At 69.0% G+C, this 55036-nt stretch carries 59 protein-coding genes (2 of these 59 cut by a window edge); 35 read left to right on the top strand and 24 right to left on the bottom strand.

Translation table 11 applies throughout. From position 1 onward, the window contains the following. The 5 genes in view from JNUCC0626_RS04610 to JNUCC0626_RS04630 are tightly spaced (at most 11 nt apart) and all read left to right on the top strand, a layout consistent with a single transcriptional unit that may run on beyond the window. Positions 1-158, top strand: the 3' end of a protein-coding gene (locus JNUCC0626_RS04610; protein WP_394618387.1) for an acyl-CoA dehydrogenase family protein. Its footprint begins 970 nt before the window's first position; the window shows 158 of its 1128 coding nt (coding positions 971-1128); its start codon lies beyond the left edge, outside the window; its stop codon occupies positions 156-158. Further along, on the top strand, positions 158-1054 hold the full coding sequence (locus tag JNUCC0626_RS04615; protein WP_394621971.1) for a bifunctional MaoC family dehydratase N-terminal/OB-fold nucleic acid binding domain-containing protein: 897 nt from the start codon (positions 158-160) through the stop codon (positions 1052-1054). The genes JNUCC0626_RS04610 and JNUCC0626_RS04615 overlap by 1 nt, the downstream gene beginning before the upstream one ends. Next, complete coding sequence (locus tag JNUCC0626_RS04620) at positions 1041-1424, top strand: MaoC family dehydratase (protein WP_394618388.1); 384 nt, start codon at positions 1041-1043, stop codon at positions 1422-1424. Before JNUCC0626_RS04615 ends, JNUCC0626_RS04620 begins: the two co-directional genes overlap by 14 nt. Continuing rightward, a complete protein-coding gene (locus JNUCC0626_RS04625) occupies positions 1421-2566 on the top strand; it encodes a lipid-transfer protein (protein WP_394618389.1) in 1146 nt (381 codons plus the stop codon). The genes JNUCC0626_RS04620 and JNUCC0626_RS04625 overlap by 4 nt, the downstream gene beginning before the upstream one ends. Before the next feature lie 11 nt (positions 2567-2577). Next, positions 2578-3498 (top strand): hypothetical protein, encoded by a 921-nt coding sequence (locus JNUCC0626_RS04630; protein ID WP_394618390.1) that lies wholly within the window; start codon positions 2578-2580, stop codon positions 3496-3498. On the opposite strand, the gene JNUCC0626_RS04635 is transcribed toward JNUCC0626_RS04630, so the two are convergent. Genes JNUCC0626_RS04635 through JNUCC0626_RS04655 form a run of 5 tightly spaced genes read right to left on the bottom strand, consistent with a single transcriptional unit; the run spans position 3485 to position 8225 of the window. Further along, positions 3485-4312 carry a MaoC/PaaZ C-terminal domain-containing protein gene (locus tag JNUCC0626_RS04635; protein WP_394618391.1) on the bottom strand — a complete coding sequence of 276 codons (828 nt, stop codon included), beginning with the start codon at positions 4310-4312 and terminating at the stop codon, positions 3485-3487. The genes JNUCC0626_RS04630 and JNUCC0626_RS04635 overlap by 14 nt on opposite strands. Positions 4313-4323: 11 nt before the next feature. Next, positions 4324-5292 (bottom strand): 2Fe-2S iron-sulfur cluster-binding protein, encoded by a 969-nt coding sequence (locus tag JNUCC0626_RS04640; protein WP_394618392.1) that lies wholly within the window; start codon positions 5290-5292, stop codon positions 4324-4326. After that, positions 5285-5524, bottom strand: coding sequence for a hypothetical protein (locus JNUCC0626_RS04645; protein ID WP_394618393.1), 240 nt, complete (start codon positions 5522-5524; stop codon positions 5285-5287). Before JNUCC0626_RS04645 ends, JNUCC0626_RS04640 begins: the two co-directional genes overlap by 8 nt. Beyond that, positions 5521-6657: a Rieske 2Fe-2S domain-containing protein gene (locus JNUCC0626_RS04650; RefSeq protein WP_394618394.1), complete on the bottom strand. Its 1137-nt coding sequence runs from the start codon at positions 6655-6657 to the stop codon at positions 5521-5523. The genes JNUCC0626_RS04645 and JNUCC0626_RS04650 overlap by 4 nt, the downstream gene beginning before the upstream one ends. Further along, positions 6654-8225 (bottom strand): FAD-dependent oxidoreductase, encoded by a 1572-nt coding sequence (locus JNUCC0626_RS04655; protein WP_394618395.1) that lies wholly within the window; start codon positions 8223-8225, stop codon positions 6654-6656. Before JNUCC0626_RS04655 ends, JNUCC0626_RS04650 begins: the two co-directional genes overlap by 4 nt. 115 nt (positions 8226-8340) lie before the next feature. Between JNUCC0626_RS04655 and JNUCC0626_RS04660 the strand changes: the two genes are divergently transcribed. The 8 genes from JNUCC0626_RS04660 to hsaB are packed head-to-tail and all read left to right on the top strand — an operon-like array spanning position 8341 to position 15852. Continuing rightward, positions 8341-9798 carry an FAD-binding protein gene (locus tag JNUCC0626_RS04660; protein WP_394618396.1) on the top strand — a complete coding sequence of 486 codons (1458 nt, stop codon included), beginning with the start codon at positions 8341-8343 and terminating at the stop codon, positions 9796-9798. Beyond that, positions 9792-10562, top strand: a complete 771-nt coding sequence (locus JNUCC0626_RS04665; RefSeq protein WP_394618397.1) for a 2-keto-4-pentenoate hydratase — start codon at positions 9792-9794, stop codon at positions 10560-10562. Before JNUCC0626_RS04660 ends, JNUCC0626_RS04665 begins: the two co-directional genes overlap by 7 nt. Positions 10563-10572: 10 nt before the next feature. Further along, positions 10573-11454: an acetaldehyde dehydrogenase (acetylating) gene (locus tag JNUCC0626_RS04670; RefSeq protein WP_394618398.1), complete on the top strand. Its 882-nt coding sequence runs from the start codon at positions 10573-10575 to the stop codon at positions 11452-11454. Beyond that, on the top strand, positions 11417-12430 hold the full coding sequence (gene dmpG / locus JNUCC0626_RS04675) for a 4-hydroxy-2-oxovalerate aldolase (RefSeq protein WP_394618399.1): 1014 nt from the start codon (positions 11417-11419) through the stop codon (positions 12428-12430). Before JNUCC0626_RS04670 ends, dmpG begins: the two co-directional genes overlap by 38 nt. After that, positions 12427-13593: a 3-hydroxy-9,10-secoandrosta-1,3,5(10)-triene-9,17-dione monooxygenase oxygenase subunit gene (gene hsaA / locus JNUCC0626_RS04680; RefSeq protein ID WP_394618400.1), complete on the top strand. Its 1167-nt coding sequence runs from the start codon at positions 12427-12429 to the stop codon at positions 13591-13593. The genes dmpG and hsaA overlap by 4 nt, the downstream gene beginning before the upstream one ends. A gap of 11 nt (positions 13594-13604) precedes the next feature. Then, positions 13605-14414, top strand: a complete 810-nt coding sequence (hsaD, locus tag JNUCC0626_RS04685) for a 4,5:9,10-diseco-3-hydroxy-5,9,17-trioxoandrosta-1(10),2-diene-4-oate hydrolase (protein WP_394618401.1) — start codon at positions 13605-13607, stop codon at positions 14412-14414. Then, a complete protein-coding gene (hsaC, locus tag JNUCC0626_RS04690) occupies positions 14414-15316 on the top strand; it encodes an iron-dependent extradiol dioxygenase HsaC (protein ID WP_394618402.1) in 903 nt (300 codons plus the stop codon). The genes hsaD and hsaC overlap by 1 nt, the downstream gene beginning before the upstream one ends. Then, on the top strand, positions 15280-15852 hold the full coding sequence (gene hsaB / locus JNUCC0626_RS04695; RefSeq protein WP_394618403.1) for a 3-hydroxy-9,10-secoandrosta-1,3,5(10)-triene-9,17-dione monooxygenase reductase subunit: 573 nt from the start codon (positions 15280-15282) through the stop codon (positions 15850-15852). Before hsaC ends, hsaB begins: the two co-directional genes overlap by 37 nt. On the opposite strand, the gene JNUCC0626_RS04700 is transcribed toward hsaB, so the two are convergent. Next, complete coding sequence (locus JNUCC0626_RS04700) at positions 15838-16641, bottom strand: class I SAM-dependent methyltransferase (protein WP_394618404.1); 804 nt, start codon at positions 16639-16641, stop codon at positions 15838-15840. The genes hsaB and JNUCC0626_RS04700 overlap by 15 nt on opposite strands. 42 nt (positions 16642-16683) lie before the next feature. Between JNUCC0626_RS04700 and JNUCC0626_RS04705 the strand changes: the two genes are divergently transcribed. Next, positions 16684-17094, top strand: coding sequence for a helix-turn-helix domain-containing protein (locus JNUCC0626_RS04705; protein WP_394618405.1), 411 nt, complete (start codon positions 16684-16686; stop codon positions 17092-17094). Here the strand turns inward: JNUCC0626_RS04705 and JNUCC0626_RS04710 are convergent. From JNUCC0626_RS04710 to JNUCC0626_RS04735, 6 genes are read right to left on the bottom strand one after another with little or no spacing between them, the layout of a single operon-like run. Next, the gene (locus tag JNUCC0626_RS04710; protein WP_394618406.1) at positions 17065-17637 is read right to left on the bottom strand and encodes a hypothetical protein; all 573 of its coding nucleotides are present in this window, start codon (positions 17635-17637) and stop codon (positions 17065-17067) included. The two genes, JNUCC0626_RS04705 and JNUCC0626_RS04710, sit on opposite strands and share 30 nt — an antisense overlap. Positions 17638-17640: 3 nt before the next feature. Continuing rightward, on the bottom strand, positions 17641-18597 hold the full coding sequence (locus JNUCC0626_RS04715) for an acyl-CoA dehydrogenase family protein (RefSeq protein WP_394618407.1): 957 nt from the start codon (positions 18595-18597) through the stop codon (positions 17641-17643). Further along, positions 18594-19409 (bottom strand): acyl-CoA dehydrogenase family protein, encoded by an 816-nt coding sequence (locus JNUCC0626_RS04720; RefSeq protein ID WP_394618408.1) that lies wholly within the window; start codon positions 19407-19409, stop codon positions 18594-18596. The genes JNUCC0626_RS04715 and JNUCC0626_RS04720 overlap by 4 nt, the downstream gene beginning before the upstream one ends. Continuing rightward, complete coding sequence (locus JNUCC0626_RS04725) at positions 19406-20497, bottom strand: acyl-CoA dehydrogenase family protein (RefSeq protein WP_394618409.1); 1092 nt, start codon at positions 20495-20497, stop codon at positions 19406-19408. The genes JNUCC0626_RS04720 and JNUCC0626_RS04725 overlap by 4 nt, the downstream gene beginning before the upstream one ends. After that, positions 20497-21327, bottom strand: a complete 831-nt coding sequence (locus JNUCC0626_RS04730) for an enoyl-CoA hydratase (RefSeq protein ID WP_394618410.1) — start codon at positions 21325-21327, stop codon at positions 20497-20499. The genes JNUCC0626_RS04725 and JNUCC0626_RS04730 overlap by 1 nt, the downstream gene beginning before the upstream one ends. Beyond that, entirely contained in the window at positions 21324-22844 is a 1521-nt protein-coding gene (locus tag JNUCC0626_RS04735; RefSeq protein WP_394618411.1) for a FadD3 family acyl-CoA ligase, read from the bottom strand. The genes JNUCC0626_RS04730 and JNUCC0626_RS04735 overlap by 4 nt, the downstream gene beginning before the upstream one ends. On the opposite strand from JNUCC0626_RS04735, the gene JNUCC0626_RS04740 reads away from it, so the two are divergent. The 4 genes from JNUCC0626_RS04740 to JNUCC0626_RS04755 are packed head-to-tail and all read left to right on the top strand — an operon-like array spanning position 22843 to position 26434. Further along, positions 22843-23913, top strand: coding sequence for an acyl-CoA dehydrogenase family protein (locus tag JNUCC0626_RS04740; RefSeq protein WP_394618412.1), 1071 nt, complete (start codon positions 22843-22845; stop codon positions 23911-23913). The genes JNUCC0626_RS04735 and JNUCC0626_RS04740 overlap by 2 nt on opposite strands. After that, entirely contained in the window at positions 23910-24653 is a 744-nt protein-coding gene (locus JNUCC0626_RS04745) for an SDR family oxidoreductase (protein WP_382438778.1), read from the top strand. The genes JNUCC0626_RS04740 and JNUCC0626_RS04745 overlap by 4 nt, the downstream gene beginning before the upstream one ends. Before the next feature lie 14 nt (positions 24654-24667). After that, positions 24668-25264 (top strand): TetR/AcrR family transcriptional regulator, encoded by a 597-nt coding sequence (locus JNUCC0626_RS04750; RefSeq protein WP_394618413.1) that lies wholly within the window; start codon positions 24668-24670, stop codon positions 25262-25264. 24 nt (positions 25265-25288) lie between these two features. Continuing rightward, positions 25289-26434: an acetyl-CoA C-acetyltransferase gene (locus JNUCC0626_RS04755; protein WP_394618414.1), complete on the top strand. Its 1146-nt coding sequence runs from the start codon at positions 25289-25291 to the stop codon at positions 26432-26434. Here JNUCC0626_RS04755 and JNUCC0626_RS04760 read toward each other — a convergent pair. Both JNUCC0626_RS04760 and JNUCC0626_RS04765 read right to left on the bottom strand, forming a co-directional pair. Further along, entirely contained in the window at positions 26418-27467 is a 1050-nt protein-coding gene (locus JNUCC0626_RS04760) for an NAD(P)H-dependent flavin oxidoreductase (protein ID WP_394618415.1), read from the bottom strand. The two genes, JNUCC0626_RS04755 and JNUCC0626_RS04760, sit on opposite strands and share 17 nt — an antisense overlap. Then, positions 27464-28177: a CoA-transferase subunit beta gene (locus JNUCC0626_RS04765; RefSeq protein ID WP_394618416.1), complete on the bottom strand. Its 714-nt coding sequence runs from the start codon at positions 28175-28177 to the stop codon at positions 27464-27466. The genes JNUCC0626_RS04760 and JNUCC0626_RS04765 overlap by 4 nt, the downstream gene beginning before the upstream one ends. A gap of 176 nt (positions 28178-28353) precedes the next feature. Between JNUCC0626_RS04765 and JNUCC0626_RS04770 the strand changes: the two genes are divergently transcribed. Next, a complete protein-coding gene (locus tag JNUCC0626_RS04770) occupies positions 28354-29520 on the top strand; it encodes an RNA-guided endonuclease InsQ/TnpB family protein (protein ID WP_394618417.1) in 1167 nt (388 codons plus the stop codon). A 43-nt stretch (positions 29521-29563) separates the two neighbouring features. Here the strand turns inward: JNUCC0626_RS04770 and JNUCC0626_RS04775 are convergent, their stop codons facing one another. Both JNUCC0626_RS04775 and JNUCC0626_RS04780 read right to left on the bottom strand, forming a co-directional pair. Beyond that, positions 29564-30361, bottom strand: coding sequence for a CoA transferase subunit A (locus JNUCC0626_RS04775; RefSeq protein ID WP_394618418.1), 798 nt, complete (start codon positions 30359-30361; stop codon positions 29564-29566). Next, entirely contained in the window at positions 30336-31103 is a 768-nt protein-coding gene (locus JNUCC0626_RS04780) for an enoyl-CoA hydratase family protein (protein WP_394618419.1), read from the bottom strand. The genes JNUCC0626_RS04775 and JNUCC0626_RS04780 overlap by 26 nt, the downstream gene beginning before the upstream one ends. A 63-nt stretch (positions 31104-31166) precedes the next feature. Between JNUCC0626_RS04780 and JNUCC0626_RS04785 the strand changes: the two genes are divergently transcribed. Genes JNUCC0626_RS04785 through JNUCC0626_RS04795 form a run of 3 tightly spaced genes read left to right on the top strand, consistent with a single transcriptional unit; the run spans position 31167 to position 33722 of the window. Next, on the top strand, positions 31167-31925 hold the full coding sequence (locus JNUCC0626_RS04785) for an SDR family oxidoreductase (RefSeq protein ID WP_394618420.1): 759 nt from the start codon (positions 31167-31169) through the stop codon (positions 31923-31925). After that, positions 31922-32776 carry an SDR family oxidoreductase gene (locus JNUCC0626_RS04790; protein ID WP_394618421.1) on the top strand — a complete coding sequence of 285 codons (855 nt, stop codon included), beginning with the start codon at positions 31922-31924 and terminating at the stop codon, positions 32774-32776. Before JNUCC0626_RS04785 ends, JNUCC0626_RS04790 begins: the two co-directional genes overlap by 4 nt. A gap of 10 nt (positions 32777-32786) precedes the next feature. Continuing rightward, the gene (locus tag JNUCC0626_RS04795) at positions 32787-33722 is read left to right on the top strand and encodes a hypothetical protein (RefSeq protein WP_394618422.1); all 936 of its coding nucleotides are present in this window, start codon (positions 32787-32789) and stop codon (positions 33720-33722) included. Here the strand turns inward: JNUCC0626_RS04795 and JNUCC0626_RS04800 are convergent. After that, the gene (locus JNUCC0626_RS04800) at positions 33706-34833 is read right to left on the bottom strand and encodes a steroid 3-ketoacyl-CoA thiolase (RefSeq protein WP_394618423.1); all 1128 of its coding nucleotides are present in this window, start codon (positions 34831-34833) and stop codon (positions 33706-33708) included. The genes JNUCC0626_RS04795 and JNUCC0626_RS04800 overlap by 17 nt on opposite strands. Before the next feature lie 120 nt (positions 34834-34953). On the opposite strand from JNUCC0626_RS04800, the gene JNUCC0626_RS04805 reads away from it, so the two are divergent. Then, on the top strand, positions 34954-36180 hold the full coding sequence (locus JNUCC0626_RS04805; RefSeq protein WP_394618424.1) for a cytochrome P450: 1227 nt from the start codon (positions 34954-34956) through the stop codon (positions 36178-36180). Between the two features lie 290 nt (positions 36181-36470). On the opposite strand, the gene JNUCC0626_RS04810 is transcribed toward JNUCC0626_RS04805, so the two are convergent. The 5 genes from JNUCC0626_RS04810 to JNUCC0626_RS04830 are packed head-to-tail and all read right to left on the bottom strand — an operon-like array spanning position 36471 to position 40920. Continuing rightward, a complete protein-coding gene (locus tag JNUCC0626_RS04810) occupies positions 36471-36917 on the bottom strand; it encodes a nuclear transport factor 2 family protein (protein ID WP_394618425.1) in 447 nt (148 codons plus the stop codon). Further along, entirely contained in the window at positions 36914-37774 is an 861-nt protein-coding gene (locus tag JNUCC0626_RS04815) for a TIGR03619 family F420-dependent LLM class oxidoreductase (RefSeq protein WP_394618426.1), read from the bottom strand. The genes JNUCC0626_RS04810 and JNUCC0626_RS04815 overlap by 4 nt, the downstream gene beginning before the upstream one ends. Further along, on the bottom strand, positions 37771-38913 hold the full coding sequence (locus JNUCC0626_RS04820) for a thiolase domain-containing protein (protein WP_394618427.1): 1143 nt from the start codon (positions 38911-38913) through the stop codon (positions 37771-37773). Before JNUCC0626_RS04820 ends, JNUCC0626_RS04815 begins: the two co-directional genes overlap by 4 nt. After that, complete coding sequence (locus tag JNUCC0626_RS04825) at positions 38913-39968, bottom strand: thiolase domain-containing protein (RefSeq protein ID WP_394618428.1); 1056 nt, start codon at positions 39966-39968, stop codon at positions 38913-38915. Before JNUCC0626_RS04825 ends, JNUCC0626_RS04820 begins: the two co-directional genes overlap by 1 nt. Positions 39969-39975: 7 nt before the next feature. After that, complete coding sequence (locus JNUCC0626_RS04830; RefSeq protein ID WP_394618429.1) at positions 39976-40920, bottom strand: Zn-ribbon domain-containing OB-fold protein; 945 nt, start codon at positions 40918-40920, stop codon at positions 39976-39978. A gap of 45 nt (positions 40921-40965) precedes the next feature. Here JNUCC0626_RS04830 and JNUCC0626_RS04835 point away from each other — a divergent pair, with 45 nt between their 5' ends. The 4 genes from JNUCC0626_RS04835 to kstD are packed head-to-tail and all read left to right on the top strand — an operon-like array spanning position 40966 to position 45676. Next, on the top strand, positions 40966-41994 hold the full coding sequence (locus JNUCC0626_RS04835; RefSeq protein ID WP_394618430.1) for an LLM class F420-dependent oxidoreductase: 1029 nt from the start codon (positions 40966-40968) through the stop codon (positions 41992-41994). Between the two features lie 25 nt (positions 41995-42019). Next, positions 42020-43528, top strand: coding sequence for an acyl-CoA synthetase (locus JNUCC0626_RS04840; protein WP_394618431.1), 1509 nt, complete (start codon positions 42020-42022; stop codon positions 43526-43528). Then, a complete protein-coding gene (locus JNUCC0626_RS04845; protein ID WP_394618432.1) occupies positions 43521-43973 on the top strand; it encodes a pyridoxamine 5'-phosphate oxidase family protein in 453 nt (150 codons plus the stop codon). The genes JNUCC0626_RS04840 and JNUCC0626_RS04845 overlap by 8 nt, the downstream gene beginning before the upstream one ends. Further along, the gene (gene kstD, locus JNUCC0626_RS04850) at positions 43970-45676 is read left to right on the top strand and encodes a 3-oxosteroid 1-dehydrogenase (protein WP_394618433.1); all 1707 of its coding nucleotides are present in this window, start codon (positions 43970-43972) and stop codon (positions 45674-45676) included. The genes JNUCC0626_RS04845 and kstD overlap by 4 nt, the downstream gene beginning before the upstream one ends. On the opposite strand, the gene JNUCC0626_RS04855 is transcribed toward kstD, so the two are convergent. Next, positions 45673-46398, bottom strand: coding sequence for an HAD family hydrolase (locus JNUCC0626_RS04855; protein WP_394618434.1), 726 nt, complete (start codon positions 46396-46398; stop codon positions 45673-45675). The two genes, kstD and JNUCC0626_RS04855, sit on opposite strands and share 4 nt — an antisense overlap. Positions 46399-46521: 123 nt before the next feature. Between JNUCC0626_RS04855 and JNUCC0626_RS04860 the strand changes: the two genes are divergently transcribed. Beyond that, positions 46522-47001, top strand: a complete 480-nt coding sequence (locus JNUCC0626_RS04860; protein WP_394618435.1) for an RICIN domain-containing protein — start codon at positions 46522-46524, stop codon at positions 46999-47001. Between the two features lie 28 nt (positions 47002-47029). On the opposite strand, the gene JNUCC0626_RS04865 is transcribed toward JNUCC0626_RS04860, so the two are convergent. Beyond that, positions 47030-47821 (bottom strand): crotonase/enoyl-CoA hydratase family protein, encoded by a 792-nt coding sequence (locus JNUCC0626_RS04865; RefSeq protein ID WP_394618436.1) that lies wholly within the window; start codon positions 47819-47821, stop codon positions 47030-47032. A gap of 74 nt (positions 47822-47895) precedes the next feature. Here JNUCC0626_RS04865 and JNUCC0626_RS04870 point away from each other — a divergent pair, with 74 nt between their 5' ends. The 7 genes from JNUCC0626_RS04870 to JNUCC0626_RS04900 form a co-directional block, all read left to right on the top strand. After that, positions 47896-49482, top strand: coding sequence for an acyl-CoA synthetase (locus tag JNUCC0626_RS04870; protein WP_394618437.1), 1587 nt, complete (start codon positions 47896-47898; stop codon positions 49480-49482). After that, the gene (locus JNUCC0626_RS04875) at positions 49463-50551 is read left to right on the top strand and encodes an NAD(P)H-dependent flavin oxidoreductase (RefSeq protein WP_394618438.1); all 1089 of its coding nucleotides are present in this window, start codon (positions 49463-49465) and stop codon (positions 50549-50551) included. Before JNUCC0626_RS04870 ends, JNUCC0626_RS04875 begins: the two co-directional genes overlap by 20 nt. Before the next feature lie 87 nt (positions 50552-50638). Beyond that, the gene (locus tag JNUCC0626_RS04880) at positions 50639-51595 is read left to right on the top strand and encodes a hypothetical protein (protein WP_394618439.1); all 957 of its coding nucleotides are present in this window, start codon (positions 50639-50641) and stop codon (positions 51593-51595) included. Positions 51596-51626: 31 nt separating this feature from the next. After that, positions 51627-52619, top strand: coding sequence for a hypothetical protein (locus tag JNUCC0626_RS04885; protein WP_394618440.1), 993 nt, complete (start codon positions 51627-51629; stop codon positions 52617-52619). Between the two features lie 26 nt (positions 52620-52645). Next, entirely contained in the window at positions 52646-53638 is a 993-nt protein-coding gene (locus JNUCC0626_RS04890; RefSeq protein ID WP_394618441.1) for a hypothetical protein, read from the top strand. Between the two features lie 17 nt (positions 53639-53655). After that, a complete protein-coding gene (locus tag JNUCC0626_RS04895; RefSeq protein WP_394618442.1) occupies positions 53656-54645 on the top strand; it encodes a hypothetical protein in 990 nt (329 codons plus the stop codon). A gap of 44 nt (positions 54646-54689) precedes the next feature. Beyond that, positions 54690-55036 carry the beginning of a hypothetical protein gene (locus tag JNUCC0626_RS04900; RefSeq protein WP_394618443.1) on the top strand. It continues 628 nt past the right edge of the window, so 347 of the gene's 975 nt are visible here — the first part of the coding sequence; its start codon is at positions 54690-54692; its stop codon lies off the right edge, out of view.

The raw sequence follows: 55036 nt of genomic DNA on the forward strand, positions 1-55036 counted from the left end.
AACTGGTCGGCCGCCACGGCGCTGACGCGGAGTTGGTGCGCTGGCTGGACGTCCAGGCCCGCCGCAACCTCGTGCTGACGTTCGGCGGCGGCGTGCAGGAGATCCAACGCGAACTGATCGCCAACATCGGGCTGGGCCTACCGCGGGTGGTGCGATGATCGACATCGAGAAGGAAGCGGCCCGCATCGCCGAACAGGGCGAGTGCGCACCCCGGCTGGCGCGCGACCCGGTGAACCTGCCGATGATCCGCAACTGGCTGGAAGCCATCGGCGACGAACACCCCGGCTACACCGAGGTGGCGCCGCCCGCGATGGTCCAGGTGTGGACGATGGCGGGCCTGCACGGCCAGCGCACCCTCGACGACCCGCTCGGCGCGATGATGACCGTGCTGGACGAGGCCGGGTACACGTCGGTGGTCGCCACCAACTCCGACCAGACCTACCACCGGTATCTCGAGGTGGGCGAGCAGCTGTCGGTGACGACGAGCCTGGAGGACGTGACCGGGCCGAAGCGGACGGGTCTCGGCGAGGGCTGGTTCGTGACGACCCGCAGCACCTGGTGGGTGGGCGACGAGGCCGTGGCGGAGATGCGGTTCCGGGTGCTGAAGTTCAAGCCCGCCAACGCGCCTGCCGCTGGGTCGGAACCGAAGGCTGAACCTGCGCAACCTCAGGCCATTCGTCCTTCCGTCAACCGCGACACCGAGTACTTCTGGGAAGGCACCCGTCAAGGCGAGCTGCGCGTCCAACGCTGCGGCGGCTGCGGCCTCCTGCGCCACCCACCCGGCCCGATGTGCCCGGAATGCGGCGCCACCAAGCCGAAGTACCTCGTCTCGGAGGGCTACGGCCTCATCTACAGCTACGTCGTGCACCACCACCCGCAGGTGCCGGGCAAGCAGACCCCGTTCGTCATCGCCCTGATCGAACTCGACGAGGGCGTGCGGATGCTGGGCGAGTTCGACGGCGAGCCCAGCGTCGGGCAACGCGTCGAGGTCGTGTTCACGAAGGTCGACGACGACCTGACCATGCCGAGCTGGAGGCCCCGTGCGGATCGGTGATTCCCTGCCCGAGTGGCACGTCGAGGCCACGCCGACGTTCGTGATCAGCACCGCGCTGGCCACCCGCGACTTCCAGGACGTCCACCACGACCGCGACCTGGCGATCCAGCGCGGGTCGAAGGACATCTTCATCAACATCCTCACCACCACCGGCCTGGTGCAGCGCTACGTCACGGACTGGGCGGGGCCGCGAGTGCTCGTGCGGCAGGTGAACATCAAGCTCGGCGCGCCCTGCTACGCGTACGACACGTTGAAGTTCTTCGGCCAGGTCGTCGGACGGGAAGACCAGGACCTGACCATCGAGGTCGTCGGCCGGACCGACCACGGTGACCACGTCACCGGAACCGTGAAGATCGAGGTGCCCGCGTGAACGCCGCCATCGTCGGGATCGGGGCGACCGACTTCTCGAAGGACTCCGGCCGCAGCGAACTCCAGCTCGCCGCCGAGGCCGTCAAGGCGGCCATCGAGGACGCCGGGCTGACACCGTCCGATGTGGACGGCCTGGTCAGCTTCACCATGGACACCAACGCCGAGATCGCCGTCGCCCGTGAGCTGGGCATCCCGGAGCTCACGTTCTTCAGCCGAGTCCACTACGGCGGTGGGGCGGCGTGCGCGACCGTCCAGCAGGCCGCGATGGCGGTCGAAACAGGCGCCGCGAAGGTCGTGGTCTGCTACCGGGCGTTCAACGAACGCTCCGGGCACCGGTTCGGGCAGGTCCAGACGGCGGCCGCGGCCAACATCGACAACAGCTGGTCGTACCCGATGGGCCTGGGCACACCAGCCGCGATGGTCGCGATGTTCGCTCGCCGGTACATGCACGAGTACGGCGCGACGAGCGAGGACTTCGGCCGGATCGCGGTGATCGACCGCAAGCACGCCGCCACGAACCCGAACGCCTGGTTCCACAACCGGCCGATCACCCTCGACGACCACCAGGCGTCGAAGTGGATCGCCGAACCGCTCCGGCTGCTCGACTGCTGCCAGGAGAGCGACGGCGGAGTCGCCCTGGTCGTCACGACCGCAGAACGAGCCCGGGACCTGCCGGCCAAACCCGCCCACGTCAAGGCGGCGACGCAGGGCAGCAGCGTCGACCAGTTCACCATGACCAGCTACTACCGCGACGACCTCACCAGGCTGCCCGAGATGGGGGTGGTGGCCAAGGGCCTGTGGGAGCGCTCGGGCATCGGACCGTCCGATGTGGACGTCGCCGTGCTCTACGACCACTTCACCCCGTTCGTGCTGGTCCAACTCGAAGAACTGGGCTTCTGCGGCAGGGGAGAGGCCAAAGACTTCATCAAGACCGGCGCTCTGGAACTGGACGGCAGCCTCCCGCTCAACCCGCACGGCGGTCAGCTCGGCGAGGCCTACCTGCACGGCATGAACGGCATCGCCGAGGGCGTGCGGCAGCTGCGCGGCACCGCGGTGAACCAGGTCGGGAACGTGAACCACGTCCTGGTCACCGCCGGCACCGGCGTCCCGACGAGCGGCCTGGTCCTCGGCGGGGAGGCCTAGACTGACCGACCATGACCGCGTTGCACGTGAGCAACGGCGACAGCACCGACGTGCCGGGTACCGGGCTCGCCCAGCAGGTCCTGTACTGGCGTGACTCGCTGCACGAAGGCCCCGTGCCCGAGGTGGGGCCTGAGGAACTGCGCGGGATCAGGGCCCGCTTCCTGACCGAGGATCTCGCCCTTCTCGCCGAACGCGACCGGGTCCTGGAGGCGGCCAGGGACGGCGAGTACGTGCTGTGGTTCGAAGCCGACCTGTACGACCAGTTGCAGATCATCCAGATCCTCGACCGCCTGGCCGGCCTGGGCGTCGAGCCGGAGCGCATCACACTGATCTGCATCGGCGAGTACCCCGGCATCGCCCGGTTCGGCGGGCTCGGTGAGCTGACGGCGGACCAGCTGCGGGAGCTGCCCGCAACGAAAGCATCAGCGGTGCTGACCTCGGACGCGCTGGAACTGGCCGTCGACGCCTGGGCGGCCTTCAGGGCGCCCGCCCCCGATCGCCTCGCGGAAATCGCCGCCCGCCGCAGTGGCGAACTGAGGTTCCTCGGCGAGGCGTTCGACCGGCTGGGCCGTGAGTACCCGTCGACCAGGGACGGGCTGTCGCTCACCGAACGACGTGTGCTGGCCGCCGTCGCGAGCGGGGCCACCGACGCGGGCACGGCGTTCGTCCGCGCCGCTGCCAGGGAAACACGCCCCTACCTCGGCGACACGTGGTGCTACCTGATGATGGAACGGCTCGCGCTCGCGCCCGTCCCGCTGCTCACCGCCTCGGACGGCAGGATCACCTGCCACACCCGCCTGAGCCTGACCGACGCAGGGGCGCAGGTGCTCGCGGGCAGGAGGGACCACGTCGGCGTCGACCGGTGGATCGGCGGCGTCCAGCTTCCGGGCTGGCGCTGGGACGAAGGCGCCGAAGTCGTCATGCCGTGGTGAGCACCGCGTCCGCGAGCACGGGACGGTCTCCCGCGAACGTCGTCAGCACCAGCTGCCCGCCGTCCCGCCACACCCGCGTGGTCAGCGTCTCGCCGGGGAACACCACGCCGGCGAACTTCGCCCCGAACGACCGCACCTGCTCCGGTCCGTCCAGCACGGCGTCGATCACCGCCTTGCACACCACCCCGTACGTGCACAGCCCGTGCAGGATCGGTGCGTCGAACCCGGCCCGCACCGCGAACTCAGGATCGGCGTGCAGCGGGTTCCGGTCGCCGCACAACCGGTACAAATATGCCTGCTGCGGCAAAGTGGGCGTCTCGATCACGAAGTCCGGTGCGCGCGAAGGCACCTCGACCTTGCCCGACGGCCCGCGCTCGCCCCCGAACCCGCCCTCGCCACGGGCGAAGATGCTCGACCGGGTCGTGAACAACGCGGTGCCGTCAGCGGTGAACGCCGTCGCCTCCTGCACGATCACCGCGGCCTTGCCCTTGTCCCACACGTCCGAGATCCGCGTCCGCAACACGGCCTCACCCGAAACAGGCAACGGGTAATGCACCGTGATCTCCTGCGTCCCGTGCAGCACCCGAGCGAGATCGATGTCGACGCCCGGAAACGACACGACCGGAGCGGCCGTCTCGTGGAACCGCGGCGCCACCACCCCGAACGTCGGCAAGACCCGCAACCCCTGCTCATACACGTACCGGAGTTCGGTGGCGCCCAACGCCAGGTGGTACAGCAGCACGTCGGACTCGGACCAGGAGAACTTGACCTCGGGCAACTCCGCCCCGACGGCGACGGCGGGATCGATCGGCATTCAGGCGCCCCTCACTCGTAGGTGATCTTCACGTTGTCGGTGACCGGAACCGACTGGCACGCCAGCACGATGCCCTCGGCGATGTCCTCGGAGTCGAGCACGTCGTTGTTGAGCATCTTGACCTCGCCCTCGACCAACCGGCACGCGCACGCGCTGCACGCACCCTCCCGGCACGAGTAGGGCGCGTCGAGTCCCTTCTCCAGCAACAGGTCCAGCAGCTTCGTCCGCGCTGGCCACGGAAACCGGTGCTCCTCGCCGTCCAGCGACACCTCGACCACCGCGTCGGGCCGGTCGTCGACCGCCACGACCTCGGCCGAGAACGGATCACTCGACAACGACACGAACTTCTCGACGTGCACCACCGCAACGTCGTGCAACGCCTTGCGCGCGGCCTCCATGAACGGCCCGGGCCCACAAACAAAAGCCTCGTCGCAGGTCCGCGCAAACGCTCGCAGTCCAGCCACCGAGGGCAGTCCTTGCACCGACTCCAACCAGTGCACGACCGTGAGCCGCTCCGGGTGCGCACGAGCAAGCTGATCCAACTCGCGAGCGAAGATCACCGAGGCTTCGTCCCGGTTGGCGTAGAAGAGAAAAACCCGCCCCGACCCCTGCAACAGCACCGACCGGATGATCGACATGACCGGCGTGATCCCGCTCCCGGCCGCGAACGCGACCACCGAGCCGTCCAGTGACGCAGGCGTGAACACCCCGGCCGGCGCCAGCACGTCGAGTTCCATGCCCTCCAGCAGCGAAGAGCACATCCACACCGACCCGTACCCGTCCGGCGTCCGCTTCACGGTGATCTTCAACGGCTCGCCGGGCGCGCTCGACAACGAGTAGCAGCGCGCCACCTCGCCGGCCCGCACGGTCAGGAACTGCCCTGGCTTCACCGGGAACGACGCCCCGGACAGCACGAACGAGCGCGCGTCGGCGGTCTCCTCGATCACGGCGTCGACCCGGAGCCGGTGCACCTCAGCCATCGGCGACCTCCAGCGTCCCCTCGCGCACGGCCTTCTCGATGCTGTCGCGCAACCGCAGGCACGTCGGCACCAGCGCGGACCGCGCCCCGCACAGCTCCACGCAGGTCGCGGTGTCGGACAGCCACTGCACCGACGTGTGCTGCGGGCTGTTCTTCTTCACCAGCACCCGGTTCCCGCAGTCGCACCCCACGGGAACCATGCCGCCCACCAGGAACTCGTCGCGCTCGCTCACGTCGCCTGCTCCTGCGGTTGCTGCTTGGCGAGGTTCTCGGCGACCTCCTTCTCCCAGACCTCGATGGCCCGGCTGGTGTCGACCTCGAACTCGAAGCGCCGCGTCATGTCGTCGGACACGTCCTCGACGTCGACGTAGAACTGCTCGTACCAGCGCCGCAACTGATAGACCGGGCCGTCCTCCTCGCACAGCAACGGGTTGTCGATGCGCGACTTGTTCTGCCAGATCTCCACGTCCTGCAGGAACCCGACGCCGATGCCGCGGGCGAACTTCGCCGCGATCTTGTCGGCGTGGACGTCGTCCACCCCGGGCAGCTTCTTGACGATCGCGCCCCACTGGAGCCGGAACGACGTCGGTGAGATCGGGTAGTGGCAGTTGATCAGCACCGTCTCGATCTCAAGACCCTTGTAGTCGTTCCACAGGTAGTCGATCATGTACGACGGCCCGTAGTACGCCGCCTCGGACCGCACCTCGACGTCACCGGTGTAGTTCGAGCCCATCGCCACGTCCGGACGGCCGCGCGTGGTCAGGTACTGCGCGGCGACGTGGCCCTCCATCACGTTCTTGAAGTACGTCGGGAACGCGAAGTGGATGTAGAAGAAGTGGGCCATGTCGACGACGTTGTCGATGATCTCGCGGCAGTTCGCGTTGTCGATCACGACCGAGTCCCAGGTCCAGTTGCTCCACTCGTTCGAGAACGCCGCGTCGATGCGCGGGATCGTCACGTGCTCCGGCGGCGGGTTGCCCTGCGGGTCGTTCCACACGAAGAGCTGCTTGTTCTCTTCCAGCGTGATCCACGACCGGGTGCGCGCCCGCAGCGGAACCCGCTTGGCGTAAGGGATGTCGACGCACTTGCCGTTGCCCGCCCAGCGCCAGTCGTGGAACGGGCAGGCGATGTTGTTGCCCTTGATCGTGCCCTGGGTGAGGTCGCCGCCCATGTGCCGGCAGTACCCGTCCAGGACGTTGATCTTGCCGTCCTCGGAGGCGAACACCACCAGCTTCGTGCCGAACGCCTCCACCGGGTGGGGTTTGCCGTCGCGGAACGCGCTGGCGAGGCCGAGGCAGTGCCAGCCGCGCGCGAACCTCGCCGGAGGGGCGCCCGCGTCGATCGTCCGCACACCGTCCTGCGTCATCGCTCTCCTCCAGAGATGTCGAGGCCGGCGAGGTATCCGAACGTCATCGCCGGTCCGAGGGTGGCGCCCGCGCCCGCGTAGGTGTGGCCCATCACGGACGCGCTGGTGTTGCCCGCCGCGTACAGGCCCTCGATCACCGAGTCGTCCTCGCGCAGCACGCGGGCACGGGTGTCGGTGCGCAGGCCGCCCTTGGTGCCGAGGTCACCAGGCACGATCCTGACCGCGTAGAACGGGCCGGTGGTCAGCGGCGCGAGGTTGGGGTTGGGCTTGTTGCGCGGATCGCCGTAGTAGCGGTCGTAGGCGCTGTCGCCGCGCCGGAAGTCTTCGTCCCGGCCGTCCACCGCGAGAGTGTTGAAGCGCCGGACGGTCTCGGTCAGTTCCGGCAGATCGGCCTGCTGCGCGAGTTCCGCGAGGCTCGGCGCGGTCAGCACGGACTCCTTCCAGCGCCGGGGGAGCGGCCGCCGCGGCGGGATGCCGCAGAACGGGTAGCGGCTGCGGTAGGAGTGGTCGAAGACGAGCCAGGTGTCGCCGGTCATCGCGTTGACGACGTCGATGTAGGGCGCGGCCTCGTTGACGAACCGGCGTCCGGTCTTGTCGACCAGCACGCAGCCGGGCAGCGACCGTTCAGCGAGCAGGAAGAACGGCCCGCGCGGCAGCGGCACCGACGGGCCCCACCAGGCGTCGTCCATCAGCCCGACGGCCGCGCCGGCGCGTTGACCTGCCTCGATGCCGTCGCCGGTGTTGGCCTTCGCGCCGACCGTCCACTCCGTACCGATGTTCTGGTGCTGCTTGCGCATCTGCTCGTTGTGCTCGAACCCGCCGGCCGCCAGCACGACGTGCTTCGCGGTGATCAGCTTGTCGCCGGTGAGAACGCCCGCGACCTTGCCGTTCTCGAAGTGCAGGTCGGTCATCGCGGTGTTGAGCCTGATCTCGACGTCCAGCTTCTGCAGACCGGCTCGCAGGCCTGCCGAGAGCGCCTGGCCCATGGTGAGGCGGCGGCCTGGCAGGAACCGGCGCGCGAACACCTTGGCGGCGGTGACGATGCCGCGCGGGTGGCGGCCGATCAGCGTCAGCCACTTGTAGTCGGTCTGGGTGATCACGATGCCCGCGGGCGTCGGCACGTACGGCGGTTCGAGGTTCTTGACCTCCTCGCCGAGCAGCGAGACGTTGAACGGCAACGGCTCGACCGAACGGCCGCGCGGCTGCCCGCCCGGCGCCTCCGGGTAGTAGTCGGAGTACTCGCGCACCCAGCGGAACTTCAACGGCGTGTGCTCGGTGATGAAGGCCAGCATGTCCGGCCCGCCGCGCAGGAACGCCTCGCGCAGGTCGGCCGGCGTCTCGGGCGCGATGTGCGCGAGATAGGTGCTGGCGCGGTCGGCCGAGTCGGGCACGCCGTTGCCCGCGACCACGGCGTTGCCCGGCACCCAGATGCCGCCGCCGGACCGCGCTGTCGAGCCGCCGAAGTGCGCGGCCTTCTCGATGATCAGGGTCTTCAGGCCGTGTCGAGCGGTGCAGAGCGCGGCTGTCATACCCGCCGCGCCGCTGCCGACGACGATCACGTCGTACATCGCACCTCCCCGGAAGCTCAGACTAGAACAGGTTATAGTTCTGAGGCGGTTTGGCGCTATGGTGTAGGAGTTCCAGGCAAGTCGATCCACCAAGAACCTGTTTCTGGAGGGTTGCGTGGAAGTCACCGCTGACGTGGTCGTCATCGGCTTCGGTGCGGCCGGCGCGTGCGCCGCCCTCGAAGCCGCGGCGGCCGGTGCGTCCGTGGTGGTGCTGGACCGGTTCGCGGGCGGTGGCGCGACCGCGTTGTCCGGCGGTGTCGTCTACGCGGGTGGCGGGACGCGGCAGCAGAACGAGGCCGGCGTGCCCGACTCCGTGGACGCGATGTACTCCTACCTGCGACACGAGGTCCAGGACGCGGTGTCCCCCGAGACGTTGCGGAGGTTCTGCGAGGACAGCGCGAAGATGCTGGCCTGGCTGGAGGACCAGGGCGTGCCGTTCGACGCGCGTGTGTCGCCGTTCAAGACCTCGTACCCGACCGACGACCACTACCTGTACCTGTCCGGCAGCGAGGACGCCTGGCCCGATCCGGCGCCGCGCGGGCACAGGACCAGGGCGAAAGGCACTTCTGGGCGCGAGTTCTTCGCTCGGCTGGCCGAGGCGACGCGCCGCGCGGGCGTGCGGATCATGCCGCAGACCCGGGTCGTGGAGCTCGTCCAGGTCGACGGCCGGGTCACGGGCGTGCGCTGCCGGACGCTGACCGGGGTACCGCGCCTCTTGCACCGAGTTTTGTCCCGTGCGGGTGCGAAGCCGTGGCTCTACTACCCGCCGTTGGGACGCAAGCTGTTCGGGCTGGCCGCATGGCTCGAACGGTTCAGCCGGCCGTTGGTGATCACCGCTGGGCAGGGCGTGGTCATCGCGGCCGGCGGTTTCATCGCTGATCGGGCGCTGGTGCACGAACACGCGCCCGCGTATCGCGGCGGACTTTCGCTCGGGACGCCCGGTGACGACGGCGGTGGGATCAGGCTCGGCGTCGCCGCCGGTGGGAAGACCGCGCGGATGGACAAGATCTCGGTGTGGAGGTTCGTCACGCCGCCCAGCGCGTTGCAGCGCGGGGTACTGGTCGACGCGGAGGGGCAACGGTTCGGGGACGCCCGGTTGTACGGCGCGGCCAACGGGACGGCGATCGTCGAACGCGGCGGCAAGGCGTGGCTGCTGATCGACGACGAGATCCTGCACCTCGCGCGGGCCCAGGTGAAGACGCAGACCGCGCCGTTCCAGCGCTGGCAGGTCCGCTACCTGCTCGGACGTGGCCTCGTGAGCGCGCCGACGATCGAGGAAGTGGCCGCGAAGGCCGGAATCGCGGTGCCCGAGCCGTTCGGGAAGCCGCCCTACTCGTTGATCAACGTGTCGGTGCGCGCCGGGTTCGGCTACCCGTGCCCGATGCTCACGCTCGGCGGACTCGTCGTGGACGAGGACACCGGTCAGGTGCAGGGGGTCGCGGGCCTGTACGCGGCCGGACGGTCCGCGGTCGGGATCTGCTCGGAGTCCTACGTCAGCGGGTTGGCGCTCGCCGACTGCGTCTTCTCGGGCCGCCGCGCCGGACACCACGTCGTGAAGGAGGCCAGGTGCTGACGTCGCAGAACCAGGAGGCGGCTGCCGAGCTGCTGCGCGCGGCCGAACGCGACCGCGTGCCCATCAAACCGTTGGTGGAGCTGTATCCCGAGATCGACGTGGTCGACGCGTACGAGATCCAGCTGCTCAACATCCGGCACCGCAACCGGGACGTGGTCGGCCACAAGGTCGGCCTGTCGTCGTTGGCGATGCAGCAGATGATGGGCGTGGACGAACCCGACTACGGCCACCTGCTCGACGACATGCAGCTCGCCGGCACCGCGGACGCGTCGGCGTACCTGTACCCGCGCGTCGAGGTGGAGATCGCGTTCCTGCTGGCCCGCGACCTGCCCGGCGAGGGCTGCACGGTCGAGGACGTGCTGGAGGCGACCGAGTTCGTCGCCCCGGCCATCGAGTTGATCGACAGCCGGATCGAGAACTGGCGGATCGGGTTGCAGGACACCATCGCGGACAACGCGTCGTCGGCCGGGTTCATGCTCGGCTCCGAACGCGTCCGTCCGTCCGAACTGGACATCGGCGCGGTGCAGGCCACCTTGCTGCGCAACGGTGAGCTGGTCGCGGAAGGACGCGGTGACGCCGTGCTGGGCGATCCGGCGATCGCCGTCGCGTGGCTGGCGCAGAAGGTCGCGAGCTTCGGTGTCCGGTTGCTCGCGGGCGACATCGTGCTGCCCGGCTCGTGCACGCGGGCCATCGACGCCAGGCCTGGTGATGAGTTCCACGCCGAGTTCGCCGGACTCGGCTCTGTTGACCTGAAGTTCGAATAGGGGTGACTGGGTGAAGGCGGCCATCGTCGGCTCCGGCAACATCGGCACCGACCTGCTCTACAAGCTCCTGCGCTCGGACGCGCTGGAACCCCGCTGGATGATCGGCATCGATCCGGCCAGCGAGGGACTCAAGCGCGCCGCCGATCTGGGGCTCGAGGTCTCGGTCGAGGGCGCGGAGTGGTTGCTGCGTCAGGACGAACTGCCGGACATCGTCTTCGAGGCGACGTCGGCGGCGGTGCACCGGGCCAACGCCCCGCGCTACGCCGAGGCGGGCATCCGGGCGATCGACCTGACCCCGGCGGCGGTCGGCCCGTACGTCGTGCCGCCGGTGAACCTCGGCGAGCACGCGGACGCCCCCAACATCAACCTGATCACGTGCGGCGGCCAGGCCACGATTCCCATGGTGCACGCCGTGTCCCGGGTCGTGCCGGTGTCGTACGCGGAGATCGTCGCGAGCGTCGCGTCGGTGTCCGCCGGGCCGGGGACGCGCGCGAACATCGACGAGTTCACCCGCACGACCAGCCGCGGCATCGAGGCGATCGGGGGTGCCGAGCGGGGCAAGGCGATCATCGTGCTGAACCCGGCAGACCCGCCGATGATCATGCGCGACACGATCTTCTGCGCGATCCCCGAGGACGCCGATCCGGATCCGATCACGGACTCGATCGCGCGCATGGAGACCGACATCCGTTCGTACGTCCCGGGATTCCGGCTGCTGCGCGAACCGCAGTACGACGCGGGCCGCGTGGCGATCTTCGTGGAGGTCGCGGGCGCCGGTGACTTCCTCCCCGAGTACGCGGGAAATCTCGACATCATGACGGCCGCCGCGACCAAGGTGGGGGAGGAGATCGCCCGTGCAGCAGCTTCGGTTGACCGACACGTCACTGCGTGACGGCTCGCACCACAAGCGCCACCAGTTCACGGCCGAGGACGTGCGCTCGATCGTGGCGGCACTGGACGGTGCCGGGGTTCCGGTGATCGAGGTGACGCACGGCGACGGGCTGGGCGGGTCGTCGTTCAACTACGGCTTCAGCCACACGCCCGAGCAGGAGCTGATCAAGGTCGCGGTGGAGACGGCTCAGCAGGCCAAGATCGCGGTCTTGATGCTGCCGGGCGTCGGGGTCAAGGACGACATCCTGGTGTCGCAGGACAACGGCGCCTCGATCGTCCGGATCGCCACGCACTGCACCGAGGCCGACGTGTCCGTGCAGCACTTCCAGCTGGCGCGCGAACGCGGACTGCAGACCGTCGGGTTCCTGATGATGGCGCACTCGCAGCCGCCGGAAGCGCTTGCGAAGCAGGCGCGGATCATGGCGGACGCCGGGTGCCAGTGCGTCTACGTGGTCGACTCGGCCGGAGCGCTGGTGCTGGAACAGGTTTCGGACCGGGTGTCGGCTCTGGTCGCCGAACTCGGGGACGACGCCCAGGTCGGGTTCCACGGGCACGAGAACCTGGGGTTGAGCGTCGCGAACTCCGTTGCCGCGGCCCGCGCCGGGGCGGTGCAGATCGACGGCAGCGTGCGCGGATTCGGTGCTGGAGCGGGAAACACGCCGCTGGAGGCGTTCGTCGGGGTGTGCGACAAGCTCGGGTTCGAGACCGGCGTCGACTTCTTCAAGATCGTGGACGCGGCCGAGGACGTCGTGCGGCCCGTCATGCCCGAAGAGTGTCTGCTCGACCGGATGGCGCTGATGATGGGGTACGCGGGCGTCTACTCCAGCTTCCTCAAACACGCCTACACGCAGGCGAAACGCTATGGCGTGTCCGGCGCGCAGATCCTCGTCCGGGCCGGGGAGCGCAAGCTCGTCGGCGGGCAGGAGGACCAGCTGATCGACATCGCACTGGAGCTGAGCAGGGAGAAAGTCCGATGAGCGAGGAAATCCTCGGCAAGGTGCGCGAGCTGCTGCCCGCACTGGCCGACCGCGCGGCCGAGGCGGAAGAGCTGCGTCGCGTGCCGCCGGAGTCGGTGAAGGCGTTGCAGGAGACCGGCTTCTTCCGGATGCTGCAACCCGCGCGGTACGGCGGCTTCGAGTCGCACCCGCTCGACTTCTACACCGCCGTCCGCCTGATCGGCAGCGCCTGCGGATCGACCGGCTGGGTGGCGTCCGTGCTGGGCGTGCACCCTTGGCACGTCGGGCTGTTCGACGTGCGGGCGCAGGACGAGGTGTTCGGCGAGGACCAGGACACCCGGATCTCTTCTTCCTACGCGCCAACGGGTCGGGCGACGGCGGTCGAGGGCGGGTTCCGGTTCAGCGGCAAGTGGAGCTTCTCGTCGGGCTGCGACCACGCGACGTGGGTGCTGCTCGGCGGCCTCGTGATGAACGACGAGGGCAAGCCGATCGACTTCCGCACGTTCCTGCTGCCGATCTCCGACTACACGATCAACGACGTGTGGGACACCGTCGGTCTGCGCGGCACGGGCAGCAACGACATCGTCGTGAACGACGTGTTCGTGCCGGACTACCGGGCGTTGAGCATGTCGCACACGGCGCGTTGTGTTTGTCCTGGCCAGGAGGTCAACCCCGGGCCGTTGTTCCGCATGCCGTACGGGACGATCCACCCGTACGCCGTGACCGCGCCGATCATCGGCATGGCGACCGGTGCGTACGCCCTGCACGTCAACGCGACTCGTGAGCGCGTGCGGGCCGCATACCTGGGCGAGAAGTCGGTGGAGGACCCGTTCGCGCAGGTCAGGATCGCGAACGCGGCGGCGGACATCGACGTTGCGTGGTGGACGCTGGAGAAGGACATCAACGAGGAGTGGGAGCACGCCGTCGCCGGTACGAAGATCCCTCTTGACCTGCGCCTGCGGGCCCGGCGCGACCAGGTGCTCGGCAGTGGCCGCGCGCTCGGCGCGATCGACCTCCTCTTCGAGAGCGCGGGCGGCAAGGCGATCAACGCGGGCCTGCCGTTGCCCCGCTTCTGGCGCGACGCGCACGCCGCACGGGTGCACGCGGGCAACGACCCGGAGCGCGTGCTCGTGCTGTACGGCAAGAACGAGCTCGGCATCCAGGTCCGCGACGGGCTGTTCTGAGGGGGCGTTTGATGAGCGTGCGGTTGCACTACCACGAAGCCGGTGCCGACAACGCCGAGACGCTGGTCATGCTGCACGGCGGCGGGCCGGGCGCGTCGGCTCTCTCGAACTTCCGCGCGAACATCCCGGTGTTCGCGAAGTCGTTCCGGGTGCTGGCGGTCGACATGCCGGGCTACGGGGCGTCGGAGAAGCCGGCCGAGCACGACCAGTACTTCACCTTCGCTTCCCGTGCCCTGAAGGATCTCCTCGATGATCTCGGCGTCGAGCGGGCGCACATCCTGGGCAATTCGCTGGGTGGTGGGACAGCGGTCCGGTTCGCTCTCGATCACGGGAAGCGGGCCGGTCGGCTGGTGCTGATGGGGCCGGGCGGGTTGTCGTTGAACGTCTTCGCGCCCGATCCGACCGAGGGAGTGCGCAAGCTCAGCGCGTTCGCCCGGACGCCCACGCGGGAGAAGATCGAGGAGTTCCTGCGGATCATGGTGTTCGACCAGTCGCTGATCACCGAGGAGCTGATCGACGAACGGTTCGAGGCGGCCCGCCAGCCGGAGTCGTTGCGGGCGATGGCCGCTCTGGGCAAGTCGTTCTCCGGCCCCGACTTCGAGCAGGGCATGCTCTGGCGTGAGGCGTATCGGTTGCGGCAGCGGGTGTTGCTGGTGTGGGGCCGGGAGGACCGGGTCAACCCGCTCGACGGCGCGTTGCTCGCGACGAAGCTGATCCCACGCGTGCAGCTGCACGTGTTCGGCGGGTGCGGGCACTGGGCTCAGCTCGAGAAGTTCGACGAGTTCAACAGGCTCGCCCTCGATTTCCTGACGGAGGCGTGATGGGCATCCGGTCCTTGGGTTATCTCCGGATCGAGGCCACCGACATGGATCGGTGGCGGGAGTTCGCGTTGAAGGTCCTCGGCATGGTGGAGGGCAAGGGTTCCACGCCCGGTGCCCTGTACCTGCGGATGGACGACTTTCCGGCTCGCTTGGTGATCGTGCCTGGGTCAGCGGACCGGTTGCAGGCTTCCGGGTGGGAGGCGGCGACCGAGGCCGAGCTGGAGGAGGTCGCGAAACGGCTGGCCTCGGCCGGGGTTTCGTACGTCGAGGGGTCGGCTTCGGACCTCGCCGAGAGGCGCGTGACCGGGCTGATCCGGTTCGAGGACCCGTCCGGGAACGTCTTGGAGGTGTTCCACGGCGCGGCGTTGGAGCATCGGCGTGTTGTCTCACCGTACGGGCACCGGTTCGTGACGGAGGAGCAGGGGCTCGGGCACGTCGTGCTGTCCACTTCGGACGACGAGGCCGCGCTGCACTTCTACCGCGACGTGCTCGGGTTCCGGTTGCGCGACTCGATGCGGCTGCCTCCGCAGTTCGTCGGGCGTCCCGAGGACGGGCCTCCCGCGTGGCTGCGGTTCTTCGGCTGCAACCCGCGGCACCACAGCCTCGCGTTCCTGCCGATGCCGACGCCGAGCGGCATCGTGCACCTGATGGTCGAGGTGGAGAACACCGACGACGTGGGCCTCACGCTCGACCGGGCGTTGCGGCGCAAGGTGCCGATGTCGGCGACTTTGGGGCGGCACGTCAACGACCTGATGCTGTCGTTCTACATGAAGACGCCCGGCGGGTTCGACGTCGAGTTCGGCTGCGAGGGACGGCAGGTGTCCGATGAGGACTGGATCGCACGGGAAAGCACGGCGGTGAGCCTGTGGGGACACGACTTCAGCGTGGGGTTCCAGAAGTAGCGGCCCGCTACCGTTCGGTGCTCGGTCATTTCTGCACCGGAGTGACCGTGGTGACCGGCATGTCCCCGGACGGCCCTGTCGGGTTCGCCTGCCAGGCGTTCGCGGCGCTGTCCCTGGATCCGCCGCTGGTCGTCTTCTGTCCACAACGGACTTCGCGGAGCTGGACGGCGATGGCGTCGTCCGGGGCGTTCTGCGTGAACGTGCTGGCCGAGGACCAGCGGGAGATCTCTTCCGTGTTCGGTCGGGCGGGTGCTGACAAGTTCGCCGGCGTTTCTTGGTCGCCGTCCGCGACGGGTGCTCCAGTGCTGGACGGGGCGCTGACGTGGGTCGACTGCGAGGTGTCGGTCGTGCACGACGCCGGCGACCACGTGATGGTCGTCGGTGCCGTGGTGGAGTTGGGGCCGGTGCGCGAGGCGCAGCCGCTGCTGTTCTACCGCGGCCGCTACGCCTCGCACGCCGAACTGGATCCGCGCGGGTGGTCGGGTGAGGTGCTGGACAACCTGCTGACGTGGCAGCGCCAGTCAGAGTGGAGCTGACGCGGTGACCCGCCAGACCGCGCCCGGAATCCGGACTTCGTCGTTGTGCACGAACTCGTCGAACTCGCCGCGGACCTCTTCGAGGATCCGGTCTGGGGTTTTCGACTCCCTGAGGGCTCGGGCGATGGGGCCCAGGTTGCTCAGATACGGGGTCAGCAGCGACTCCGGCATGGTGCAGACGCGGTCGACCGGGTCCAGTTCGACGTCGGTCCAGCCTGCGGTTTTCAGGATGTTCCGGGTCTTGTCCGGGTCCGCGAAGGCGTGCGGGCCCGGGCCGTCCGGGTCTGGTGGCGGGGCGTCCGGGAAGTACGGGGCCGCCGCCCTCGAGGCCGTGCTCATGAACGGGTTCTCGTCTGCCGCGCGCCATGTCACGAAGCACAGGTCGCCGGTGGCGGCGTGGCGGAGGTTGCGGAAGGCGGCGGCCGGGTCGTCGAAGAACATGACGCCGAAGCGGCTGACGATCAGGTCGAAGCTCTGGTCGAACTCGTGTGTTTGTGCGTCGGCCAGAACGAACTCGCCCGTGTCGTGGGCCTTGGCGGCGGTGAGCATGGACTCGGCGATGTCCACGCCCAGGCACCTGGCTCCGGTGGCGTCGATGAGGGCCCGCGTCACGGCGCCCGTGCCGCAGCCCACGTCCAGGACGTGGTGGCGGGGGTGTTCGGTCGCCGTTTCCACGATCAGGTCCTGGTACGGGCGAAGGACCAGGTCCACGATCTCCTGGGCGTTGGCCCAGCCCTGGCCCGCCGCGTTCCACCAGTCGGCCTGGGCTCGGTTCACGTCAGATGTCATGCTCGTACCGTCCTACTTCAAGTCGGCTTGAGGTCAAGTGTCGTGGACTCTGGTGAGATCGGCATCGGGGAAGTGGTCCGGAGGTCCGGGGTGCCGGCTTCGACGTTGCGGTACTACGAGGAGCGTGGGCTGATCGCGTCCGTGCGCCGCCAGGGCCTCACCCGGATCTTCACCCCGGCGGTGCTGGAGCAACTGGCGTTGATCGCCGTCTGCCGCACGGCGGGGTTCTCGCTGGACGAGATCACGCTGATGTTCTCGCCGGACGGCCGCCCGTCACCGAATCGCGAGATGCTCGCCGCCAAGGCCGACGAGCTGGACGCCACGATCCGGAAGCTCGCGCTGATGAGGGACGACCTGCGGCACGCGGCGGCGTGCCCGGCGCCCACGCACATGGAGTGCCCGTCGTTCCGCCGCGTGCTGGCGTCAGGCAACCCAGATGCGCGGGCCGAGTGAGGCGGCGGCCTGGTAGGGCGAGCGGGCGTCGTTGACCACCTCCACCGGCCACTTCTCGCGTGCGGTGACCCAGAGCCGGGCGGACAGGCCCGCGAACGCGCCGAGCACGTCGGCGGTGTCCACCTCCAGGACGTAGACCCACTTCGCTTCGTCGAGTGCTCCCACGAGCGGTTCTCGCCATGCGCGCCTGAGGACTCGGCCGCCGTACCGGGCTGACTCGTCAGCCAGCACTCGGTCCGCTCGGCTCGGATCGGGAGCGTCGGCGGGTGCGCTTGGGCTGAACCGGTAGGCGAGCGGAGGGACTCGGTCGACGATCCGGACGCGAGCCAGGTCCGGATCGTCCGAGATGGACCGGATGAGGTCGTGTTCCTCCCGCGTGATGCCGATGTCCTCGTACCCGAGGGTCAGCAACAACGTGGCCTCGGCCAGCGCGGGCTCGCCGCCGAAGTAGTCCTCGCGCACCGAACGCAGGGCGTCGTCCGGTAGTCGCCCCGCGAACCGCACGCACAGGTCGGTGACGGTTCGGTAGGTCTGCACGTCCACGACTCAGATCTTGGTCCGCACCCTCTCGAGGTGCACGGCCGGGCTGCCGAACAGCTGCCCACTGCCGTGCGCCCGCTTGAAGTACAGGTGCGCGTCGTGCTCCCACGTGATCGCGATCCCGCCGTGCAGCTGCACCATCTCGCTCGCGACCTTGAACAACGCCTCCGAGCAGTAGACCTTGGCCACGGCAGCCGACACCTCGTCGGTGACGGCTCCCGCGGCCGACCGCGCCGTCTCCACCAGCACGTGCATGTCGGCCATGCGGTGCTTCAGCGCCTGGAACGACCCGATCGGCTTGCCGAACTGCACCCGTGTCTTGGTGTACTCGACGGTGAGTTCGAGGGCTTTGGCCGCCGTGCCGACCTGTTCCGCGGCCAGGGCGGCGATCGCCGCTGTCTGGATCGTGGGGTCCCACGGGCCGAGTCGTGTCGCGGGGGCGTGGTCGAGGTGGACGGTGGCCAGACGGCGGGTCTGGTCCATCGTCGGGGTGTGCTCGGGGGTGACGCCGCTGACCTCGTAGAGGTGTTGCCCGTCGCTGACCACGAGGATCTCGGCGTGGTCGCCGTCGAGGACGTACTTGAAGGTGCCGGTCAGGTGGCTGGTGCCGGTGATCTGGGTGCCGTCCCACGGCCAGGCGAGGGTGGCGATGGCGCCGTTGGCGATTCTGCGCAGCAACTCGTCGTGCTTGACGCTGAGCAGCGCGTGGGTGGCGATGGTCGTGGCCAGCAACGGTGACGGCGTGAGCGTGCGGCCGAGTTCTTCGAGCACCACGTGGGTGTCCTGGGCTGTGGCCCCGGAACCGCCGTGCTCCTCGGGGATCGGTAGTACGCCCATGTCGGTGAGGCGTGCCCACACGTCCTTGTCGTAGCCGTGCGGGGTCTCGATGGCGGCGCGGACGTCCGAGTGCTTGGCGAGCAAGCCGCGGACCGCGTCCCTGAGCGCCTGTTGTTCGGGGGTCACAACGCCTCCAGCACGCGGGCTCGGTGCAACGACGGACTGCCCCACGCCGTGCGCAGGGCTCGGGTCTGCAGGAGGAACCGGCCGAGCTCGTGCTCGGCGGTGTAGCCGATCGCGCCGTGTACCTGCAGTGCGGTGCGGGCGGCCTGCCAGGCGGCGTCGGAGGTGGCGACCTTGGCGGCCGACACGTCCCGGGTGGTGAGGGTGACGGCGGCGCCGCAGACCAGGGGGCGGGCGAGTTCGAGTCCGATGAGGACGTTCGCGAGGTGGTGCTTGACCGCCTGGAACTGGCCGATCGGCTTGCCGAACTGGTGCCGTGCCTTGACGTACTCGGTGGTCATCTCGAGCATCGCCCGGCCCAGGCCGAGGAGCTGGGCCGAGCAGGTGAGGACGCCCAGGTCGAACGCCTGCGCGGTGGGGACACCGGTGGCGATCACCGGGCCGGGGGAGAGTTCGACCAGGTGGCGGGTCGGGTCGACGGAGTCCAGCTCGGCAACGAGAGACGCTTCGTGGAGGGTGTCGCCGTCGGCGAGGAGGTAGCGGTCGGCCCGGACAGCGTGGGGGAGGAGAGGAGGGAAGGCCACGGACCAGGTTCCAGGCTCTGCCCTGCCGAGCAGCCTCGGCACCACCGCCAGCGTCTCGATCCACGGACCCGCCAGCGCGTGGTGCCCGATCTCCTCGAACAGCACCACCAGGTCGACCGGGTCGGTCACCTCGTCCATCCCCAGCGAGGCGAGGTCGGTCTTCCCCGACCCCAGGAACCCGTGCAGCACGGCCGCGAGGTCCGTCTGCTCCGGTGACAGCGTGAACATCATCGCGGCAGCCCCAGGAGTCGTTCGGCGATCACGTTGCGCTGGATCTCGTTCGTGCCGGCGTAGATCGGGCCGGACAGCGAGAACAGCCACCCGTCCCGCCAGCCCGGCGCGACCTCGCCGAGCAGGTCGAGCGCCGTCTCGTGGAGTGCCACGTCGAGTTCGGACCAGAACACCTTCGTCACGCTCGCGGCCGGTCCGCTCAGCGGCGCCGCCAACGCGCCGAATGTGTGCAGGCGGTAGGCCTGGGCGCCTATCCACGCGTCGACCACGCGGTCGCGCAACGCCGGGTCGGGGTTCTTGCGGTACAGCTCGACCAGACGGGAGGCCGCTGCCGTGAAACGGCCGGGGGAGCGCAGGGTGAGGCCGCGTTCGTTGCCCGCGGTGCTCATGGCCACGCGCCAGCCGTCGCCGACCTCGCCGACCACGTCGTGGTCCGGCACGAAGACGTCGTCCAGGAAGATCTCGGCGAAGCCCGGTTCGCCGTCGAGCTGGTTGATGGGGCGGACGGTCACGCCGTCCGCACGCAGGTCGAAGAGCAGGTAGGTCAGACCTCGGTGGCGTTCGCCGGGGCCCGTGCGGAACAGGCCGAACGCGCGGTCGGCGAAGGCCGCGCGGGAGCTCCAGGTCTTCGAGCCGTTCAGCAGCCAGCCGCCGTCGCAGCGGGTCGCGGTGCTGCGCAACGACGCCAGGTCGGAGCCCGCCTCCGGTTCGGACCAGGCCTGCGCCCACACCTCCTCGCCGCGCGCCATCGCGGGCAGGATCCGGTCGCACTGGTCAGGAGTCCCGAAGCCGAACAAGGTGGGTGCCAGCAGGAAGATGCCGTTCTGGGAGACACGGCCGGGCGCACCGGCGGCGTGGTACTCCTCCTCGAACACCAGCCACTGCAACAAAGACGCCTCACGGCCGCCGTACGAGCGGGGCCACGAGACGACCGAGAGGCGGGCGTCCGCGAGCTGACGTTCCCACGCGCGGTGCTCGGCAAAGCCCTCAGCAGTGTCCATGGAGGACAGTGAAGGAACGTTCGCGGCGAGCCACGAGCGCACCTCGGACTGGAAGTCGGCAGTAGCAGGATCCAGGTCGAGGTCCATCAGCTGGAAGCCTTCTTCATCGCGCGGGCGTCCATCCCGGCCAGCGCGTCGGAGCTGACCTCGGCGTTGTGCGCGTGCGCGAAGTGGTGCAGGCCGAAGACCGAGTCCATGCCGGCCCGCAGGCCCATCAGGTCTTCGGACTGGTTCACCGCCTTCTTGGCGAGCGCCAGCCCGAACCGGGGCATCGCCGAGATCCGCCCGGCGAGCTCGAAAGTCGTGGACTCCAACGCATCGCTGGGCACGACCCGCGACACCATGCCCCACTCGTAGGCGCGCTGGGCCGAGAAGCGGTCGCCGGTGAAGAGCACCTCCTTGGCGGCGCGCGGGCCGAGGACCCACGGGTGTGCGAAGTACTCGACGCCCGGGATTCCCATGCGCACCACCGGATCGGCGAAGAACGCGTCCTCGGCGGCGACGATCAGGTCGCAGATCCAGGCGAGCATCAGGCCACCGGCGACGCACGCGCCCTGCACCATCGCGATCGTCGGCTTCGGGATCTCCCGCCACCGGCGGCACATGCCGAGGTAGACCTCCATCTCGCGGGCGAACCGGAGGTCACCGCCCTCGCGGCCGACGTGGTCCCACCACATCACGGCCTTGCGCTCGAACGACTGGTCGACGTCACGGCCGGGCGAGCCGATGTCGTGGCCCGCCGAGAAGTGATCGCCGGCGCCCGCCAGGACGATCACCTTCACCTCGTCGTCGTCCACCGCGCGGGTGAACGCCTCGTCCAGCGCGTAGGTCATCGCCGAGTTCTGCGCGTTGCGGTACTCGGGGCGGTTCAGGGTCACGACGGCGACCGCGTCCCGCCGTTCGTACGTGACAGTCACGCGTTCTCCTTGCGCAGTCGGGTTTTGAGGACCTTGCCCATGGCGTTGCGGGGGAGCGCGGGCACGAACTCGACCGCGCGCGGCACCTTGTAGTTCGCGAGCCGCTCCCGGCAGAACGAGATCACCTCCGAGGCGTCCAGCGAGGCACCCGGCGCGGTCACGACGAACGCGAGCCCCACCTCGCCGAGCCGTGCGTCGGCCATCCCCACGACCGCCACCTCGGCGACCCCGGGCAACCGGGCCAGCGCCTGCTCGATCTCGGCCGGGTACACGTTGAACCCGCCGCAGATGTACATGTCCTTGAGCCGGTCGGTGATCGACAGGTAGCCGCGCGAGTCGATCGACCCGACGTCCCCGGTGTGCAGCCACCCGTCGGCGTCCACGGCCAGCGCTGTAGCCTCGGGATCGTCGAGGTACCCGAGCATCACGTTCGGCCCGCGCAGCAACACCTCATCGCGTTCCCCGAGCCGCAGTTCGAACCCGGCCATCGGGGCACCGCACGTCAGCGCGATGGTCTCCGGCGAGTCACCCGGACGGCACATCGTCGCGACCACGGCCTCGGTCAGCCCGTAGGCCGTCAGCACGGTCAACGACAACTCGGCGCGCATCCGTTCGATCAACACCACCGGCACGACCGCCGCCCCCGTCACCGCGAGCCGCAGACTCGACAGGTCGAACGACGAGCGCTCGGGGTGGTCCAGCAACGCCTGGAAGATCGTCGGCGGCCCCGGCAGCACGGTGATCCGCTCGCGCTCGATCAACCGCATCGTCTCCACGACGTCGAACACCGGCTGCGGCACGATCGTCGCCCCGCTGAGCAGACAGGCCAGAATCCCCGCCTTGTAACCGAAGGTGTGGAAGAAGGGGTTGACGATCAGATAGCGGTCGGCAGCGGTCAGCTCACCACACGCCGCCCAGGCCTCGGCCACCCCCAACGACTGCCGGTGCGCACTCATCGCACCCTTGCTGCGGCCGGTCGTGCCGGACGTGTACATGACGTCGCACAGCTGATCCGGCTCCAGCACCGGAAGATCGACGTCCACGTCCACCCACTCGAACGGCAACCGCACCACCGCGGGCAGCTCGGCGGACAACGCCCGCAGTTCGGCCTCGCGGTCCCGTCCGAGGAACGACCCCTCGACCACGAGCACGCGTGTGGCGCTGCGGCGCAAGACATCCAGGGTCTCGGTGGCCGTGAACCGGGTGTTGATCGGCACCAGCGCCGCCCCCGCGTGCAACGCCCCGAGCGCCGCCACCACCCAGGCACCCGAGTTCGGCGCGCACAACGCCACCCGGTCGCCCGGCCGCACGCCCATCCCGGCGAGCGCCCGCGCGGCCGTCAGCACGGCGGCGCGCAGCTCCGCGAAGGAGAGGCGAACCTCCCCGTCCACCAACGCCTCCGCGTCGATGTACGAAGCAGCAGCGCCTTCGAGCACGGCTGAAACCGTTTGCCTGCTTGGAACGTTCGACACGACGCCCTCCAAAGCAAGTGCTTGGTAGGTTAGAGTATGGCCCATGGAGTCCTTCCGGCGCGAGGTGCGGGAATGGTTGTCCGCCAACCTCGTCGGTGAGTTCGCTGAGCTGCGCGGCCTGGGTGGTCCCGGCCGCGAGCACGAGGCGTTCGAGGGCAGGCTGCGCTGGCACCGGCACCTCGCGCGCAGCGGCTGGACGTGCCTCGGCTGGCCCGGCGAGCGCACGGTCGAGGAGCAGGTGATCTTCCACGAGGAGTACGCCGAGGCCGACGCCCCGGCGAAGGTCGACATCGTCGGCGAGGGTCTGCTCGGCCCGACACTCGTCGCGTTCGGCACGCAGCAACAAAAAGAACGCTTCCTGCCCAGGATCCGCAGCCTCGACGAGCTGTGGTGCCAGGGCTACTCCGAACCGGGCGCGGGCTCGGACCTCGCGTCCGTCCAGACGAAGGCGCGGCTGGAAGACGGCCGGTGGGTGATCGACGGCCAGAAGATCTGGACGTCCAACGCGCACTACTCGGACTGGATCTTCGTGCTGTGCCGCACCGAACCGGGTTCGCAGCGTCACCACGGCCTGTCGTACCTGCTCGTGCCGATGGACCAGCCCGGCGTCGAGGTCAGGCCGATTCGCCAGCTCACCGGCACGTCCGAGTTCAACGAGGTCTTCTTCGACGGCGCCACCACCGAAGCGCACAACGTCGTCGGCAAACCCGGCGAGGGCTGGAAGATCGCGATGGCCACCCTCGGGTTCGAACGCGGCACCGCGATGCTCGGCCACCAGGTCGGCTTCCGCCGGCAGCTCGACGCGATCATGGCGAACAGCGAAGACGAACGCCTCACCAGGGCGTGGATGGAGCTGCACGTCATGCGCTCGCACACCATGCGCACCCTCAACGACGAACCGGGCCCGGAGGCGTCCGTGCTGAAGCTCTTCTGGGCGGGCTGGCACCGCAGGCTCGGCGAACTCGCGATGGACTCCCTCGGCCCTGAGTCGATGATCGACGACAACGAGTGGCAGCGGATGTTCCTCTTCAGCCGCGCCGAGACGATCTACGGTGGCTCGGACGAGATCCAGCGCGAGATCATCGCCCACCGCATCCTGGGGTTGCCCCGATGACCGGCCACGACCTGCTCAAGGACAAGATCGTCGTGGTCACGGCTGCGGCGGGCACCGGCATCGGCTCGGCCACCGCGCAGCGCTGCCTCGAAGAGGGCGCGACCGTGGTCATCAGCGACTGGCACGAGCGCAGGCTCAAGGAGACCCACGAGAAGCTCGGCACCGACCACGCCATCCCGTGCGACGTCACGAACGAAGAGCAGGTGCAGCGGCTCATCGACGAGACCGTCGCGCGCCACGGCCGCATCGACGTGATGGTCAACAACGCCGGCCTCGGCGGTGAGAAGGCGATCACGGACATGGCCGACGACGAGTGGGCCAGGGTCCTCGACGTCACGCTCAACGGCACGTTCCGCTGCACCAGGGCCGCGTTGCGCCAAATGGTCGCCCAGCGAAGCGGTGTCGTCGTTAACAACTCCAGTGTGATCGGCTGGCGCGCTCAGAAGGGTCAAGCCCATTACGCCGCAGCGAAAGCGGGCGTCATGGCGCTGACCAGGTGCGCCGCGATGGACGTCGCCGAGCACGGCATCCGGGTGAACGCCGTCGCGCCGAGCTTGGCGGCGCACCCGTTCCTGGCCAAGGTCACCAGTGAGGAGTTGCTGACGGAGCTGGCGTCCCGGGAAGCCTTTGGGCGCGCCGCCGAGCCCTGGGAGGTCGCGAATGTGATCGTGTTCCTCGCCAGCGACTACTCGTCCTACCTGACGGGTGAGGTCGTCTCGGTGAGCAGTCAGCACCCGTGAGGAAGGACCGAACGATGAGCACCCGGAGGGCCGAGCTGCTGGAGCTCGCCGCGCAGATGTTCGCCGAACGCGGCTACGGCCAGACGACGGTGAGGGACATCGCGGACGCGGCGGGCATCCTGTCCGGCAGTCTGTACCACCACTTCGACTCGAAGGAGTCGATGGTGGACGAGATCCTGCGGACGTTCCTGGACGAGCTGTTCAGCTCGTACCGGGAGATCGTCGACGCTGGTCTCGGTCCGAAGCAGACGCTGAAGGCGCTGGTGGTGGCGTCGTTCGAGTCGATCGACACCCGGCACGCGGCCGTCGCGATCTACCAGAACGAGGCCAAGCACCTCGCCGGCGTCGAGCGGTTCGCCTACATCGAGGACCGCAGCGTCGAGTTCCGCAAGCTGTGGACGGTGCTGCTGGAGGAGGGCATGAGCGCGGGCGTGTTCCGCGCCGACCTCGACGTGGACGTGGCGTACCGGTTCATCCGCGACACGGTGTGGGTGGCTGTGCGGTGGTACCGGCCGGAGGGTGACCTGGCGGCGGACGCGATCGCCGACCAGTACCTCGCGATCCTGCTCGACGGCATCGCCACGGGCCGCCGGAAGAACGCCAAGACGTAGCAAGGACCGACAAGGAGGGCCCTCGTGGCCGAGGCGTACATCATCGAGGCTGTGCGGACCCCGGCGGGCAGGCGTGGTGGCGAACTGAGCCACGTGCACCCCGCCGATCTCGGCGCGCACGTGATCACGGCGTTGCTCAACCGCGTCGACGTCGACCCGACGGACGTGGACGACGTGATCTTCGGTTGCGTGGACACCGTCGGCCCGCAGGCGGGAGACATCGCGCGGACGTCCTGGCTCGCCGCCGGATTCCCCGAGCAGGTGCCGGGCGTGACGGTCGACCGGCAGTGCGGGTCGAGCCAGCAGGCGCTGCACTTCGCGGCGCAGGCGGTGATGAGCGGCACGGCGGATGTCGTGGTCGCGGGCGGCGTGCAGAACATGTCGCAGGTGCCGATCGGCTCGGCCATGACGGCCAGTTCAGGAGTGGGCAGTCCGTTCGAGGGCTGCGAGGGCTGGCAGCACCGCTACGGCGACGAGGAGGTCAGCCAGTTCCGGGCGGCCGACCTGATCGCCGTGCGCTGGGACCTGTCGCGGCACGAGATGGAGGAGTACGCGCTGCAAAGCCACCTCCGGGCGATCACCGCGATCAAGGAGGGCCGGTTCGACCGGGAGATCGCGCCGGTGAACGGCGTCGCGGCCGACGAGTGCCCGCGCCCGGACACCAGTGCGGAGAAGATGGCGAAGCTGCCATCGTTGCGGCCCGGCGGACGGACGACGGCCGCGTTGTCGTCGCAGATCTCCGACGGCGCCTCGGCGGTGCTGGTCGTGTCGGAACAGGCGGTGCGCGAGCACAAGCTGACGCCGCGGGCGCGGGTGCACCACATCTCGGCGCGCGGGTCGGACCCGATCTACATGCTGACCGCGCCGATCCGGGCGACGAAGTACGCGCTCGACCGGGCCGGGATGTCCATTTCGGACATCGACCTGTTCGAGATCAACGAGGCGTTCGCGTCGGTCGCGATGGCGTGGGCCAAGGAGCTCAAGGTCGACCTGGGCCGGGTGAACGTCAACGGGGGAGCGCTCGCGTTGGGCCACCCGATCGGCGCGACGGGCACGAAGCTCTTCACGACGTTGCTGCACGAGCTGGAGCGGACGGGTGGCCGGTACGGGCTGCAGACGATGTGCGAGGGCGGCGGTCAGGCGAACGTGACGATCATCGAACGGCTCTGAGCCGGTCGATCGCGGTCTCGGCGTCCTTGACGATCGTCTCGATGAGTTCGGCGCAGGTGGGCAGGTCGTGGAGGATTCCCGCGACCTGACCCGACGCGAGCACACCGGCGTCGGTGCGGCCCTCGACCAGGCCTGCCCTGAGCAGCATCGGGGTGTTCGCGGCCATGATCACCTGGGACCACGTGAGGTCCTTGCCGTGCTTCATGGCCAGGCCCTCGCGGATCATCGCGCGCCAGGACAACCCGGTGTGCTGCCGGAACCTGGCCGCGTTCGTGATCGCCCTGGTGAGGCTGCTGATCTTGCCGGCCTTCTCCAGGTGCTCGACCAGATCCGAGCGCAGGACGCGGTGCGGCAGACCGTCGACGCGGGTCGTCACGACCGTGCCGTTGAGATCCCGGTGCAGGTAGGCCTGTTTCACCGCGTCCGGGACGGTGCTCTCCTGGGTGAGCAGGAACCGGGTGCCCATCGCGATGCCGGCCGCGCCGTACGCGAGCGCCGCCGCGAGGCCCCGGCCGTCGAAGAAGCCACCGGCCGCGATCACCGGGATGTCGACGGCGTCCAGCACGCTCGGGAGCAGCAACGTCGTGGCGACGCCGCCGGTGTGGCCGCCGCCCTCGCCACCCTGGACGATCACGGCGTGCGCGCCCCACTTGGCGACCTTCTCCGCGTGCCTCGCCGCCCCGATCGACGGGATCACGACGACACCCGCGTCGTTCAGCTTCGCGATCATGTCCGGTTTCGGAGCCAGTGCGAAGGAGGCGACCTTCACCTCCTCGCGGATCAGCAGGTCGATCCGTTCCGGGGCGTCGTGGGCGTCCGCGCGCAGGTTCACGCCGAACGGCGCGGACGTGCGCGACCGGGTCTCCTTGATCGCGGCTTCGAGTTCGGGGTAGGTCATGGTGGCCGAGGCGAGGATGCCGAGGCCACCGGCTTCGGCGGTCGCGGACACCAGCCTCGGCCCGGCGACCCAGCCCATCCCGGTCTGCACGACCGGGTGCCGCACGCCGACGAGGTCCGTCAGCGCGGTCCTCATGCCGGCACTTCCTTGTCCCGCTTGGCTCCGGGGTCGAGCCTGGTCCGGATCAGCTCGAGCTCCTCGTCGGTCGGGAGCCGGGTTTCGGTGACGTCCTCGGCGATCAGCTCGAACGACGTCTGCTTCTGCACCTCGTCGACCGAGACGCCGGGGTGCACCGAGACGATCCGCATCGAGTGGTCAGGGGTGTCGAAGTCGAGCACGGCGAGGTTCGTGACGACGCGGTGGACGTCGTGGAACGGCCCGGCGGCCTTGTCGTAGCCGACGCCCGACACCACGTCCACGGCCTCGACCAGCACGCGCGGGCTGTGCTTCGGCACCCAGTAGCTGGTGCGGTGGTTGACGGTGTTGCCCGGTGCACCCCGGAAACCCAGCAGCTGGCGGGTGGGTCTCGCGTGGTCGCCGATCGCGGAGATGTTCTGGTTGCCGAACCTGTCGACCTGGTTCGCGCCCATCACGACGTGCCGGCGGCCGTGCGCGACGACGTCGAACACCTTCCGGTACGGCAGCCATCCCTCCACAGTGGACTCAGGTGTGAGCAGGAACGCCTCGCCGTCGCTGAGCAGCAGGTCCGGCTCGGTGGTGAGCCGCGCCAGTCGCGCGCCGAGCGACGGGATCAGGCCCATCGGGCTGGCGAGGGTCTCCCCGGCGCCCAGGAACAGGTCGGCGCAGGCGGCGACGCAGACCTCGGCCCGCGTGATGTCGCTCATCCGAGACTTCCTTCTTGGAGACCTGGCTCTTCAGGTCGACGAGGGTACGGAATTCCTGCGAAGCAGGAGGTGATGCGGCAATCAGTCGTCAGAGTTGGACGACTGCGCTGGGGGAATGCCCTGCCGTCAACCCAAGGATCCGGGTGAGTACATTGTGGAGAATGTCCAGTGGGTCGGTGAAGCGGACGTTCCGGTACCGCTTCTACCCGTCCGAGGTGCAGGCGGAGCAGTTGTCGCGCACGTTCGGGTGTGTTCGCAAGGTCTACAACTTGGGGTTGCAGGCCCGCACCGAGGCATGGAGGCTTCGGCACGAGCGGATTGGCTACGTCGATACGTCGGCGCTGCTGACCACGTGGAAGCAGGATGAGGATCTCGCGTTCCTGAACGAGGTGTCGTGTGTGCCGTTGCAACAGGCGCTGCGGCACTTGCAGTCGGCGTTCACGAACTTCTTCGGCAAGCGAGCGAAGTATCCACGGTTCAAGTCGCGCAAGAGGTCCCGTGCGTGCGCGGAGTACACGCGTTCGGCGTTCCGGTTCCGCAATGGGCAGGTCACGTTGGCGAAGATGGCCGAGCCGCTGGAGATCGTGTGGTCGAGGCCGTTGCCACCCGGCGTGGTGCCCTCGACGGTGACCGTGTCGCGTGACGCTGCCGGTCGCTGGTTCGTGTCCCTGCTGTGCGAGGACCCGAGCGTGACAGCATTGCCCGCCGTGGATTCGGTCGTGGGGATCGATGCCGGGCTGGAGCACTTGCCGATCTTCTCGACCGGAGAGAAGATCAGTAACCCGCAGCATGAACGGCGAGACCGGGAGCGGCTGGTCCGCGCCCAGCGCGCGTTGTCGCGCAAGCAGAAGGGAAGTGACAATCAGGCCAGGGCCCGCCTGCGGGTAGCGCGGACCTATGCGCGGATCGCGGATCGGCGGCGCGATCATCTGCACAAGGTGACTACTCGGCTCGTGCGTGAGAATCAAACGCTCGTGATCGAGGATCTCGCCGTTCGCAACATGATGACCAATCACAATCTGGCCAGGGCAATCGGTGACGCTTCCTGGTCGCAGTTCCGGAGCATGCTGGAGTACAAGGCGCGATGGTACGGCCGCACCGTGATCGCGGTCGACCGTTGGTTGCCGTCCTCCAAGCTGTGCTCGGCCTGCGGCGCGCTGGCCGCGAGCCTGCCGCTGCAGAGGCGTACGTGGGTCTGTGGCTGTGGTGTGGCCCACGACCGGGACGTGAACGCGGCACGTAACATTCTGGCCGCCGGGCTGGCGGTGACGGTCTGTGGAGCCGGTGTAAGACCTCAACGGAACACTCCGGGCGGGCAGTCGGTGACGAAGCAGAAAGCCTGACGGTGTGAACCGTCGGAGTCTTCCCGTTCACGGAGAGGCGAAGTCAACCCAGGAACCTCTCGTAGAAGGCGGGCCACTGCTCCAGGTCCGCGGCGGCGTTCGCGTACTCGCGTTGCAGCGCCTCGTCCCGCGGATAGTCGGGTACGCAGCTCGTGAACCCCGCGCCACCAGGGGCTTCCACCACGCCGTCGACCATCATCCGGTTGAGCAGCAACGTCTGCGGCGCACCGTCGAACGTCTCCACGACCTGCTCGCACGAGATGTAGCGCCGGTCGGCGGCCAGGCAGAACAGGTCGTCGAAGTACGGGTCGGGGCCGAGGTACTGGGCGTTGCCGTGTTTGTCCGCACGGTTGAGGTGAACCAGCGCGACGTCGAGCTTGAGCGCCGGCATCGCGACGAGCTCCTCGCCGTCGTCGTAGGGCGACCGGACGGTCCTGAGTTCCGGCGCGTACTTCAGCACGTCCGACCCGAGACCTGCCCTGATCGGCAGGAACGGCAACCGGTGCGCGGCCGCCCGCAGCCCGGTCTGGAACATGCCCTCGTCGAGTTCGAGGACCTCGATCGCACCCGTCTCGCGCGCCCGTTTGAACCACGGGTCGTACGGGATCGTGTCGAGCGAGACGAAGCCGTAGACCAGCTTGCGCACCTTGCCCGCCGCGCACAGCAACCCGGCGTCCGGGCCGCCGTAGGTGACGACGGTGAGGTCTTTCGCTTCGGACCTCAGCAAGGCCTTGACCAGGGTCATCGGCTTGCGCCGCGAGCCCCAGCCGCCGATGCCGACGGTCATCCCGTCCTTGATCTCGCCGACGACCTCGTCAGCTGTCATTCGCTTGTCGCGCATGGTTTCCGTCCAGGAAGGCCTGCCGGGCGTGGTCCGACACACCGGTGAGGTTCAGCTCGAAGGTGAAGCCCTGCTCGAAGCGGTAGCTCTGGTGCACGCGCTGCGGGTCGATGCCGTTGATCGCCTCCTTGGCCGCGCGGATCACCGTGGTGTCCTTCTTCGCGATCTCGTTGGCGATTTCTCTTGCGGCGTCGTCGAGCTGCGCACGCGGCACGACCTCGACGACGCTGCCGTGGTGGTGCAGGGTTTGCGCGCTGACGTTGCGGGCTGTGTAGTACAGCGTCCGCATGAGGTGCTGCGGCACGAGCCTGGCCAGGTGCGTGGCCGCGCCTAGTGCCCCTCGATCGACCTCGGGCAGCCCGAACGTGGCGTCGTCGGACGCCACGATGATGTCCGCGTTGCCGACCAGCCCGACCCCGCCACCGAGGCAGAAGCCGTTCACCGCGGCGATCACCGGCACCTCGCAGTCGTACACGGCCGCGAAAGCCTTGAAGCACCCCCGGTTCGCCGCCACGAGCGCGTTGTAGCCCTCGGCGCGCTGGATCTCCTTCAGGTCGACGCCCGCGCAGAAACCGCGGTTCTCGGCCCTGAGGATCACCACTCGCGCGTCCGGGTCCTCGCCCGCCGCGGTGATCACCCTGCCCAGTTCGAACCAGCCCTGCGACGGGATGGCGTTGACCGGCGGGTAGTCGATGGTGACTTCGATGATGCCGTTTTCGGTGTGGCTGCTGGAGATTCCCATGGAGCCGCCTTCCGAACCAAGCGATTGCTTGGTAATTTAGCAGTGCCGGAGCGACCGGGGTAGGTGCATGTGGAACTGGACCTCGACGGAGCAGTGGTCCTGGTGACGGGCGGCGTGCGGGGTGTCGGTCTCGGCATCACCCGTGCGTTTCTGTCGGCAGGCGCTGTCGTCGTCACGTGTGCCCGTCGACCCGCCGAGGTCGAGGGCGCGTCGTTCTTGCCGTGTGACGTCCGGGATGCGGACCAGGTGTCCGGGCTGGTGGCCGCCGTGGTGGCGGAGCACGGGCGGTTGGACGTGGTGGTGAACAACGCGGGTGGTGCGCCGTTCGCGTTGGCGGACAAGGCTTCACCGCGCTTCCACTCGAAGATCGTCGAACTGAACCTGCTGGCGCCCTTGCTGGTGTCGCAGGCGGCGAACGCCGTCATGCAGGAGCAGGGTTCCGGGACGATCGTGAACGTCAGCAGCGTGAGCGGGCGGCGGCCGTCGCCGGGGACCGCTGCTTACGGCGCCGCGAAGGCCGGGCTGGACAGTCTGACTTCTTCCCTGGCCGTCGAGTGGGCGCCGAAGGTGCGGGTCAACGCGCTGGCCGTGGGGATGGTGCGGACGGAACAGTCGCATCTGCACTACGGCTCGGAGGCCGGGATCGAGGCCGTGGCTCGCACCGTGCCGTTGGGACGGCTGGCTTCCCCGGACGAGGTCGGTGCGTGCGCGGTGTTCCTGGCTTCACCGCTGGCCTCTTACGTGAGTGGTGCGACGTTGGTCGTGCATGGCGGGGGAGAGGCACCCGCGTTCCTGACCGCTGCCGATGAGGGGACTTCATGAGCCGGGTCGTGATCGTGACGGGCGCGGGGCGGGGTATCGGCCGGGCGCACGCGCTGGCGTTCGGCGCTTCGGGCGCACGGGTCGTGGTGAACGACCTGTCGGCCGAGGTCGCGGGCGAGGTGGCCGCGTCGATCGGGCCCACCGCGATCGTGAACACCGACGACGTGGGGACGTGGTCCGGTGCGCAGCGGTTGATCTCGGCCGCGGTGGAGGCGTTCGGCGGTCTGGACGTGCTGGTGAACAACGCCGGCATCGTGCGCGACCGGATGGTGGTGGGGTGCGGCGAGGACGAGTGGGACGAGGTCGTCCGCGTGCACCTGAAGGGGCACTTCGCGACGTTGCACCACGCCGCCGCGCATTGGCGTGCCGTGGCGAAGGCGGGCGGGGCGGTGAGCGGCCGGGTGATCAACACGTCGTCCGGGGCAGGGCTCTTCGGCAGCGTCGGTCAGGCGAACTACTCGGCGGCCAAGGCGGGCATCGCTTCGTTGACGCTGGTCGCGGCGGCGGAACTGGCTCGTTACGGCGTCACGGTCAACGCGATCGCACCCGCCGCGCGGACGCGGATGACCGAGGCGACGTTCGCGGACATGATGGCGGCGCCGGCTTCGGGGTTCGACGCGATGGCGCCGGAGAACGTGTCGCCTTTGGTGGTGTGGCTCGGCAGCGAGGAGGCCGGGGACGTTACGGGCCGGATGTTCGAGGTCGACGGCGGGCGGGTGTGCGTGGTGCACGGGTGGCAGCGCGGGCCGGAGATCGACAAGGGGGCCCGGTGGTCGCCGGACGAGCTGGGCGCGGTGGTGCGCAAGCTGGTGACGGACGATCATCCGACGCCGGTCTACGGGGCCGAGTAACTTCGATCATGTGACCCGCCTCGCCACGTACGCCACCATCTCTGCCGCCTTGGCGCGCCTGGGCGACGAGGAGCTGGCCGAGCTGCTGGAACGGGACGAGCCGGCCGGTTCGGGCATCGGCGGGCCGACCGCGTTGCTGGAGGTCGCGGGTACGAGGGTGTTCGTGAAGCGGTTGCCGCTGACCGACCTGGAGCTGCGCCTCCCCGGTTCGACGGCGAACCTCTACGACCTGCCGATGCACGCGCATTACGGGGTCGGGTTGATCGGCGCGGCGGGTTTCGGGGCGTGGCGTGAGGTCGCCGTGCACGAGATGACCACCGGCTGGGTGCTGGACGGCTCGTACGACGGCTTCCCGCTGACGTACCACTGGCGCGTCCTGCCGCACCCGGACCAGACGTTGCCCGCGGAGCTGGAGCAGGCCGTCGACTACTGGGGACCGGAGGTCGCGCCCCGCATCGAGGACCTGCGCGCGTCGACGTCGAGCATCGCGCTGTTCCTGGAGTGCTTTCCGCACAACCTGCACGACTGGCTGAACGCGTGCGACGATTTCGAGAGTGCCTGCGAGATGGTCGAACGGGAGCTGGCGGCCGGGGTGGAGTTCATGAACTCCCGCGGCCTGCTGCACTTCGACGGCCACTTCCAGAACGTCCTGACCGACGGCTCGCGCCTGTACTTCGCCGACTACGGCCTCGCGATCTCCTCGTCGTTCGAGTTGGGTGAGGAGGAGATCGCGTTCTTCGCCGAACACCAGGACTACGACCGCCACTACACCGTCACGCACCTGGTGTGGTGGTTCGCGTATCAGCTTCGGGTGGAGGGCGTGCCGCCGCGAATCGCCGCGGTGTTGCTGCGCCACAACGACGTCGCGGCGGTGATGAAGGACTTCTACCGCCGGTTCCAGCACGAGTCTCGGCGGGCGAGGTACCCGTTCAGATCCGTTCGATGATCGTGCCGGTGGCCAGCGCGCCGCCCGCGCACATGGTGATGAGCGCGGTGGAGGCGTCCCGGCGCTCCAACTCGTGCAGGGCGGTCGTGATCAGCCGGGTGCCGGTGCTGCCGACGGGGTGACCGATCGCGATCGCGCCGCCGTTGACGTTGACCCGGTCGAGGTTCGGGCGGTGCACCGACGCCCACGACAGCACGACGGACGCGAACGCCTCGTTGACCTCGAACAGGTCGATGTCGGCCATCTTCATGCCGCTGCGTTGGAGGAGTCGCGCGGTGGCGTCGACCGGGCCGTCGAGGTGGTAGTAGGGGTCCGAGCCGATCAGGCACTGGGTGACGATGCGTGCTCGTGGGGTGAGTCCGTGGGCTTGGGCGAACTCCTCGCTGACCACCATGACGGCTGAGGCGCCGTCCGAGATCTGCGACGACGTTCCGGCGGTGTGCACGCCGTCGGGGACGACCGGCTTGAGCGCGGCGAGTGCTTCGAGGCTGGTCTCCCTGAGCCCCTGGTCGGTGTCCACGAGTTCCTCGCCGACCTTCACCGGCACGACCTCGGCGGTGAACCGCCCTGCGGCCCAGGCGTTGCGCGCCCGGTTCTGCGACTGCACCCCGAACCGGTCGACCTCCTCGCGCCCGATGCCGCGGCGCTCGGCGATCCGTTCGGCGGCCACGAACTGGTTGGGCAGGTCGATCGCCCACGACTCGGGCCGCGGCATGCCGGTCTCGCCGACGTTGGAGCGCAGCGGAACCCGGCTCATCGCCTCGACCCCGCACGCGATCCCGGCGTCGATCGCCCCGGCCGCGATGAGTCCGGCGATGAGGTGCGTGGACTGCTGCGCCGATCCGCACTGGGCGTCGACGGTCATGCAGCCGGTGGTCTGCGGCAGGCCCGCGTGCAGCCACGCCGTCCTGGTGATGTTGTTCGACTGCTCGCCCGCCTGGGTGACGGTGCCACCGATGACTTGTTCGATCGTGGACGGATCAACGCCGGTCCTGTCAAGAAGTCCTCGCTGCGCCGCACCGAGGAGTTCGGCGGCGTGCAGGCCGGACAACCACCCGTTCCTCCTGCCGATGGGCGTGCGCACCGCTCCCACGATCACCGGACTGCCCACGCGAGCCTCCCAAAACTAGAACACGTTCCTGCCTGACTCCAGATTGGCCGTGTGGGGGCTTCAGCACAAGCCGCAAGCGTGTTTGAATCGGATAGAACGCGTTCCACCTAGGAGGTGCCTGTGAGCAAGCCCCGCATCCCGGAAGGCTTCGACTTCACCGACCCCGACATGTACGCGAGTCGGCTGCCGTTCGAGGAGTTCGCCGAACTGCGCCGGACCGCGCCGATCTGGTGGAACTCCATCCCCCAGGGCTCGGCGGGGTTCCCCGACGACGGCTTCTGGGTGGTGACGAAGCACCGGGACGTCAAGGAGATCTCGCGCAACAGCGAGCTGTTCTCCAGTCGCGAGAACACGGCGATCATCCGGTTCAAGGAGGACATGCCGCGCGACAACATCGAGATGCAGCGGCTGCTGTTGCTGAACATGGACCCGCCGACGCACACCAAGGTGCGCGGGATCATCTCCCGAGGCTTCACGCCTCGTGCCGTCAACTCGCTGCGGGAGGCGTTGGCCTCTCGGGCTGAGCGGATCGTGGCGGAGGCGTTGGAGAAGGGGAGTGGGGACTTCGTCTCGGACGTCGCCTGTGAGTTGCCGTTGCAGGCCATCGCAGAGTTGATCGGGATCCCGCAGGACGACCGGCGGAAGATCTTCGACTGGTCCAACCAGATGATCGCTTACGACGACCCCGAGTTCGAGATCGAGCCGTTGACCGCGGCCACCGAGTTGCTCGGGTACTCGTGGACCATGGCTGAGGATCGGCGGAAGTGTCCGCGGTCGGACATCGTGACGAAGCTGGTGCAGGCCGATGTGGACGGGGCCGGGCTGGCTTCCGAGGAGTTCGGGTTCTTCGTGTTGTTGCTGGCCGTGGCTGGGAACGAGACCACTCGGAATGCGATCACTCATGGGATGAAGGCGTTCTTCGATCATCCTGAGCAGTGGGAGTTGTTCAAGGCTTCGCGGCCGGCTACAGCTGGGGATGAGATCGTTCGGTGGGCCACGCCGGTGGTTTCGTTCCAGCGCACGGCCATGGCTGATACCTCGCTGGGTGGGGTGGAGATCAAGGCTGGGCAGCGGGTGGGGATGTTCTACTCGTCTGCCAACTTCGACGAGGAAGTCTTTGAGGCGCCGGAGAGGTTTGACATCACTCGGGATCCGAACCCGCATCTCGGGTTCGGGGGGAGTGGGGCGCACTTCTGCATCGGGGCCAACCTTGCCCGGTTGGAGATTGATCTGATCTTCAACGCCATTGCTGATGCCATGCCGGACATCCGGCAGGTTGCTGAGCCTCGGCGGTTGCGGTCGGGGTGGCTCAACGGGATCAAGGAGTTCCGGGTTCAGTACGCGTGAGGGTCACCAGGGATTGGGGCTTGACTTCGGGGCCCTTGCGAGGCGCTTCACGGACCGGAAAGGCCGGGCTGAAAAGCGCCCGGCCGAGCCACGAGTGGTAGCACCTCGCACCCAAAGTCAAGCCCCAATCCCACGCGTACGTGGCTGAGTTGCGTTGGTACGTCACCGATACCGCTTACCCGGAGCTGAGAAGAGGGACGGCTCGCCTTCGGCCTTGCGTTCGGCTGGCCTGCGTTCGACATGCAAGTGCGCCCTCCACCCGTGAGTGGAGGGCGCACTTGTGTGCGGTGTCAGGTCTCCACACGGAGCGTGGCCATGGCGCGTTCGGTTTCCCAGAAGGCGCGCATCGACTTGATCAGGCCGTCCTCGCCCACGTTGTAGACGAACACTCCTTCGGTGTCGACGCGGGCGTTGCCGGGGAGGAACGCGCTGATCGTCCCCACGTTCGCGCACTCGCTGCCTGCCGCGAACGAGTCGTGGATCGCGAACTCGAACCGCTCCACGTTGGCGATCGCGAGGTCCCAGAACGCCGCGATCGCCTCCTTGCCGTGGTGGCCCTTGCCCTCGGCGTCGAACATCGACGGCCCCACCGGGTCCTCGACGACGGCGTCCTCGGCGAACAGGGCGAGCCACTCGTCCTTCTTGCCGCTCGACACGGCTTCCATGGAACGCCAGGAGGCCACTCGGGCCGGGGTTTCGGTCTTGGACGCTGTCCAGGTCACTGCTTCTGTGGTCACGCGAGCTCTCCGATCACCTCGTCGGCGAAGCGCCGAAGTCCGTCCTTTTTGGCCTGGAGGGTGCCGTCGAAGCCGACGCCGTAGAACAGCCACGGGACGACGATCGTGTCGGTCACGCCCACCTCGGCGAGTTGTTTGTAGCCGTCGAGGCCGAAGCGGTCGATGCAGACGGCCTGGATTTCGAACGGGCGCTCGAAGGCGCCCAGGTCGTCGAGGGTGGCGATGACGGACTTGAGTTCCTCGAACTTGATCATTGCCGAGGTCCAGCCGTCGCCCACTCGGGCCGCGCGCTTCAGGGCCGCCGGGGTGTGGCCGCCCACGTAGAACGGGACCGGGGAGGTGGGGGCCGGGGACATCTGCAGGCGGTCGAAGTCGAAGTAGTCGCCGTGGTACTCGACCATGCCGCCGGCCAGTACGAGTTTGAGGATGTCGATCATCTCGTCGACGCGCGGGCCGCGGTTCTTGAACGGGACGCCGCACCACTCGAACTCCTCGGGGGACCAGCCGAGGCCCACGCCGAAGCCGAAGCGGTTGCCGGTCATGTGGGCTACGGAGCCGACCTGGCGGGCCAGGAGGAGTGGGTTGCGGGAGCCCAGTTTCAGGACCTGGGTGTAGAAGTGGATGCTCGAGGTCACGGCGCCCATGGCCGCTGCCGCTACGAACGGGTCCACCCACGGGGTGTCGGCGTTCCACATCCGGGAGCCGTCCGGGGTGTACGGGTAGTCGGCGGAGACCTTCTCGGAGAAGAAGAGGGAGTCCGGGAGCGCTATCGAGGCGTAGCCGCACTCCTCGGCGCATTGGGCCAGCTCGGTCAGTTGGTCGAGCGGGCTCATGGCGATGCCTACGGTGAACTTCACGGCTTCTCCGATCCGACTACCCACATGGCGAAGAACTGCGAGCCGCCGCCGTAGGCGTGGCCCAGTGCTACTCGCGCGCCGTCTACCTGGTGGTCTCCGGCGGTGCCCATGACCTGCATGGCGGCCTCGGCGAACCTGAGCAGACCGGAGGCGCCGATCGGGTTGGACGAGAGGACACCGCCGCTCGGGTTCACCGGGAGGCGGCCGCCGAGGGCGGTTTCGCCTGCCTCCGTGAGCTTCCAGCCCTGGCCGATGTCGGTGAAGCCCAGGTTCTCGAGCCACATCGGTTCGAACCAGGAGAACGGGACGTAGATCTCGGCCGCGTCCACTTCGGACAGCGGGTCGGTGATGCCCGCCTGCTTCCACAACGCGCGGGCGGCGTCCTGGCCTGCCTGCGGGTTGACCTGGTCGCGGCCCGCGAACGTCGTCGGCTCGGTGCGCATCGCCGTCGCGCGGATCCAGGCCGATTTGCCCGAGGTGGGTTCGGACGAGATCACCACCGCGCAGGCGCCGTCGGAGGACGGGCACGTCTCGTCGTAGCGGATCGGGTCCCACAACATGGTGGAGGCCTGGACGGACTCGACGGTGATGTCCGGTTGTTTGAGGTGCGCGTACGGGTTGAGAGCGCCGTTGCGGCGGTCCTTGGCGGCCACCATCGCGCCCACGTGTTCGGGGGCGCCCGCCCGGCGGATGTAGGAACGCACGTGCGGGGCGAAGTAGCCGCCCGCGCCCGCGTGCACCGGCATGGTGAACGGGGTGGGGACGGACAGCGCCCACATGGCGTTCGACTCGGACTGCTTCTCGAACGCCACGGCGAGCACTCGGTTGTGCACGCCGGACTGGACCAGGGACGCGGCCACGTTGCCGGTGCTGCCGCCCACCGAGCCGGCGGTGTGCACGCGCAGCAACGGTTTGCCGACGGCGCCCAGGGCGTCGGCCAGGAAGAGTTCGGGCATCATGACGCCCTCGAACAGGTCCGGTGCCTTGCCGAGGACCACGGCGTCGATGTCGGACCAGTCGACGTTCGCGTCGGCCATCGCTCGGTCGATCGCCTCGCGGCACAGGCCCGCCATCGACACGTCGAGGCGCTTGGCCGCGTGGTGCGTCTGGCCGGTGCCGACCACTGCTGCCGGTCGCATCACGCACGCCCTTCCATGACGCAGACGAGGTTCTGTTGCAGGAGGGGGCCGCCGGTGGCGTGGCCCAGGACCTTCGACGCCGTGCCGTCGTGGATGCGACGGGCGGCCTCGCCGATGCGGGCCAGGCCGGCGGAGAACATCGGGTTGCCCGCCAGGACGCCGCCGGACGGGTTGACGATCACGTCGTCGCCGAGGCCGAGGGCTTGGCGCAGCAGGATTTCCTGGTGGGTGAACGGCGCGTGCAGCTCGGCCACCTGGACGCCGCCCGCGCCCGCCGCCTTGCCTGCGGCCACCGCCGAAGGTGACGTCGTGAGGTCGCGGGTGCCGAACGACGGCGAGTCGGTGCGGTGCTCGAAGCCCGTGATCCACGCCGGGCGTTCGCACAGTTCGCGGGCGCGGTCGCCGGCGGCCAGCACGATCGTGGCCGCGCCGTCGGTGATCGGGGCGCAGTCGTGACGGCGCAACGGATCTGCGACGTAGGGCAGCGACAACAGCTCGTCGGCGTCGACCTCACCCGAGAGCTGGGCCAGTGGGTTCGAGAGAGCGGACTTTCGGCTCTGCGCGGCCACGGCGGCCATCGCGCGTTCGTCCCACAGGCCGTTCTCGATGCCCATCCGCGCCTGGATGCCCGCGAGCCCGAGGGTGTCCGGCCACAGTGGAGTGACGAGGTACGGGTCGAGCTGCATCGCCATGACGCGCCGCAACTCACCGGCGGAGGACTTGCCGAAGCCGTAGACGAGGGCGGTGTCGATCTCGCCGCAGAGCAGCTTCACCCACGCCTCGTACAACGCCCACGCGGCGTCCATCTCGACGTGCGACTCGGCGATCGGCGGGAACGCGCCGATCGCGTCGACCGCGGAGACGAACGAGAACGCGCGGCCCGCCAGGTAGTCGGAGGAGCCGGAGCACCAGAACCCTATGTCGGTCTTGGTGAGCCCGAGGCCACCGAGCACCTCGTGGAAGATCGGGACCAGCATCTCGACACCGTTGGTGGTGCCATCGGTCTCGCGCACGCAGGGCGTCTGCGCGAAGCCGACTACCGCAATGTCACGCACGCGAGCCTCACAGGTGCTGGGAGTAGGAGTCGAACGGCGCGTCCGGCTCGCCGGACGGCTTGAAGTGGTCGATGTTCTGCATCGTCGGGCCCCACTCCTCGCGCGGTTTCCACACGGCCTCGACGCGCATGCCCATCCGCACGTCCTCCGGTGCGACGCCGAGCAGCAGGTGCAGGAACGGGATGTCCGCGCCGTCGAGCAGCACGTACGCCGAGACATACGGCGGTGGGATGCGCTGGCCCAGGAACGGGACGTTGACCACGCAGTACGTCGTGATCGTGCCGTGGTCGGCGAGCTCGACCTGGTCGGTCGTCGGCACGCCGTCGGTCGGGCACGCCGGGCGCGGCGGGAAGTAGACCTTCTCGCACGACGGGCAGCGCTGGCCGAGCAGCCTGCCCTCCATGAGGCCGCGCAGGAACGGGTCCTCGGTCGGCGACGCCGAGTGCGTGTAGTGCAGGTTGACCGGGGTGGTCACCATCGTGACGTCGTCCGCTTCCACCGGCTCGTCAGCGGGCTCGTCCGAGAGCTCGAAGCACTCGATGTCGGTGATCGCGCCGACGCGTTCGTCGCGCCATCGCACCCGGACGCGCGCGCCGGTGGAGATCTGGTCCGGGGTGCCGGCGTCGACGGCGTGCAGCAGCGAGGTGTCCGCGCCGTCGAGCTGGATGAGCGCCCACGCGAACGGCCGGTCGAGCGGCTGTCCTTCGAGGGGCTCGGGAATCCACGACCACCCGCGCACGACACCGGTCGCCGCCACGTCCACGAACTCGTGGAGGCGTTCGGCGGTCACGGGGTCGTACTCGAGCGGCGGCACGTGCACACGCCCGTCGCTGCCGCGGATCCCGGTCACCTTGCGGCGGCGCAGATCCGAGAGGAACCGGCCCAGCGTCGGGCCGAGCGAGCGCGTGTAGTCGAAGCCAACGTCGAGCGGAGCACTCAGCGGCCGAGTCACAGATCAAAGTGAAACAGGTTCTCGAAATGGTGGCAAGATGGGTGCATGAAGCTCGGTCTGCAGCTCGGGTACTGGGGCGCCGGTCCGCCTCAGAACGCCGCCGAACTCGTGGCGGCGGCGGAGGAATTCGGCTTCGACGCGGTGTTCGCCGCCGAGGCGTGGGGCTCGGACGCGTTCACCCCGTTGGCGTGGTGGGGATCCGAGACTTCGAGGGTGCGGCTCGGGACGTCCGTCGTGCAGATGTCGGCACGCACGCCGGCCGCCTGCGCGATGCACGCGCTGACGCTGGACCACCTCTCCGGCGGGCGGTTCATCCTCGGGCTCGGGGTGTCCGGGCCGCAGGTCGTGGAGGGCTGGTACGGGCGGCCGTTCGCGAAACCCCTTGCCAGGACCAGGGAGTACGTGTCGATCCTGCGGCAGGTGCTGGCCCGCGAGGCGCCCGTGCGCAACGACGGGCCGCACTACCCGTTGCCCTACCAGGGGCCGGGGGCGCTGGGGCTCGGCAAGCCGTTGAAGCCCATCACCCATCCGCTGCGCGCTGACCTGCCCATCTGGCTGGGTGCGGAGGGGCCGAAGAACGTCGCGCTGACGTCGGAGATCGCGGACGGGTGGCTCGCCATCTACTACGCGCCCCGGCTCGCCGACATGTACAACGAATGGCTCGACGAGGGGTTCGCCAAGTCGGGCCGCAGCAGGGAGAACTTCGAGGTCGCGGCCACGTGCCAGGTCGTCGTGACGGACGATCCGGCGTCCGTCCGGGCGATGCTGAAGCCCTTCGTCGCTTTGTACATCGGCGGAATGGGCGCGCCCGGGATGAACTTCCACGCCGAGGTGTTCACGCGCATGGGCTACGGCGAGGTCGTGCAGGACATCGGCAAGCTCTTCCAGGCAGGACGCAAGGACGAGGCGGCGCAGGTGGTTCCGGACGAGCTGGTGTCCGAGATCAGCATCGTCGGGACGGCCGAGCAGGTGCGCGAGGAGGTCCGGCGATGGGAGAAGGCGGGTGTCACGACGCTGCTCGTCGGCTGTCGTGACGTTGCCTCGATCAAGGCCGTCGCGGAGGCTTGTCAGTAGGTGAAACGCGTTCTACTTTGAGGGTGTGGTCACAGGACTCTGGAACATCGCTGCCGATCAGCCGGACCTGACCGCGCTGGTCGATCCGAGTGGTCGCGAGATCACCTACTCCGAGCTCGCGGGCGCCGCGAACCGCTACGGCCGCGGGTTCCGGGCCCTGGGCCTGCAACCGGGCGACAGCATCGTGCTGATGCTGCCCAACAGCGCCGAACTGGTGGCGGTCTACTTCGCCGCTTACCAGACGGGCCTCTACGTCGTGATGGCCAACTGGCACCTGACCGGGGCCGAGGTCGCGTACCTCGTGCAGGACAGCGGTGCCAAGGCCGTCGTGGCCCACGAACGGTTCGCGGCGGCCGCCGTGGAGGCCGCCGCGAGTCTTCCCGCGCAAGCCCGGTTCGCGGTCGGGGAGATCGACGGGTTCACGCCGTTGAGCGAGCTCCGGGAAGGCGAGGGCAGGCCTGACGGCCGCACCACCGGGTCACCGATGCTCTACACCTCCGGCACCACAGGACGGCCGAAGGGCGTGCGCAGGCCGTTGACGGGCGCCGATCCCGACGACGTGCCCCCGAACGCCGCGTGGTTCTTCGGCATCTTCGGGATCAAGCCGCACGACGGGCACGTGCACCTGTGCGGATCACCGCTCTACCACACGGCCGTGCTGAACTTCGTGACCATCTCGATCCAGCTGGGCCACACCGCGGTGCTGATGGACCACTGGGCGCCCGAGGAGATGCTGCGGCTGATCGAACGCCACAAGGTCACCCACAGCCACATGGTGCCGACCCAGTTCCACCGGTTGCTCGCACTGCCGGACGACGTCAAGGCGCGCTACGACATGTCGTCGCTGCGGTCGATGATCCACGGCGCGGCGCCGTGCCCGCTGGAGGTCAAGCGCCGCATGCTCGACTGGTGGGGGCCGGTCGTGATCGAGTACTACGCGGCCACCGAGGGCGGCGGCACCGCGATCAGCGCGACCGAGTGGCTGAAGAAGCCCGGATCCGTCGGGCTGCCGTGGCCGACGTCGGAGATCAAGATCCTCGGCGAGGACGGCACCGAGCTGCCGGTGGGGGAGCAGGGGCTCGTCTACATGCGGATGGGTACCTCGACGTTCGAGTACCACAAGGACGCCGAGAAGACCCGGGCCGCGCGCGTCGGCAAGCTGTTCACGTTGCAGGACATCGGGTATCTCGACGAGGACGGCTACCTGTTCCTGTGCGACCGCAAGAACGACATGATCATCTCCGGCGGGGTGAACATCTACCCGGCCGAGATCGAGGGCGAGCTGATCTGCCACCCGAAGGTCGCGGACGTGGCCGTGTTCGGCGTGCCGCACCCGGACTGGGGCGAGGCGATCAAGGCGGTGGTGCAGCCGACGGACGGGGTGACCGGCGACGACGCGTTGACCGAGGAACTGCTGGAGTTCGCCCGGACGAGGCTCGCGAAGTTCAAGCTGCCGCGGACCGTTGAATACCTGGCCGAGCTGCCACGCGACCCGAACGGCAAGCTGTACAAGCGGAAGCTGCGCGATGCGTGACGCGATCAGGATGTCGGCCGCCGAGGTCGAGGAGTTCCTGCGCGGGCAGAAGACGTTGATCGTGGCCACCATCGGCCGCAACGGCCTGCCGCACCTCGCGCCGATGTGGTTCGCGTGGGTGGACGGCGAGATCGTGTTCTGCACGGACCGCAAGTCGCAGAAGATCCTGAACCTGCAACGGGATCCGCGCTGCAGCGTGCTGGCCGAGGCGGGGGAGTCCTACGACCAGTTGCGCGGCGTGCACATGGAGGGCGTCACCGAGTTCACCGACCTCGGCCCGGTCGTGGACGCGGTGGTGGCGCGCAACTTCGGGGAGGTCGGCGACGACCCGGCCGCCCGTGAGGCGTTGAAGAAGGCGATGGCGCGGCGGGCCGCCGTGATCTTCCGTCCGACCAAGACCGCCAGCTGGGACCATCGGAAGACGATGTCGGGAGTGACACCGTGACCCTGAACCGCCGTCAGGTGCTCGCCGGAGCCGGGCTCGCGCTGGCTTCGGGACTGGTCAAACCTTCTACCGCCTCCGCCGACCTCGGCGAGTTCGACGTCGTGGTGGTGGGCGCCGGTGCGGCGGGCATGACCGCCGCGCTGACCGCCGCCAAGCGCGACCTGAGCTGCGTGGTCGTCGAGAAGGCGCCGACGTACGGCGGTTCGGCGGCCCGGTCCGGCGCGGGCATCTGGATCCCGAACAACGAGGTGATCCTCGCCGCCGGCATCCCGGACACCCCCGCGAAGGCCGCGCAGTACATGGCGGCGGTCGTCGGCGACATCCCGTTGGTGCGCCAGCAGGCCTACCTCGCGCACGGGCCGCAGATGATCTCGTTCGTCATGCGCAACAGCCCGTTGCGGTTCCGGCACATGGACGGCTACAGCGACTACTACCCGGAACTGCCGGGCGGCATCGCGAAGGGCCGTTCGATCGAACCCGAGATGCTCGACGGCCGCGTCCTCGGCGCGGAACTGGCCAACCTGAACGCCCCCTACCTGACCCCGCCCGCCGGCCTGGTGATCTACGGCGCCGACTACAAGTGGCTCGCCCTGGCTCTGGTGAACGCGAAGGGCGCGGCGACGGCGGCCGCTGCTCTCGCCCGAGGCACGGCGGCCGCGCTGGCGGGCCAGAAGCCGTTGACGATGGGCCAGGCGCTCGCCGGTGGGCTGCGGGCGGGGCTCCTGCAGTCGGGGGTGCCGGTGTGGCTGAACACCGGTCTTGAGGATCTGGTCGTGGAAAACGGCGCGGTGCGGGGTGTCGTGACGTCTCGCGGTGTCGTGCGCGCACGCCGTGGCGTGATCATGGGTTCCGGCGGCTTCGAGCACAACGCGGCGATGCGCGCCCAGTACCAGCGCCAGCCGATCGGTACTCAGTGGACGGTCGGCGCTCGCGAGAACACCGGCGACGGCCACCGCGCGGGCCTGCGGGCCGGTGCGGCGGTGGACCTGATGGACGACGCCTGGTGGGGTCCGGCCATCCCGACGCCCGGCTCGCCGTACTTCTGCCTCGCCGAACGCACGCTGCCCGGCGGCCTGATGATCAACGCGGCGGGCAGGCGCTTCGTCAACGAGGCCGGGCCGTACAGCGACGTCGTGCACACGATGTACGACAAGAACCCGACCGACCCGTGCATCCCGGCGTGGCTCATCGTTGACCAGAACTACCGCAACAGGTACCTCTTCGCCGACGTGGCGCCGACCTTGCCGCTCCCGGACGGCTGGTACCAGTCCGGCGCGGTGGTGAAGAACTGGTCCTTGGACGGCCTCGCCTCGGCCATCGGCGTGCCCGGCGCGAACCTGAGGTCGACCGTCAGCCGCTTCAACGGCCAGGCCATGACCGGCCGCGACGCGGACTTCCACCGCGGCGACAGCGCCTACGACCACTACTACACCGACCCGGCCGTCTTCCCGAACTCGTGCCTCGCCCCGCTGTGGCTGGCGCCGTTCTACGCGTTCAAGATCGTGCCCGGCGACCTCGGCACCAAGGGCGGGCTCGTCACGGACGCCCGTGCGCGCGTGCTGCGGCCGGACGGCTCGGTGATCCCCGGCCTGTACGCGGCGGGCAACGTGAGTTCGGCCGTCATGGGCCGCAGCTACGCCGGGGCGGGTTCGACCATCGGGCCCGCCATGACGTTCGGGTACATCGCGGCCAACGATCTCTAGTCGCAGCTGCAGTGCGCGGGCACGTCGGCGAACGTCAGCGCGGCGCCGACCTGCACGAACGGCCAGCCACCGGTCTCCGCCAGCAGGAGATCGGTGGTGAGGCTGTCCCCGGTCACGAAGCAGACCGTCCGCCCGTCCGTCAACGCCTCGCGCACCGCGTCGGTGAACCCCGGCGTGCCCTTGGGATGCCCGACCTCACCCGACACGAACACCCGCGCGAACCGGTCGGCGAGGCCCGACAGCCGGATCTTCTGGCGTTGCAACGACCGGCAGCCGTCGGTGGCGAGCCACAGCTCGTGCCGTTCGGCCAGTGAGTCCAAAGCGGACTCGACGCCGGGGAACGGCCGCACCAGCGCGCAGCGCAGTCGCCGGAACGCCAGCGCGGCCGTCTGAGCGTCCGCCGCGCTCCCCAGGTCTGCCAAAGCCAGTCGCCACGCCCGCACGTCGTTGCCCACCAACGCTTCGACGGTCTCGCGCGGCATCGGCAGTTCGTGGAAGTCGGCCCACAAAGCCTCCCAGGACGCGACCCGTTCGACCTCGCGGTGCGTGACGGTCCGGATGTCGCGCCACTCCCGTCGCGCGGCGGCCAGCACGACGTCGATCGCCCGTTCGGTCGCCGGGATCGAGAGCTCACCGAGCACCGCGGCGATGGCGGCACGTGCCGCCGCGCCGTCCGGGATCAGGCAGTCGTCGAGGTCGATGATGACGACCGGTCGCACCACGCGCGCCTCCTGGGCCTGGCAACTGCGGGTGCAAATGATCAAGCGCCCCGCCTGTTCCTCGCTATCGTGCCCGAATCCCCGAACGCGGGGGTTCGGCTGGGGGACGGAAGGGATCTACATCTCATGCGCGACAGACGCTTCACCGTGCGCCTCTTCGGCGCCGTCGCCGCACTGATGCTCCTGTTCGGAGGGGCACCCGCGGTGGCGCAGGAGGCCAGTGCGGCCGGGTTCACCGTGTGGCGCAACCAGGGGTTGTCGGGCTACTGCCTGGCCAACCACCACCCGGCCGCGTTCATGCACTTCGGGCCGAGCCCCAGCAGTGCGTGGTGCGGGCGGTACAACGACCAACTCTGGAGCAGGGACTCGACCGGGATGGTCCAGAACCTGCACAGCGGGAAGTGTCTCGCCACGCACGGCGGCGGGGTCTTCACGTCGGACTGCAACTCGGGCTACCGCGACCAGCGCTGGGTCGGGTACCCGCCGGAGCCCGCCCTGCTGGAGAACCGCCAGTACCCCGGCATGTGCCTTGCCGCGCACGCCAACGGGAACGTGTTCATCTCGCCCTGCAACCCGAGCTACGCGGACCAGTACTGGTCCTACTGACGAGAGCGCCTGGCCGGGAGGACGGGCGCTACCGGCCTTTGAACTCCGGCCTGCGCTTCTCCGCGAACGCCCGCGGCCCCTCCTTGGCGTCCTCGCTGGAGAACACCTCCATGCCGAGCCGGGCGTCCACTGTGAACGCCTCGTTCTCGTGCATGACCTCGGTCTCGCGCATGGTCTGCAGGATCTTCTGCACGGCGATCGGTCCGTTCGCCGTGATCAACGCGGCCAGCTCCAACGCCTTGTCGAGCGCCTGACCGTCCGGCACCACGTGTCCGATCAGGCCGATCTCCTTGGCCTCGGCCGCCCGGATGTGCCGCCCGGTCAACAGGAGGTCCGCCGCCACGGTGTACGGGATCTGCCGGGGCAACCGGACCGCCGAGCCGCCCATCGGGAACAGCCCCCAGCGCGCCTCCGAGACGCCGAACCGCGCGGACTCGCCCGCCACCCGGATGTCCGTCGCCTGCAGGATCTCCGTGCCGCCCGCGACCGCCGGGCCTTCCACCGCCGCGATGAGCGGTTTCGTCAATCGACGTCCTTTCAGCAGCGACTCGATGACGGAGAAGTCGAACTTGCCGGCGTTCTCGCTGGGGTGGTTGGACGTCATGGCCTTGAGGTCGGCGCCCGCGCAGAACGAGCCGCCCGCGCCGGTCAGCACGCACACGCGGACGTCCGGATCGGTGTCGACCCGGTCCCACGCGTCCTTCATGATGGCCAACATGGGGCCGGACAAGGCGTTGCGGACCTCTGGCCGGTTCATCGTGACCACCAGGACGTTGCCGACCAAGTCCACCAACGCGTGTGGTTCTGTCGTGGTCGTCATTCGCGCGCCTCCTGGATCGAGTCTGACCGCACGGGGGATTGTCCAGAACAGTAACACGTTCTACTTTGCCTGCTATGGCCCTCAACGTCGCAGACCTCGTTGAACACGCCGCCGACACCGTGCCCGACCGGACCGCGCTCGTGTGCGGGTCCAAGAGGGTCACTTACGCCGAGCTCGAGGGGCGAGCCAACAAACTGGCTCACCACCTGGCAAAGAACGGCGTGACGCAGGGTTCGCACGTGGGCCTCTACGCGCGCAACTCGATCGAACTGGTCGAAGCCATGATCGCGGTCTACAAGCTGCGGGCCGTGGCCATCAACGTGAACTACCGCTACACCAAGAACGAGTTGCAATACCTCTTCGGGGAAGCGGATCTGACCGCTCTCGTACACGAACGGCGGTACTCGCCGCTGGTCGCGGAGGTCGGGGCACCCGGCCACACCGTCGTGATCGACGACGAGACCGAGGAACCGTTCGAGGGCACGGACTACGAGACGGCGCTGGCCGAGGAGTCGGGCGACCGCGACTTCGCCCCGCGCAGCCCGGACGACCTCTACATCCTGTTCACCGGCGGCACGACCGGCATGCCCAAGGGCGTGATGTGGCGGCACGAGGACGTGTGGCGCACGCTCGGCGGCGGCATCGACTTCGTGACGGGCGAACGGCTCGCCGACGAGTGGCACCAGGCCAGGGCGGGCAAGGACTACGGCCTGATCCGGCTGTGCCTGCCGCCGCTCATCCACGGCGCCGCGCAGTGGGCCGTGCTGGGTGCGTTGTTCAGCGGCAGCACGGTCGTGCTGGTGCCCAAGTTCGACCCCGCCGAGATCTGGCAGGTGATCGAACGGGAAAAGGTTCAGGTCGCGGTCATCACCGGCGACGCGATGGGCCGGCCGCTGATCGAGGAGTTCCAGCGCGGCACGTACGACGCGTCGTCGCTCTACATCCTCAACAGCAGCGCCGCGCTCTTCTCGTACACGGTGAAGAAGCAGTACCACGAACACCTGCCGCACACGACGTTGCTCGAGTCCATCGGGTCGAGCGAGACCGGGTCCACCGGCATCGGCGCGGTGCCCAAGGAGATGGTCAAGACCGACGGCACCAAGGTGAAGCTCAACGACGACACCATCGTCATCGACGAGGACGGCAACAAGCTGGAGCCGTCGCCCGGTGTCATCGGCAAGCTGGCGCGCGGCGGGCACATCCCGATCGGCTACTACAAGGACCCCGAGAAGACCGCGCGGATGTTCGTGGAGGTCGACGGCAGGCGGTTCACCGTGCCCGGCGACTTCGCCCGGTTCGAGGAGGACGGCGACATCACGTTGCTGGGGCGCGGCAACACCTGCGTCAACACCGGCGGCGAGAAGGTGTTCCCGGAAGAGGTTGAGGGCGTGCTCAAGTCGCACCCGGACGTCTTCGACGCGCTCGTCATCGGCATCCCCGACGACACGCTCGGCCAACGGGTCGGAGCGATCGTCGCACCCCGCGAAGGCGCGACCCCGACACTGTCCGAACTGGACGCTCACGTCCGCGAGTCGCTCGCGGGCTACAAGGTGCCGCGCTCGCTGTGGCTCGTGCCCGAGATCGGCCGCACCCCGAGCGGCAAACCCGACTACCAGTGGGCGCAGCGCCACGTGGAGGACCATGCGCACCAGCCTGTGTGACCAGCTGGGCATCGAGCACCCCGTCTTCGGCTTCACGCCGTCCGAGCACGTGGCGGCGGCGATCAGCAGGGCGGGCGGGCTCGGTGTCCTCGGGTGCGTGCGGTTCAACGACGCGGAGGACCTCGACCGCGCGTTGACGTGGATGGACGAGAACACCGACGGCAAACCGTACGGCGTCGACATCGTCATGCCGGCGAAGATCCCGGCCGAGGGCACGCAGATCGACCTCGCCGGGCTCATCCCGCAGAGCCACAAGGACTTCGTGGCGCAGACGCTGCTCAAGCTCGGCGTGCCCCCGCTGCCCGACGGCGAGGGCGGCGAGGGCGTGCTCGGCTGGCTGCACTCGGTCGCGCGGTCGCACGTGGACGTCGCCCTCGAACACCCCATCAGGCTCATCGCGAACGCCCTGGGCTCACCGCCCACCGACGTCATCGAACGCGTGCACGCGGCAGGCGTTCCGGTCGCCGCGTTGGCGGGCAAGGCCGAACACGCGCGACGGCACGTGGCGAACGGCGTCGACATCGTGGTGGCACAGGGCTACGAGGCGGGCGGCCACACGGGTGAGGTCGCGACGATGGTGCTCGTGCCGGAGATCGTCGACGCGGTGGACGTCCCGGTGCTCGCCGCCGGAGGCATCGGTTCGGGACGGCAGGCGGCCGCGGCACTCGCGCTCGGCGCGTCCGGCGTGTGGATGGGTTCGTACTGGCTCACCACGGCCGAGTACACCCTGGGCAACTCCAGCACGCAGGACGCCTTGCTCGCCGCCGGGTCGAGCGACACCGTCCGCACCCGCATCTACACCGGCAAGCCCGCGCGGCTGCTCAAGACGCGGTGGACCGAGGCGTGGACCACCGAGGACGCCCCTGAGCCGTTGCCGATGCCGTTGCAGAACCTGCTGGTCAGCGAGGCGCACCACCGGATCGCGCAGTCCGGCGACCCGTCGGTGGTCTCGATGCCGGTCGGGCAGATCGTCGGGCGGATGAACGAGGTGCGGCCGGTCGCCGAGGTCATGGCGGACCTGCTGGCCGAGTTCGACCAGGCCGTCGAACGGGTGCACAAGGCGCGCTGACCGGAGCCGCGTCACAAGGCCCTTGACCAGGTGGCGCGGCGGGTTAGGGTGTACCCCGCACATACATGTTCTGGGGGGAACACCATCATGCGCTCTCGCGCCCTGCTGCCGTGCGTGCTCGCACTGGCGGCGTTGCTCGTCGCACCGCAGGCGTCCGCCGCCGCGTGCCAGTACGTGAAGCAGGACCTGCCCGTCCCGGCCGGCCTGAGCATGCTCTACCTGAACGGCAGCAGCACCAACAACAGCCGCATCGTCGGCCAGCTCATGCAGGGCCAGTACGGCAGGGGAGCGCTGTGGGTGAACAGCACCCTGCGGCAGATGACTCCGCCCGCGTCGGCGCTGGACCACACGATTCCGATGGCCGTCAACAACACGAGCGTCGTCGCGGGCTTCGAGCAGTTCGACAACGGCCCGAACGGACGCACGCACAAGGCGTTCCGCTACGAGAACGGCGTCTACGAGTTCCTGCAGACCGATCCCGGCCGGAGCTCGGAGGCGCACGCGATCAACGACGCGGGTGACGTCGTCGGCACGCAGGGCGGCGACGTCTACCTGTGGCCGCGCGGCGGCCCGCGCAAGCTGATCTCCGGCGGGGGCACGCCGCTGGGCGTCAACGCGCAGCGCAAGATCGTCGTCCAGTTCCCGACGTCCAGGACGGTGGTGTTCGACGGCAACGGTGGCCCGGCGGTCGAGATCCCCGGCTACAGCTCCGCGGTGACGTTCGACAACGACCGGGTGCTGCGCCGCGAGCAGGGCGGGTTCGTCGAGTGGGACCTCGACGGCGTCCAGGTCGCGACCCATCCCGGTGGCGTGACGCCGTTCGGCCGCAACGGAAGCGGCACCGTCTACGGCACGTACTACGACGCGAACGCCCAGGAGCGTCTCGCCCTGTGGCGCAAGACCGGCAGGACCGACGTCGTCGCCGACCCGATGCCGATCGCGATCACCTCCGCCGACGTGACCGACGCGGCCACGCTGATCGGCGTCTACAGGTCTCCGGAGCAGCTCACGCGTCCCGCGCGCTGGCTCTGGACCTGTGCCTGAACCACTTCAAGAAACTGAAGGAAATCACGACATGAAGCGCACAAGCGTTGCTGCTGGGGTGCTCGGCGCACTGGTGCTGGCGTCCACGGTCGCGTCGCCCCAGGCGGTCGCGGCGGCCTGCCAGTACAACCGCCAGGACCTGCCCCTGCCCGCGGGCGTCGGCCACACGATGACGAACGGCAGCAGCACCAACAACAGCCGCATCGCGGGCCAGGTCGACAAGGGTGGCACCCTGCGCGGCGTGTACTGGGTCAACAGCACCCTGCGCGAGCTGCCCGCGCCGTCGGACATGTGGAGCCACACGGTTCCCCAGGCCGTCAACAACACCAGCGTCGTCGCGGGCTACGAGCAGTCCGGCAGAGGTGGTCCCGGCACGCGAGTCAGGGCGTTCCGCTTCGAGAACGGCGCTTACCAGTACCTCGAGACCGATCCGGGCTCCAGCTCGAAGGCGGTCGCGATCAACGACGCCGGTGACGTCCTGGGCATCATGTGGTCCGGCACCAGCGAGACCTTCGGCGACACGTACCTGTGGCCGCGCACCGGGCCGCGCAGGCTCGTGTCGTCGTCCCGCCCGATCGGCATCACCAACCAGGGCAAGGTCGTGGTGCACGGCGGCGGCTCGACGCGGGTGCTCAGCCTCGACGGCAGCCCCGCCGTGGAGATTCCCGGCATGGCGCCGTTCGTCGTGCTGGACAACGACCGGATCCTGAGGCGCGAGCCCCTCGAGACGAGCAACGACATCACCGAGTGGGACCTCGGCGGGACGCTGGTCGCCACGCACCAGAACGCCTGGAAGCCCTTCGGCCGCAACGGCAGCGGCACGATGTTCGGCGTCTACGACGACGTGCAGGGAAACAACCGGCCCGCGTTGTGGCGAAAGACGGGCCGCACGGACGTGGTGGCCGACTTCCTGCCCATCGACACCGCCTACAGCGACGTGACCGACGCCGCCACGTTGATCGGTACCTACATCGGCACGGACAACATCGCCCGTCCGGCGCGCTGGCTCTGGGTCTGCAGCTGACCGAGTTCGAAACTGGGGGAGCAGGAATGAATCGCCGAAACGTCACCGCCGGTGTGCTGAGCGCGCTCGTGCTCGGCTCGGCCGTCGTCACGCCGCAGGCCGCGGCCGCCGCGTGCCAGTACGTTCGCCAGGACCTGCCGCTGCCCGCCGGTGGGAGTTACCCGCACACCACGGGCAGCAGCACCAACAACAGTCGCGTCGTCGGTGCCTACTGGCAGAACGGCAGCCGGGGCGCGGTGTGGACGAACAGCGTGCTGCGGGTGATGGCGGCCCCGGCCAACTCGGCCGACCAGGTCGAACCCGCCGCGGTCAACAACACCGGTGTCGTGGCGGGCGTGCACCAGACCTACCGGGGCGCGAACCCGCCGCTGTACAAGGCTTTCCGCTACGAGAACAACACCTACACTTTCCTGGCGGTCGAGGCCGGCGAGCAGTCGCGCGCGGTCGCGATCAACGACGCGGGCGACGTGCTCGGCATGGTGTGGCAGGAGGCCACGCCGAACGTCCGCACCGTGGTGATGTGGCCGCGCAACGGGTTGCGCAAGGACTTCGGGCCCGGCCTGGCGATCGGCATCGACGCCCAGCGCAGGATCGTCAAGGTCGAGGACCCGGCGAGCACGGCCATCACCGGCTGGGTCGTGAACGGCGACACCGGCGCGCGGCTGAAGCTCGAAGGCGCGCGCACGCCGATGGTGTTCGACAACGACCGCGTGCTGCACTACGAGTCCACGGCCACTGGCACGCAGATCGTCGAACTGGACCTCACCGGCGCGCGCGTCGCGACGTACGAGGGCGGCGTGAACGTCTACGGCCGCAACGGAAGTGGCACGGTCTTCGGCACGTTCGGCATCACCCAGCCGAGCCTGTGGCGCAAGACCGGCCGTTCCGAGGTGGTGGCGGACAAGCTGCCCGACCCGACCTACTACGCCGACGTCACCGACGCGGCGACCCTGATCGGCACCTACCGCGATGCCGACGACAGTTCGCACCCGGCGCGCTGGGTGTGGACCTGCGCCTGATGAACAGAGGAAGAGTGTTGCGACAGAAGCGAGTTCTCGCCGGAGCGGTCAGCCTGACGGCCGCCCTTTCGCTCGCGGTGGCACCGCAGGCGGCCGCTGCCGACTGCGTGTACAACCGCGTGGACCTGCCGTTGCCCGCGGGCACCACCAACGCGGAGGTCGAAGGCAGCAGCACCAACAACAGCCGGATCGTCGGGTCCTACTGGGCGGAGTCCCGCAGCCGTGCCGCGCTGTGGGTGAACAGCACCCTGCGCGTGCTGCCCCAGGCGACGGAGCCGTTCCGCGACGTCTTCCCGGAAGGCGTCAACAACACCAGCGTCGTGGTCGGCCGCCAGGAGTGGCGGAGCTCCCCCAACACGGGAAGCCAGGCCTTCCGCTACGAGAACAACACGTACACGTTCCTGGAGACCGCCGCGGACGAGAACTCCAGGGCGTCCCACGTGAACGACAACGGCGACGTTCTCGGCGAGGCGTGGAAGAAGTCGAACCCCAACGAGCGCACGGTCGTGCTGTGGCCGCGCGGCGGCGCCCGGAAGTCGTTCGGCGTGGGCTACCCGATGGGCATCAGCGCGCAGCGCAAGCTGGCGGTGAGCTACGACCGGGACGCCTGGATCGTCGACGGTGACACCGGCGCCAGGACTCAGGTACCGGGCGGCAGCCAGCCGATGGTGATCGACAACGAGCGGCTGCTGGGCTACGAGTTTCTCGGCGTGAGCATTCCTGGCGTGGTCAGCGAATGGGACCTCAACGGTGTCAAGGTGAACGAGTACCGCGGCGGGCTGCAGGCGTACGGCAAGAACAACAGCGGCACCGTGTTCGGGACGATCCGGCCCGAGGTGGGCGGTGGACCGACCCTGTGGCGCACGAACAGCCGCATGCCGGTGCTCGCGGACCGGCTGCCGACCAGCTTCTACGGCGACGTCACCGACGCCGCCACGCTGATCAGCAGCTACCGCAACGACGTCGGGGAGACGCGTCCCGCGCGCTGGCTGTGGGTCTGCAGCTGACCACGTGCGTCCGTGACGGAAACATCCAATCTTGGGGGAATCACATGAAGCGCGTAGTTCTGCCCTGCCTCGTCGTGCTCGCGTCGCTCGTCGCCGCGCCCCAGGCGTCGGCGGCCGCCTGCCAGTACGTCAAGCAGGACCTGCCTGTTCCGGCCGGAGCGGGTGACGTCCTCCTCAACGGCAGCAGCTCGAACAACAGCCGGATCGTCGGTCACCTGACCGTGGAGGGCAACCACCGCGCCGTCTACTGGGCGAACGGCACTCTGCGGCACCTGGCGCCGGCGCCCAACGGCGAAGAGGGCACGGTGGGGCTCGACGTCAACAACACCGGCGTCGTCACGGGCTACCTGCTGGACTACCGGGGCCAGGATCCGGCGGTGCTGCGACCGTT

Source organism: Lentzea sp. JNUCC 0626 (assembly GCF_043632865.1).
Classification (GTDB): Bacteria; Actinomycetota; Actinomycetes; order Mycobacteriales; family Pseudonocardiaceae; genus Lentzea.

Coding starts and splice junctions, on each gene's coding strand:
- JNUCC0626_RS04630 (WP_394618390.1), top strand. CDS start 2,578: ATGACCGCGTTGCACGTGAGCAACGGCGACAGCACCGACGTGCCGGGT.
- JNUCC0626_RS04635 (WP_394618391.1), bottom strand. CDS start 4,312: ATGCCGATCGATCCCGCCGTCGCCGTCGGGGCGGAGTTGCCCGAGGTC.
- JNUCC0626_RS04640 (WP_394618392.1), bottom strand. CDS start 5,292: ATGGCTGAGGTGCACCGGCTCCGGGTCGACGCCGTGATCGAGGAGACC.
- JNUCC0626_RS04650 (WP_394618394.1), bottom strand. CDS start 6,657: ATGACGCAGGACGGTGTGCGGACGATCGACGCGGGCGCCCCTCCGGCG.
- JNUCC0626_RS04655 (WP_394618395.1), bottom strand. CDS start 8,225: ATGTACGACGTGATCGTCGTCGGCAGCGGCGCGGCGGGTATGACAGCC.
- hsaA (WP_394618400.1), top strand. CDS start 12,427: ATGAGCGAGGAAATCCTCGGCAAGGTGCGCGAGCTGCTGCCCGCACTG.
- hsaD (WP_394618401.1), top strand. CDS start 13,605: ATGAGCGTGCGGTTGCACTACCACGAAGCCGGTGCCGACAACGCCGAG.
- hsaC (WP_394618402.1), top strand. CDS start 14,414: ATGGGCATCCGGTCCTTGGGTTATCTCCGGATCGAGGCCACCGACATG.
- JNUCC0626_RS04700 (WP_394618404.1), bottom strand. CDS start 16,641: ATGACATCTGACGTGAACCGAGCCCAGGCCGACTGGTGGAACGCGGCG.
- JNUCC0626_RS04720 (WP_394618408.1), bottom strand. CDS start 19,409: ATGATGTTCACGCTGTCACCGGAGCAGACGGACCTCGCGGCCGTGCTG.
- JNUCC0626_RS04725 (WP_394618409.1), bottom strand. CDS start 20,497: ATGGACCTCGACCTGGATCCTGCTACTGCCGACTTCCAGTCCGAGGTG.
- JNUCC0626_RS04740 (WP_394618412.1), top strand. CDS start 22,843: ATGGAGTCCTTCCGGCGCGAGGTGCGGGAATGGTTGTCCGCCAACCTC.
- JNUCC0626_RS04735 (WP_394618411.1), bottom strand. CDS start 22,844: ATGGGCCATACTCTAACCTACCAAGCACTTGCTTTGGAGGGCGTCGTG.
- JNUCC0626_RS04745 (WP_382438778.1), top strand. CDS start 23,910: ATGACCGGCCACGACCTGCTCAAGGACAAGATCGTCGTGGTCACGGCT.
- JNUCC0626_RS04750 (WP_394618413.1), top strand. CDS start 24,668: ATGAGCACCCGGAGGGCCGAGCTGCTGGAGCTCGCCGCGCAGATGTTC.
- JNUCC0626_RS04760 (WP_394618415.1), bottom strand. CDS start 27,467: ATGAGGACCGCGCTGACGGACCTCGTCGGCGTGCGGCACCCGGTCGTG.
- JNUCC0626_RS04765 (WP_394618416.1), bottom strand. CDS start 28,177: ATGAGCGACATCACGCGGGCCGAGGTCTGCGTCGCCGCCTGCGCCGAC.
- JNUCC0626_RS04775 (WP_394618418.1), bottom strand. CDS start 30,361: ATGCGCGACAAGCGAATGACAGCTGACGAGGTCGTCGGCGAGATCAAG.
- JNUCC0626_RS04780 (WP_394618419.1), bottom strand. CDS start 31,103: ATGGGAATCTCCAGCAGCCACACCGAAAACGGCATCATCGAAGTCACC.
- JNUCC0626_RS04790 (WP_394618421.1), top strand. CDS start 31,922: ATGAGCCGGGTCGTGATCGTGACGGGCGCGGGGCGGGGTATCGGCCGG.
- JNUCC0626_RS04820 (WP_394618427.1), bottom strand. CDS start 38,913: ATGCGACCGGCAGCAGTGGTCGGCACCGGCCAGACGCACCACGCGGCC.
- JNUCC0626_RS04835 (WP_394618430.1), top strand. CDS start 40,966: ATGAAGCTCGGTCTGCAGCTCGGGTACTGGGGCGCCGGTCCGCCTCAG.
- JNUCC0626_RS04845 (WP_394618432.1), top strand. CDS start 43,521: ATGCGTGACGCGATCAGGATGTCGGCCGCCGAGGTCGAGGAGTTCCTG.
- JNUCC0626_RS04860 (WP_394618435.1), top strand. CDS start 46,522: ATGCGCGACAGACGCTTCACCGTGCGCCTCTTCGGCGCCGTCGCCGCA.
- JNUCC0626_RS04865 (WP_394618436.1), bottom strand. CDS start 47,821: ATGACGACCACGACAGAACCACACGCGTTGGTGGACTTGGTCGGCAAC.
- JNUCC0626_RS04870 (WP_394618437.1), top strand. CDS start 47,896: ATGGCCCTCAACGTCGCAGACCTCGTTGAACACGCCGCCGACACCGTG.
- JNUCC0626_RS04875 (WP_394618438.1), top strand. CDS start 49,463: ATGCGCACCAGCCTGTGTGACCAGCTGGGCATCGAGCACCCCGTCTTC.
- JNUCC0626_RS04880 (WP_394618439.1), top strand. CDS start 50,639: ATGCGCTCTCGCGCCCTGCTGCCGTGCGTGCTCGCACTGGCGGCGTTG.
- JNUCC0626_RS04885 (WP_394618440.1), top strand. CDS start 51,627: ATGAAGCGCACAAGCGTTGCTGCTGGGGTGCTCGGCGCACTGGTGCTG.
- JNUCC0626_RS04890 (WP_394618441.1), top strand. CDS start 52,646: ATGAATCGCCGAAACGTCACCGCCGGTGTGCTGAGCGCGCTCGTGCTC.